The organism is Streptomyces sp. NPDC045026 (assembly GCF_056432625.1).
Genome location: NZ_JBWKIS010000025.1, coordinates 74,560 through 131,787, shown reverse-complemented (window position 1 = coordinate 131,787; position 57,228 = coordinate 74,560). Strand labels below are relative to the sequence as shown.

Below are 57,228 nucleotides of genomic sequence, written 5' to 3'. Positions count from 1 at the left end.
GCCGAACGCGGTGCCGACGACGGCGACCGGCTTGCCGGAGATCGCGCCGGCGCCGTACGGGCGGGACAGCCAGTCGATGGCGTTCTTCAGGACGGCCGGCATGGTGCCGTTGTACTCGGGCGAGAAGAGGAGGAAGGCGTCGGTCTGACCGGCGGCCTCACGCAGCCGCTGGGCCGCGGCGGGGACGCTTCCCTCGACGTCGATGTCCTCGTTGTAGAACGGCACGTCGCCGAGGCCGTCGAAGAGCTGGATGTCGGCGCCGGCGGGCGCGTGCTTGGCGGCGGCCTCGGCGAGCTGACGGTTGTGGGAACCGGCGCGGAGGCTCCCGACGAGGGCGAGAATGCGAACAGACATGGCAGAACTCCAGATAAGTGCGTATGGATCTCGTGCGGGCCCAACCGGACCGAAGTCCGTTTAAATTTGTACCACCGATCCGGACCGCGGTCCACTTTCTGGCTCGCGGCGCTACTCTGAAGCCATGACCGGCCCGATCCCCCCTCCCGTCACGACGTCCGGCGCCCCGGGCGGACCGACCGACCTCACCCTCACGCCGACCGACCTCGCCCTGACACCGGCAGGCGACCGGCCTGCGTTGCGGGCGGACGCGGCCCGCAACCGCACGCGTCTGCTGGAAGCCGCATCGTGCCTGCTGTCCGAGTGCGGGGCGGCGAACCTGACCATGGAGGCCGTGGCGTCGGCGGCCGGAGTGGGCAAGGGCACGGTCTTCCGGCGGTTCGGCGACCGCACCGGGCTGCTCATCGCCCTTCTCGACCACCAGGAGCAGCAGCTTCAGGCGGCGTTCCTGTCGGGCCCGCCGCCCCTGGGCCCGGACGCGCCCGCTCTGGAACGCCTGCACGCTTTCGGGCCGGCCCTCATCCGCCACGAGCGGGACCATCACGGGCTGATCCTCGCCGCCCGCACCGATCCCGTGCGCAATTACGCGGTCCCGGCGAACCGCCTGCGCCACACGCACGTCATGCTGCTGCTGCGCCAGGCGGGCGTGCAGGGCGACACCGATCTGCTCGCGCACACGCTGCTGGCCGCCGCGGACACGGCGCTCATCCACCACCTGACCAGGGAACGGGGCATGCCGCTCGACCGCGTGGAGGCGGGATGGCATGACCTGGTCGACCGGCTCGCGCACACGCCCTGACCAGCTCGCGCACACGCCCTGACCGGCTCGCGCAAATGCCCTGCCGGGATTGCGCACACGCCCTGACCGGCTCGCTTAAAAGTCCTGACGGGATTGCGCGCACACCCTGCCGGCCGACGCGAACGCCCTACGGGCGACCGGTCACGGAGCCGTATCCGGCCCGTCCGGGCCCCAGAGATCGGGCCCCGCGCCGTGCCAGTCGATCAGTTCCGGGTCGTCGACGGTCGTATCCGCCTCGGGCAGGCCCGCGGCCCGCAGGAATTCGAGAACATCGAGCAGGTTGTAGGCGGTCCCCACGTCCTTGCCGTGAATCGTCACCCGTCGACCGCCGTCAGGCAGGGGCGGGTGCACAGTCACGGGCGCACCTTCGGCCATACATCCAGAATGGTCCAGCCAACCCGAAAACGCACCCCCAATCGAACTCACGCTCGAAAAATCCACCCCGGCGAACTGTGCACGAACGCGACGAGGCCCAGCACGAGAGCGACAACGCCGATGAGTGCGACGGGAATTCGCGTCTTGGGCGAAGTCAGCGCCGTCGTCGACCACTCCTGGACCCTTCAGGCGTGGCCGGGATCACAGGAAGGCGCGACCGACCTGCGGAATGCCATGAGATCCGGAGCGGTTGGCACACGCAGATTCCATGCTTGTGCACATACCGACTGGTACTTAAGAGGAGCACTCCGTGACTGATGCCGCGTCGCCCGTTTCCCGCGCTGCCGAGATTCTGTCGCGCCCCGTCGCGCTGAACGGACTGAAGGTCCCCAACCGCATCGCGATGGCGCCCATGACGCGCATGTTCTCGCCGAACGGCATCCCGGGCGAGGACGTTCGGTCGTACTACTCCCGACGCGCCGCCGCGGGCGTGGGCCTGATCGTCACCGAGGGAACCTACGTCGGCCACACGTCGGCCGGAGAGAGCGACCGGGTACCGCGCTTCCACGGCGAGGAGCAGTTGGCCGGGTGGGCGAAGGTCGCCGAGGACGTGCACGCGGCGGGCGGCACGATCGTGCCGCAGCTGTGGCACATCGGCATGGTGCGCCAGCAGGGCAAGCCGCCCTTCGCCGAGGCTCCGGCCGTCGGCCCGTCCGGCCTCCGCATGGACGGCACCGAGGGCACGGGCAAGGCGATGACCCAGGCCGACCTGGACGACGTCATCGGCGCGTTCGCGCAGGCCGCCAAGGATGCCGAGCGCATCGGCTTCGACGGCGTCGAGGTGCACGGCGCCCACGGTTACCTGCTGGACCAGTTCCTCTGGGCCGGGACCAACCGCCGTACCGACGCCTACGGTGGCGACGCCGTGGCCCGCACGAAGTTCGCCGCAGAGATCGTCGCCGCGATCCGTGGATCCGTCTCCCCCGAATTCCCGGTGATCTTCCGCTACTCGCAGTGGAAGCAGGAGGCCTACGACGCGCGGCTCGCCGAGACCCCGCAGGAGCTGGCGGCGATCCTCGCCCCGCTCGCCGAGGCCGGCGTCGACGCCTTCCACGCCTCCACCCGCCGCTACTGGAGCCCGGAGTTCGACGGCTCCGACCTGAACCTGGCGGGCTGGACCAAGAAGCTCACCGGCAAGCCCACCATCACGGTCGGCTCCGTCGGCCTCGACGGCGACTTCATCCGCGCCTTCGCGGGCGAGGGCTCCGCGGTCAAGGGAATCGACGACCTCCTCGACCGCCTGGAGCGCGACGAGTTCGACATGGTCGCCATCGGCCGGGCCCTGCTCCAGGACCCTGACTGGGCGGCGAAGGTCCTGGAGGGCCGCTTCGATGAACTGAAGCCGTACGACGCGGCAGCAGCGCTCAAGACGCTGAGCTAGCGGGCACAGAACCGATAGGGCCGGGAGCGGCGGGACAGAACCGAGAGGTCCCGGAACTGCCTGCGCGACAGAACCGATAGGTCCCGGAACTGCCTGCGCGATGGAACCGATAGGTCCCGGAACTGCCTGCGCGATGGAACCGATAGGTCCCGGAACTGCCTGCGCGATGGAACCGATAGGTCCCGGAGCTGCGGGAGCGCAGGCCCGAAATTCCCGTCAAGCCCGAATGCGTCGCCCAGCCCCCGTCTCACGAGAAGCCGGGATCCACGGTTCGCCGTGGATCCCGGCTCTGACTGTGGCGGGTGAGGCCGCTCACCGGTACGGAGGGCCAGGACGCGAGGCCGCTCGACTCGGACTCACCGGGACCGCGTCGACGGGGCCGCGCTCGTCTCACGTACGCGCAGTTCCATCGGGATCAGGCGGGGTTCTGTGTCGCCGGAGGCTGTCATCAGGGTCTCCAGGGTCTCGGCGGCCTGGCGGCCCAGTTCGTCCCGGGCCATCGAGACCGTGGTGAGCCGGCGCGAACCGGGCAGGTCGTCGAGTGGAGAGATGTCGTCGCAGCCGATGACCGCCATGTCCTCGGGCACGCGCACGCCCGCCTCCTCCAGCGCGCTCGCCGCGCCCCGTGCCACGAGGTCGTTGTACGCGACGACCGCGGTGACGTCCAGGTCGCGTACGGCGGTCGCCGCGTCGTACCCGTGCCGGGCCGTGTGGCCGCAGGGGATCACCGTGACCTCGACGCCGAACGCCGCGGCGGCGTCGAAGGCGCGAATGCGTTCCGCGTTCGCCCAGGATGCCTCGGGCCCGCTCAGATAGGCGACGCGGCGGTGACCGAGCTGACTGAGGTGTCCGCAGACCAGGGTCATTCCGCCGTAGAAGTCGGCGGAGACCGAGGGGATGTTCAGCCCGGGAACGATGCGGTTGACCAGGACGACGTGGTGGCCGCGCAGGGCCAGGTCGACCAGCGCGGTGCGCTCCATGCGAGGGGAGCACAGGAGCACGCCGTCGCAGCACCCCATGAGGTCCTCCGCGAGTTCGTGCTCGCTCGCCGCGTCCTCGTCCGACTCCATCACCATCACCCGCCGCCCGTGCGAACGGGCCACCGCGGAAACGGACTTGAGGACATCGGGGAAGTACGGGTTGGCCAGGTCGGGCACGAGGACGCCGATGGCACCGGCCTCGCCGCGGGCCAGGCCCTGCGCCGCGGCGTTGGGCCGGTAGCCGAGTTCGGCCACCGCGTCGTGCACCCGGCGGACGAGTTCGGGGTCGACGCGGGCCGTGCCGTTGAGCACGCGGGAGACGGTGGAGGTGGACACTCCGGCCGCCGTGCCGACGTCCGTGATCGTCACGCGCCGCAACCGGGCGCCCTTCCGCCCGGCGGACGGGCCTGCCGAGCTCTCCGTTCCGGACTTTTCGGACCGCTCCCGCGTCGTGCGGCGCGCCCCCGCGGACGCGCCGGGGCCGCCCTTCGCGTCCGGAACCTTTGAAGTAACCAAAGCCAGCTCCCCGTTGCCCATCCTCTGTCGCCAGCCTAGTTCGTCGTGCCGCCGCGCGATGCTCCGCTCCCCACTTCGAGCAGGAGTCCTCGCAGGTGGGCGACGTCCCGGCGGACCGCGGCGAACGGATCGTCGGTCGGGTAGTGGACGTGCAGGGAGAGCGGTCCGGTGTAGCCGAGCCCGCCGAGCCCGGACAGGATCGTGCGCCAGGGCACGACGCCCCCGTCGGCGAGGGGCTGCCACACGCAGGTCCAGTCGCCGGACCGCGCTCCCTGCTCCCACACCGCGTTCTTCACCCCCACGCAGCCGACCCGGGCCGGACCGCCGATCACGTCCAAGGTGAGGCGCCAGTGCTCGCTGCCTTCCTTGGCCTGGTTGCCGGGGTCGGGGTGGACGTGGATGCCGTCGAAGCCTGCCAGGAGCCGTGCCGCGTGCGCCGCCGACGGGTGCAATGTCCCGTGGTGCAGGGCGAGTACGAGCCGGACGCCGTGGCGTACCGCGAGTTCGGCGAGGCCCGCGAGGTCCCGGCGGGCCCGGTCGACGGCCGTGGCGTGGTCGATTCGCGCGTCGTAGCGGTAGAAGCCGAGGCGCAGCACAGTGGCCCCCGCCTCGGCGCAGTGCCCGATGACGCGCTCCGCCTCGCCGTCCGCCGTGGTCAGGTCCGTGCTGACCATGCCGAGGCCGAGACCGTTTCCCCGCAGGGCGCGGGCCGTCTCGGCGATGCGCTCCGCTGTGCCCGGCGTGACGGTCTGCCCGTCCCTGACCAGTAGATCCGCGCCGTCGGCACCGGCGTGCGCCAGCAGGTCGGCCAGCCGGCTCGGCGGCAGATCCCCGAACGGCTTCGTGAGAACCAGAACCCTCACCACATGCTCCTTCTCGCACCACACGCTTTCCTGTGAAAGCGCTCCCTGAACTTATCCCCTCCTCGGCCACCGATTTGTCAGCTCATTGAAAGTGCCAGGTCACAAGCTATCCATGTCATCCGCCACTCAAGATCGACAATTTTCAGTGTGTGAAAACGCTTGCTCGCCCTCATGAGGCGCCCTAACGTCATCCGCGCTTCAGTCCCGAGGACCGCCAGGACCGTCAGGACCGCCAAGGCCGCCAAGGCCGCCGTCTCGACAGAGCAGGAGCCGACCGATGGGCAAGGGGACAGGAATCAGAGCGCGGGTATTCAGGGCGGGCGGCAGGCCGGCCCTTGTCTGCGCGTTGGTGGTGCCGCTGCTCGCGGCGTGCGGCGGGGGTTCGGGAAGCTCGGGCACCACGCTGAAGATCTGGGACTACTCGGCGGAGCAGACGGACTTCCACAAGAAGGTCGCCGAGGAGTTCCACCGGCAGCACCCCGGCATCACCGTGCAGTGGCAGTCGATCGCGCAGGACGAGTACAAGCGGACGCTCCCCCTGGCTTTCCAGAGCCACCAGGGGCCGGACATCTTCTACTGGAGCGACAACGGCCCGCTGGCGATGTCCCAGCTGATGGGCCAGAAGTGGATCCAGCCGCTGAACGACGGCGCCGCGCTGCCCGCGAGCTTCACCAAGCGCTGGCCCAAGGGGTCGTTCACCGAGGGCGTCAACCAACTCGGCGGCAAGACCTACGGGTTCCCCTTGTCGGAGAGCACCTCCTGGGGCCCCGGCTACATGTTCCTCAACAAGAAGGTCTTCAAGAACGCGGGCCTTGACACCGCGAACCCGCCCAAGACCTGGTCCGACCTGAAGAGCGCCTGCGCCCGCATCAAGGAGAGGACGAAGGCGTACTGCATCGCGTCGCCCACCAAGGACGTCGACTTCCAGCGCATCTTCTACGCGCTCGCCGCGGGCGAGTACACGACCAACGACCTGTTCTTCGACTACAAGAAGGGCACGTTCTCGCTGTCCGAACCTCAGGCGCAGAAGGTGTTCTCATTCATCCAGGAGCTCAAGAAGGACGGCTATCTGGCTCCCGGCAACAACGACAAGAACTTCTCCCGTCAGCAGTTCGCCGCGGGCCAGGCCGGGATCATGATGGACGGCACCTGGCTGCCGTCCGTACTCAAGACCCTCGGCCTGGAATCCTCCGGATACACGGTGGCCGCGCATCCGGTCCCCGACTCGGGCAGCGAGGGTTCCCTGTGGAGCCAGCCCGACGGCAACAAATACTGGGTGAGCGCGGACAGCAAGCAGTCCAAGGCCGCCTGGACGTTCCTGAACTGGATGACGCAGCCCGACGGTTACTTCGCCAGGCAGTACCTGGCGGGCGGCTTCGGAACGCTGGCGTTCGCGGACAACAAGCGCTACATCAAGGACCCGGCGATCCAGCAGATCATGCGCATCGCCGATGAGAGCGACTTCCGCGTCACGCTTCCACTGCCCGTCTCCAAGTGCCCCGACCTGGTCAGGTCCACGGCGTATGTGAAGGCGATCGGCCAGCGGCCCACATGGGAGTACGAGGCGATGTCCGGGGCGCTGAACTCCGGCAGTTCACTGGGCCCCGAGGCCGAACGGATCGTCGACCAGCGGCAGAAGACCCTCACCTCCGAGCTGAAGAAGGAGGCGGCCAAGGGCCTGAAGGTCTCCATGGACTGCTTCACGTTCCCCGACTGGTCGTACACCTCCGACTACCGAGCGGCCAAGTAACCGCTCGCGCCCCGTCAGACGGACTTCGGCAGACGGACTTCGGCAACGGACTTCGGCCAGGACCCCAAAGGACCCCGTATGGCTCTCGCCCCCACCAGTTCGCGTCCACCCGACGCAGCCCCCACCTCCGTCCGCCTGCGCAGCCGGGCGGGCCGGCGCCGGCCCGCGCCGCCGCCGGAGGGGAACCGTGAACGCGCCGAAGGACGCGACCGGCTGTGGGTGGCGGCCTTCCTCGTGCCGTTCCTCGTCCTGTATCTGGGGTTCACGCTGTGGCCGCTGATCGCGACGGTCTACTACTCGTTCTTCGACTGGTCCGGCACCGGGCCGCTGAACAACTTCGTCGGCGGCGGCAACTACAGCCGCGTACTCGGCGACCCGTTGTTCTGGCAGGCCGTCGTCAACACCCTGCTGTTCGCCGTCGGCACGACATTGATCAAACTGCCGCTCTCGCTGCTCGCCGCCCTGGTGATGACCCGCAAGTGGCTACGGGCGAAGAAGGCGCTGCGGACCGTCTTCTTCGCGCCGCTGATCATCCCGGTGGCCATGGCGGGCCTCGTCTTCACCTATCTGCTCAACCCGTCCAACGGCGCGCTCAACTCCGCGCTGCACGGCCTCGGTCTGACCGACGGTACGACCGATGTCTTCGCCAACCGCTGGACGTCGATGCTGGCGCTGATCCTCATCTCGGTCTGGCAGGTGTTCGGCCAGTACATGATCTATTGGATGGCCGCGCTGCAGAACGTGCCCGACGAGCTGTACGAGGCAGCGGCCCTCGACGGTGCCAGTGAGTGGCAGAAGCTGACCCGGATCACGCTGCCGCTGATCCGTCCGGTCGCCGTCGTCATCGTGATGCTCGCCCTGGTCAACGCGATGCACGTGTTCGGGCTCGTCGTCACGCTGACCGGCGGCGGCCCCGGCACGAGCACGTACGTCGTCTCGTACTTCATCTACAAGCAGGCGTTCGGCTCGATGCCCTTCGCCTACGGATACGCCTCGGCCGCGGCCCTGCTGTTCTCCGTCATGGCGTTCCTCCTCGTCACCGGTCAGGGCCTGTTCGTGCGCCGCGCGCAGAAGCTGCGGAAGGAGTACGGAGTCTGATGTCCCGTCCCGAACTCCGCATACCGAGAACGGCAGCACGCGCAAAACGGCTGTCGCGGCCCGTGCGGGCCAACCTCGTCGCACTGCCGCTGCTCATCGTGATCGGCCTCATCTGGGTGTATCCGTTCCTGTGGATCGTCACGGGCGCGTTCAAGACACAGAACGGTCTGTTCACCGGCGGCGCCAGTCTCATGCCCGACCAGTGGAACTTCGACAACTTCCGGCGCGCGTGGGTGGACGCCGGATTCTCGAAGTTCTTCCTCAACACCGTCGTCTACGCGGTCGTGTCCACGCTCGTCGAACTCTTCAAGTCGGCGCTGTGCGGCTACATTCTGGCCCGCTACGAATTCCCCGGCCGGAAGGCTCTGCACCAGCTGATCGTCGCCACTCTCTTCGTGCCGGTTGCCTCCATCATCATCCCGCAGTTCGTCCTCGTGGACAGTCTCGGTCTGCTGAACACCCGGGCCGGCGTGATCCTGGCGATGTCCGGTGCGGCGGGCGCACTGTATGTGCTGCTGTTCATCGGGTTCTTCGCGGGTGTGCCGAGCGATCTGTTCGACGCGGCGAAGCTCGACGGCGCCGGTTTCCTGCGCACGTTCCGGCTTGTCCTGCCGCTCGCGAAACCCGTCATCGCGGTGGTCGTCATCTTCCAGTTCATCAGCAACTGGAATGAATTCAACATCCCGTTGGTGTTCACCCTCGGCCAGCCTGATCTGCAGAATCTCGCGGTCGGCATGCTGTCCTTCAAGGGCGAGCATTCCGTGGACTGGACCGGATTCGCCGCCGGAATGACGCTGTCCGTCATTCCGATGCTCGTTGTCTTCATCTTCTTCCAGAGCTACTTCGTGCGCGGCCTGGCCGGCGCCACCAAGGAGTGACCCCGTGACCACCGAGCCGCCAGGCTCCACCCGACCAGCCCGCACCCGATCAGGCTCCACCCGACCAAGCTCCACCCGACTGGACGGCACGTTCGCCTACACCTGGGACCTGGTGGGCGACCCGGCGGCAGCCGAGCGCATCGCCTCGCTCGGCGTGGGCTCCGTCGTCCTCCAGGCCGCGTACCACTCGGTGCGCGCCATGACGCCGCACCACCCCGCCCACCGCATCGTGCACGCCACGCGCGCCGCCGCGTACTTCCCGCTCGATCCGCACGACTGGTGCGGCACCCGCCTGAGACCGGCCGCGCCGGGCTGGGGCGTCGACGTGCCCGACCGGTTCGGCACGGCGGCCTCGGCCCTGCGCGGGCACGGGTTGCGCGTCGAGGCGTGGCTGGTTCTCACGCACAACACGTCACTGGGCGACCGGGCGCCCGACCTGACGGTGCGCAACGCGTTCGACGAGCGGTACGGCTACGCGCTCTGCCCGGCGCAGCCTGAAGTGTCCGCGTACGCAAGCCGGTTGGTGCGGTCCTTCTGCGCGCGCTACGACGCCGCGCAGGTTCCCGCCCTGATGCTCGAGGCGTGCGGCTGGCTCGGCTTCGAGCACGGCAGCCACCACGAGAAGACCGCGGGCGCCGACCTCAGCGCCGGCTGTCGGAACCTCCTGTCGATCTGCCTGTGCGGGATGTGCCGTCGCGGCATCGAGGCCGCGGGCGCGGACCCGGCCGCCGTCGCCGCAGCCGTGCGCCGCACCGTGGACGCGGAGCTGCGGGACGGGCGCCGTGCGCCGGACAGCTTCGCCGAATCGCTCGGCGAGCAGCCGGCACGGGCCGTGCTGGGCCACCGCCGAGCAGTCATCGAGGATCTGACGCGCCGTATCGCGGCCGAGGCGCCGGACCGCGAACTGCTCCTGATGGCCGACGGCGACCCGCAGGCCACCGGCCCGGACAGCGGACTCGACCTGGGCCGCTTCGACGGGCCCGCCTCCGCCATGGTCGTCAAGTGCTGGGACGACGAGGACCGTTCGGCGGCACGCATCAAGGACGCCGTGGCGGCGAGCCCGCGCCCGGTCATCGCCAACGTCTCCGTCCTCGACGAGCCTTCCGGGGCTCTCGCCCGCCGCGTGGCACGGCTGCGGGCCGCCGGAGCGCAGCGATTCCGCTACTACCACGCGGGCCTGGCCTCACCCGCCCGACTGCGCGCCCTGCGCGCGGCAGCAGCCACCACAGACATGGACGCAGCCACAGACACGGACATCGCCACACCGACACGAGAAGGAACAGGAGCAGCGTGACGAACGAGCGACTCACCGGGATGTACGTGATGGACCCGGCACGCTTCGACGACGTCTACGGACCCGACGAACGCGCCCTTATAGAACGGCACTTGACCATCGAGCAGCCGCCGTGTTCCGCGGCAGAGCTGTCCGGGTCCGGGGACGCGCTGGCGGGCGTCGACGTCCTCGTCACCGGCTGGGGTGCGCCTCGCCTCTCGCCCGGCCTGCTCGCCCGCGCCCCGCGCCTGTCGCTCGTGCTGTACGCGGCCGGTTCCGTGCGGGCCGTCGTCACCGAGGAGTCGTGGGCGCGCGGCGTGCGCATCACGTCCGCCGGTGCCGTGATCGCCGACAAGGTCGCGGACTTCACGCTCGCCCAGATCCTGTACGCGCTCAAGCACGGCTGGCGCTACGCGCTGACCGCGCGCCGCTCGCGGGCCGCCGCCGTCCGCCGCGGCGAACCCGGCACCGCGGGCGCCACCGTCGGACTCGTCTCCCTCGGTGCCACCGGACGGGCCACCGCGAAGCTCCTCGTCCGGCACGGCGTGCGCGTCCTCGCCCACGACCCCTACGTGTCCGACGCGGACGCGCGCACCCTCGGAGTCGAACCGGCCACGCTGGAAGCCGTGTTCGCCCACAGCGACGTGGTGAGCCTGCACGCGCCGCTTCTCGACGAGACCCGCGCCATGATCGACGCGCCGCTGCTGCGCTCCATGCGCCCCGACGCCACTCTCGTCAACACCGCGCGCGGCGGACTGATCGACGAGCCCGCACTGCTGCACGTACTGGAGGAACGGCCGGACCTGTTCGCCGTACTCGACGTCACCGACCCGGAGCCGGCCGTTGCCGGTTCACCCCTGTTCACGCTCGACAACGTGGTGGTCACCCCGCATCTCGCCGGCAGTCTCGGCCCGGAGCGCCGTCTCCTCGGCCGGGCCATGGCCGAGGAGCTGGGCCGCTACGTCGCCGGACAGCCGCTGCGCCACGAGGTGGCCGCCCAAGCGATGGAGCATGCCGCATGAGCTTCACCCTCGTACTGGTGCCGCCCGCGCCGGAGGAGACGCTGACCTGGCCCGAACGGCTCGCGCAGGCGGTCCCCGGAATCGACGTGCTCGTCCCCCAGGGCCCGAAGGACGTCGCCGCGGCGCTGGGCCGGGCGGATGCCGCGTACGGCGCGCTCACCCCTGAACTCCTCGCCGCCGCCGACCAGTTGCGCTGGCTGCAGGCTCCCCAGGCCGGACCGCCGCCCGGCTTCTACCATCCGGCGCTGGTGCGCCACGCGGTCCAGGTGACCAACATGCGCGACACCTACACCGATCACGTCGCCGCCCATACGCTGGCCCTCGTCCTGGCCCTCGCCCGGCAGATCCCCCGCTACGTGCGCGAACAGGCCGCCTCCCACTGGGCACCGGACTGGTCCGACGGCGCCGTCGTCGCGCTCGGCGAGGCACGCGCCCTCGTCGTCGGGACGGGGGCGGTCGGCGCGGAGATCGGGCGGCTGCTCGCCGCGTTCGGCTCACGGGTGGACGGGGTCGACGCCCGCGTCACGACGCGGCCGCCCGGCTTCGGCCGGATCGTCGCGCCGGACCACCTCGACAAGGTGCTCGGCGAGGCGGACATCGTGATCGTCACCGTTCCGCACACCCCTCGGACGGAAGGGCTGTTCGACGCCGGCCGCCTTGCCGCGATGAAGCGCGGCGCCTGTCTGGTGAACGTGGGCCGCGGCCCGACCGTCCGCCTCGACGACCTGGCCGCCGCCCTGGACGCGGGGCACCTACGGGGCGCCGCCCTCGACGTCATGGAGCGCGAGCCGCTCCCTGCCGGTCATCCGCTGTGGCGCCACCCGCGCGCGCTCATCACCCCGCACGTGGCGGGGGCGGGTCCGCATGCCGCAGAGCGCCGTTTCCAGGTGCTCGTGGAGAACGCGCAACGGTTCGCCGCCGGGCGCCCGTTGATCAACGTAGTGGACAAGACGCAATGGTTCTGAACACCGAGCAATCATCCGCCGACTCCGACTCCGACTCCAGTTCCGGGATCACCGTCGAGCGCATCGAGACCTTTACGGTCGCCCTGCCAACCCTGCGGGACTTCGAGGTCGCGGGCGGCGGCGTGACCGTCAAGGGGCGGCCCGGCGTACGGGTCCTGGTCAAAGTCACCGCCTCGGACGGCAGCACCGGCTGGGGCGAGGCCACGCCGATCCCCTCATGGACGTACGAGACCACCGAGTCCATCGTGTCCACGCTCAGCCACTACCTGGCGCCGGCCGCGACCGGGCTGCCGCTGTGGGATCTCGACGGCCTGGTGCGGGTGTGCGACCGCACCATCCGGCACGGCTGGTCCACCGGGATGCCGCTGGCCCGCGCCGCCCTCGACGTCGCATGGCACGACGCACTGGCCCGGTCCCGTGGCGTGAGCCTCGGCGAGCTGTGGGGACGACGCCGCCACGACACCGTCGACCTGTGCTGGATCGCCACCGGCTCCGATCCGGCGGGGCTCGCCGATTCGGTCGCCGAGGGACAGGCGCACGGATACCGGCACTTCAAGATCAAGACGGGTCTCATGCCGGGAGAGCCGGAAAGCAGGGAGGCCGCCCGCGTCGCGGCCGTACGCGAGGCGGCTCCCGAAGCGCGCCTCGTCGTCGACGCCAACCAGGCCGGCACACAGGAATCGGCCCTGCGCCTCGCCCGGCTGCTCGCGCCCCTGGACATCGCTGCGCTCGAACAGCCCCTGCCCGCCAACGACATCGAGGGCCTGCGCCGGCTGCGCGACCTGAGCCCGGTGCCGATCGCCGTGGACGAGAGCCTGCGCCACCCCACCGACCTGGCCGCGTTCGTCCGGCGGAGCGCGATCGGCATCGCCGTCGCCAAGGTGCAGCGGTGCGCCGGGCTCACCCTGTCGCTGCGCCAGTGCCAGCTGGCCGAGGACTGCGGCGTGGCGCTGATGGGTTCGGGCCTGACCGAGTCCGACATCGGCCTCGCCGCGTCCCTGCACCTCTTCGCGGCCTACGACCTCGTCGCTCCGGCCGACCTCAACGGCCGGCAGTTCCTGACCAGCCCCTACGCCACCGGACCCACGATCCGGGTGCGCGCGGGAACGGCCGAGGTTCCCACGGGCCCCGGCCTCGGTATCGGCGTCGACGAAGGGACGGTACGAGAACTCGCCTGCTGAACGATCCCGGGCCGGGCCTGCCCCGGCTGCCGCATGGAAGGCCCACAGAGGGATTGAAGTCCACCGAAGGATCGAAGTCCGCAGAAGGATCGAAGACACCGAAGGATTGAAGGAGCCGCTCATGAACAAGTACGTCCGCTCGTCCATGACATCGCGCCGCAACCTCGCGGCCCTGCTGGCCTCACCGATACTCGCCGCCGCACTCCTCACGGCGGTCCCCGGCGCCTCCGCCACCCCGGCAGGCGCCGCGGCCTGCCCCGCACCGGCCAAGGCGATCGGCCTGAGCGCGGGCTGGAAACTCCAACTCCCCCTGCCCACCAGCTCCGGTTCCCCCCAGGAGGTCGAGCAGCCCGCTCTGGCGACCTACAGCAAGTCCCCGTGGTTCACCACCAAGTCGACCTGCGACGCGATTCTGCTGCGCGCCGCGGTCAACGGCGCCACCACCAGCAACACCGGCTACCCGCGGTCCGAGTTGCGCGAGATGACCGCGGACGGATCGTCGACGGCGAGCTGGTCGTCCACCTCCGGCACCCACACCATGACCTTCGACGAGGCGATCACCCATCTCCCCGAGGACAAGCCGCATGTGATGGCAGGTCAGATCCATGACGAGACGAGCGACGTCACGTCGTTCCGCCTCGAAGGCAGCAGCCTGTACGTCACCTCGTACAACACCACCCACTACAAGCTCGTGACCTCCGCCTACCAGTTGGGCACACGCTTCAAGGGCAAGTTCGTCGTCCACGACGGGCAGGTCGACGTCTACTACAACGGGACGCTCCAGGCCACGGTCGACGCCGACTTCGGCAGTGGCTACTTCAAGGCGGGCGATTACACCCAGGCGAACTGCAACAACTCCTCGCCGTGCGACAGCTCGAACTACGGCGAGGTCGCTCTGTACGGGGTCGATGTGACGCACAGTTGAGTCCGGGGTCTTTCCCCGGTCACCGGCGGGGAAGCACGCTGCGGTGAAGACGTGGGCGGCGGACCGCGCTTGGCGCCGTCGCCCACGTACCCGGCCGGTCTGCCGTCGCCGGGCCGCCTCAACGCCACGAGTTCCTCGACGCTGCCCTGGGTGCATGCAGCTGGTCGGCGCTGGGCGTCGTCCTTGTTCGTGCCCCCGGGCCGATGCGATGCTCTGTGTCAAGGGTGTGACGCAGACCCGTTGCCGCGTGCGATGTGGGGTTGTGATGATGGGCCGTATGCCTGAGCACGGGGACGCGGCAGGTGAGCCGCAGCGAGTTCCGAGGTCACGTCTCGCTGACTACGCGGAGATGAGCGGCCCACCGGCCACCGAGGCAGCGGCGACGCCCGCACAGGAGCGGCCGGATTCCGAAGAGGATCCGACGCCCCTCTCCCAGGAGACGGCCGGCCAGGACACCCAGCAGGCCGGCCAGGAGCCGCTGGCCGAGGATCATCCCGAAGTGGCCGCGCGTAGGCGTGAGTTCGCCCGGCTGCTGGGTGAGTTCCGGCGTACGGCGGTACTGGTGCCGCTCGGGGATGAGCCCGTCCCGGAGGAGGAACGCGGACTGCTGACCGCGGACTTCAACGGCATCCGGTTCATCCTGGCGTTCTCCGACGAACAGGCACTGGCCCGGTACGCGCAAGCGCGTGGCGGGTACACCCGTGAGTGGACCTACCACACGATCATCGGTGCGAGGCTGCTCGATGTCGCCGTGCCGGCGGCCGGGGTGCCGTGCGGCGTGGCCCTGGACTGCGCGGACGGTCCGGACGGCATGGTGTTTCCGCCGGTGAAGGGCATTGTTCCGGACGACGCGGCGGTCGACCGCGACGAGGACGAACGCGATGAGGGGGACGGCGCATGACACTCGACGGGGGCGGCGGTGGCGGTGGCGGTGGCGGGAAGGATCTGAAGACCGGCGGTCTGGATCTGATCGCCAAAGGGCTGACCGAGGCCCTGGCCGAGCTGAAAGAGCTCGGCATGGTCGGCGAGGCCGGAGCCGGGCGCGGTTTCGGTGACATCGCGCTGTCCGGCCTGGAACTCGGTCACGAGGGCCTGACCGGGGACTTCAAGTCCTTCTGTGAGCGCTGGGAGTGGGGGGTGCGCTCGCTGGTGAACGAGGGCAACTCCTTCGCGGTGAAGACCGGTCTGTCGGCGGGCACCTACTACGAGACCGAGCAGTACGTCGAGGGTTCGTTCAAGGTCGTCACGAACGCCGCGATCGGGAACCCGTACGCCTCCGAGGACGAGGTCACCAAGAAGGGCTGGGGCGACATCGCCACGTCGGGCGTGCTCTCGACCCCCGACTACAGCAAGGAGTCCTTCGACCAGGCACTGGCCAACAGCGGCCAGGGCTGGAAGGACGCGGGCCGTGACGTCATGACGTCGCACACCGTGGGCCCCGGGGGCCTCAACCCCGAAAACCTGCACGGCGCGGCCGGCATGTCCGATGCCGAGTACAACAAGTGGCTGGACGACGCCTTCGGCCCGTCCCCCGAGGAGCGGGCCAAGGCCGCCGAGCAGCAGCAGGGTGCTCAGGGCGGGGGTGAGGGCTGATGGGACTCGGTGACCTCGTCGACGGTGTCAAGGGCGGTATCAACAAAGGGCTTTCGGCCGGTGAGGATCTCATCGACGAGGGCAAGAAGAAGGTCGGCGAGGGCGTCGACTACGCCACCAACAAGGTCGGCGACGGGCTCGACTACGTCGGCCTGCACGGGGCGGCCGACGCGGTCGAGGACTGGGGCGACGAAGTCGCCTCCGACCTCGGCGCCACCCCCGGCGAGCAGCAGCTCGGCCAGACCGAGGAGGCCAACGAGCTCGTCCACGGCAACCCGGCCAAGATCCGCGAGTCCGCGAAGCACCTCAAGGACTTCCACACCGCGTTCGACCACGTCTCCCAGGGGATGAAGAAGGTCGACTCGTCCGGCTGGGCGGGCGAGGGCGGCGACGCGTTCCGCAAGAAGTTCGGTGTCCACCCCACCAAATGGGCCCAGGCCTCCGACGCCTGCGACAGAGCAGCCGAAGCGCTCGACACCTTCGCCGACACCGTCAAGTGGGCACAGGACAAAGCCAAGGAAGCCGTCGAGCTCTACAAGAAGGGGCAGCAGGCCTCGAAGGACGCGGTCGACGCCTACAACAAGAAGGCCGACGCCTACAACGCCAAGATCAAGGCGAACGAGGACCCCGGCCCCAAACCCGAACCCTTCCAGGACCCCGGCAAGGCCGACATCAAAAAGGCCCACGAAACCCTCACCGAGGCCCGCAAACAGCGCAACACCGCCGCGGGCGACGCCCAGGGCAAGGTGAAAACCGCCCTCGCACACGCCCCCGCCGAACCCCCACCCCTGGACCGCCTCGGCAACGACCTCGTCGACGGCTACCAGGCCGTCAACACCGAACTCACCCACGTCGTCGGCGGCGCCCTCAAAGGCACCGCCGGACTCGTCAACTTCGCCCGCGGTCTCAACCCCACCGACCCGTACAACCTCACCCACCCCGCCGCCTACATGCAGAACGTCTCCATGACGCTCTCCGGCCTCGTCTCCACCGCCGCCCACCCCGAACGCATCGTCACCGCCGCCGTCGACGGCTTCAAGAAAGACCCCTCCGAATTCGTCGGCCGCCTCATTCCCGAACTCATCGGCACCAAAGGCGCCGGACTCGCCCGCAGCGGCCTACGACTCGGACTCAAAACCGCAGTCAAGGACGGTGCAGAAAACGCCCTGCGCCGCGAAGCACGCAACGCCCTCGAGAAGGAACCGCACGGCACATCGAGGCATCCCGGCGAGCGCACCTGTGAGAAGGACCCCGTGGACATGGCCACGGGCTGCGTGCTGCTGTCCCAAACCGATGTCAGCCTGCCTGCGGTGCTGCCGCTCGTCCTCAAGCGCGAGTACTCCTCGGCCTACCGCTCCGGCCGGTGGTTCGGCCCATCCTGGTCCTCCACCATCGACCAGCGTCTGGAAATCGACGAGGAAGGGATCATCTTCGTCGGCGAGGACGGCCTCCTCCTGAGCTACCCTCATCCCGCCCCTGGCGTACCGACGTTGCCTCGTCACGGCAGCTCCCGCTGGCCTCTGGACCGCGAGGGAGACAGCTACACCGTCACCGACCCCGCCGGCGGGCGCACCTGGCATTTCGAGGACACCACGCACGGCACCGCGCTGCTCGAACAGCTCGACGACCGCAATGGGAACTGGATCCGCATCGAGTACGACGAGGAGGGCAGCCCGCGCGCCGTGGAGCACAGCGCCGGCTACCGGCTCGTCGTCGCTTGCGCCGGCGGGCGCGTGACGGCGCTCTCCCTGGCCGGGGCGGGGTCCGAGGAAAGCGATCAAGAGCTCCTGAGCTACGGCTACTGCGCCGAAGGGCATCTGACCGAGATCGTGAACTCGTGTGGTCGTCCCACGCGGTTCGCCTACGACGAGCGCGGCAGGATCATCTCCTGGACCGATACCAACGGCCGTTCCTTCACCTATACCTACGACGAGCGAAATCGTTGCGGCTCTCAATCCGGGGAGGCCGGGCACCAGCAGTCGGTCTTCACTTACGGTCCCGTCGATACCGCGACGGGCCTGCGGACGACCACCATCACCGACTCGTTCGGCCACGACACACAGTTCGTGATCAATGAACGGTGCCAGGTGGTCGCACGGATCGACCCTTCGGGCCACGCCTCCCGCTTCACGCGTGACGCCCGCAACCGGCTCCTCGAACATACCGATCCACTCGGTCACACGATGAGACTCGAGTACGACGAGGCCGGCAACCTCGTCACGGTGACTCGCCCTGACGGACGTGCGGCCCGCGCTGAGTACAACGACCTGGGGCTTCCGGTCAGGGTCACCGATCCGGACGGCACCGTCACCCGGCAGACCTATGACGACCGCGGCAACTGCACCTCCGTCGGCAGCGGGCCCGGGCAAGAGAAGCGTTACACCTACGACGAAGCCGGACGGCTCACCTCCGTCACGGACCCGATGGGGCACTCCACCACAATCAATTCCAACCGCGCCGGTCTGGCCGTGGAAGTGACCGACCCGCTGGGGGCGGTGACACGCTACGAGCGTGACGTCTTCGGCAGGCCCACCACGATCACCGACCCGGTCGGAGCCTCGGCGCACCTGGCCTGGACACGCGAGGGCCACCTCGCCCGCTACACCGCGCCCGACGGCGCAGTCGAATCCTGGACGTACGACGGGGAGGGGAACTGCACCAGCCACACCGACGCGCTGGGCGGCACTTCGCGATCCGAGTACACCCACTTCGACTTGCTCGTCGCCCGGACGGGACCGGACGGCGCCCGCCACGAATTCCGTCACGACACGGAGCTGCGCCTCACCGCAGTCGTCAATCCACAGGGCCTGACGTGGAGTTACGCGTACGACGCAGCGGGCAATCTGGCATCCGAGACCGACTTCGACGGCCGTCGCCTCGACTACGCCTACGACGCCGCAGGCCACCTGATCTCCCGCACCGACGCATCCGGGCAGACCGTGCACTACGAACGGGACTTCCTCGGACAGGTGACCCGCAAGGACGTTCAGGGGCACATCACAGAATTCGCCTACGACGTCACCGATCAGCTGGCCCAGGCCACCAGCCCGGACTGCACGCTGACACTGCTGCGTGACCGCTTCGGCCGTCTGCGCTCCGAGACCGTCAACGGCCGCACCCTTTCCTATACGTACGACGAGTGGGGCAGGCTGATCGGCCGAACCACTCCGACCGGCGCCACCACGACCTGGCAGTACGACGCGCTGGGCCGTCCGGCCCGGATGAGCGCAGCGGGCCGCACGATCGACTTCGCCTACGATGCGGCGGGCCGCGAAGTCTCCCGCCATATCGGCGGCTCCCTCTCCTGGAGCAACCAGTTCGACGAGGTCGGACGGCTCACTGCCCGGACCGTCGCGGCGAGCGCACGCCGCCGCACGATCCAGCAACGCTCGTACTCCTACCGGGCCGACGGCCACCTCACGGGCGTGGAGGACGACGCCACAGGACCACGCCGTATCAGCCTGGACCCGTCCGGCCGCGTCACCGCCATCCAGTCCACCGACTGGAGCGAGACCTACGCCTACGACGAAGCGGGCAACCAGGTCTTCGCCTCGTGGCCGCCGAACCACCCCGGTCACGAGGCCACCGGTCACCGTTCCTACCGCGGAACCCGGCTCACCGGCGCCGGCATGGTCCGCTACGAGCACGATGCTCAAGGGCGCGTCACTTTGCGTCAGAAGGCCCGGCTGTCCCGCAAGCCCGACACCTGGCGCTACGAGTGGGATGCCGAGGACCGCCTGACCAGCGCTGTCACCCCGGACGGCACCCGCTGGCGCTACACCTACGACCCACTCGGACGCCGCACCGGCAAGCTGCACCTGGCCGACGACGGCGAAACCGTCATCGAACGCACCGATTTCACCTGGGACGGCACCACGCTGTGCGAACAGACCACCGTCTCCGTACAAGCCCCCCACCCCGTGACCCTCACCTGGGATCACCGCGGCCTGCACCCGATCACACAGACCGAGAGAGTCACCACCGCGGACGCCCCCCAGGCCGAGATCGACGCCCGGTTCTTCGCCATCATCACCGACCTCGTCGGTACCCCCACCACGCTGGTGGACGAAGACGGCGACGTCGCCTGGCAGACCCGGCGCACCCTGTGGGGCACGACGGCCTGGGCCGTCGGCAACTCGGCCTACACTCCCCTGCGTTTCCCGGGACAGTATTTCGATCCCGAAACAGGCCTGCACCACAACCAGTTCCGTCAGTACGACCCGGAGACGGCGCGCTATCTGACCTCCGACCCGCTGGGCCTGGCGCCGGCCCCCAACCCGTCCACATACGTCCACAATCCCCACCTGTGGGCCGACCCGCTCGGCCTGACGCCGTGTGAAGACGCGGCGAACAACGCCAAGGCCGACAAAACAACCCCGCTCGGCAAGGAAATCCCGACTCGTGACGAGGCCTCCGTCGGCAGCACGACGAACCACAAGTACAAGCAGACGTTCTTCAACGAACACCCGGAGCTCAAAGGCAAGGTGGTCGTCCATCACGCCATCGAGCAGCAGGTCCTGAAACGTTACCCGGGCCTGTTCTCCCCGGACGAAATCCATTCGCTCGAGAATCTGCGCGGAATTCCCAAAGGAGACATCAACAGCAGAATACATCTCAGCGAGATCCGCGTTTCCTGGAATGAGTTCTACAGAACCCACCCCAACCCCACTCGGCAAGAGGTCCTGGACCACGTCACGCAAGTGGATGATAACCTCGGGAACTGGTTCAACCCTCGCATCAGATGATCGACAGAAAATGGAGAACAGGCCGAGATGTGGCGTGAACTGGCCTCAGAATTCCCGGATGTCGAGCTGCAGGATGCAGCCGCTCCCGACGCCCTGGCAGCTGTCGAGGAACAGCTCGGCCAGCCGCTGCCCGAAGCTCTGCGTCAATTGCTGCTGGAGACCGACGGTATCGAGGCGGACTACGGAACCGAGGTGGCCTGGACGGCCGAGAAGATCCTCGAAGAAAACCGTTCCTTTCGCAGCAATGAAGAATTTCGCGGCCTCTACATGCCGTTCGACGCTTTGATGTTCTTCGGAGACAACGGCGGCGGCGACCAGTTCGCTTTCGTGCGCACCCCGGACCGTGACGACGTCTTCGTCTGGGACCACGAGACCGACAGTCGTATCTGGGTCGCGCCGTCGTTGGAGCAGTACCTGCGCAGCGCACTCGGGAGCGACGGAGACGACTGGTACCGGTAAGCAACGCCGCAGACGTCGTCAGGGCTCACACAGGCGTACGGCGAGGGCGGCGACGTCGTCGTCGAGGCGTGCGCTGCTGTAGCGCAGGAGATCGCGGTGAAGAGCCGTGAGCAGTTCGCGCGGCGGCGTCTGGGGCTGTCGACGCATCCAAGCTGCCAGCGGGAAGAACTCGCCGTCGCGGGCGCGGGCCTCAGCGATCCCGTCGGTGTAGAGAAGCAGCAGGTCGCCCGGGGTGAAGTCGAAGGTTTCGACGTTGTACTGATCGCCGATCAGCTCCGCGAGGCTGAGCAGTGGCGAGGGTGTTGCCGACTCGAGGACACGGAGTGTCCCGCGGTTCAGGAGCAGTGGGGGCGGGTGTCCGCAGTTGAGGATGCCGATACGTCTGCCGTCGTGCGGGATCTCGACGAGAAGGGCGGTGGCGAAGCGTTCCATCGCCCCCTCGGGGGCAAAGGCGGCGTTGTATCGGTTGCTGCTGGCGTCCAGCCTGCGCGCGACGTCGACCATGTCGGCCTCGCCGTAGGCCGCCTCCCGGAAGGCGTTGACGATCGCCGCGGCCGCCCCCACTGCCGGCAGGCCCTTGCCCCGCACGTCACCGATGAGCAGCCTGACCCCGTATGGCGTATCGACCACCTCGTAGAAATCCCCGCCGATGCGGGCCTCCGCCGCGGCCGCGAGGTACAGCGACTCGATCTCGATACTGCCGAGGCGGCGCGGCATGGGGCTCAGCACCACCTGCTGCGCCGCGTCGGCGACGAGCCGCACCTGGAAGAGGGTGCGCTCCCGCTTGAGCCGGACATGGCTTCCGTACGCTGCGGCCACGGTGACCGCGATGATCCCCGCGGACGTCCACCACGTCCCCAGGCCGGGGAAGACGAGGCTGAGGCCGATCATCAGAAAGAGGCAGACCGTCCCGAGCAGGACGGTGGGGAGGACTGGCCACATGGCGGCGGCCAGGGCCGGCGCCGCAGGCAGAAGACGGCTGAAGGCCATTTCCGGCGGAGTGGCGTATGCCAGGCCGGCGATGACGACGGTCAGGATGACCGGCGACAGCCGTACAAGTCTTCCTGGACCGGGGCGCCTATGGAGTCGCGGCCGTCCAGACTCGATCACGCTTCCCAGAGTATCCACGTAATGAGGGCATGGCGCTCTGACGAACCCGGTCGGCTCCGTGAAGGCTTCTGGATGGCGCATTCGAAGGACCGGCGTCTCGACTCGTGGACATCCAGATCCGGCCAGCCAGGAACCACGTATGCCATTTTGCTGTCCCTTGACTTGTCTTTGACCTGGCTTTGATTCGGTCGCAGAAACAGATCATCCATTCGCCGGGTAGGAGGTGGGGCCCAGGTCTTGCGGGAATGGGCACCCGGTCGAGCGGCCGGCGGCCGGCTCAGGGGGCGTCCCCGCGGTTGCGCTGCCGGTCCAGGCTGAGCCGCAGGTGCTCGGCCATCGCTTCCGCCGCACGCTCGGGACTGCGGCGCAGCACCGCACGGACGATGCGCTCGTGCTCGGCGAGTGTCGGCTCGCCCGCCCCGGGGATGGAGCGGAGCCGGAAGATGTGCAGATGGGAGTGGAGGCGCTCGATCGCGTCCGCGAGGAGCAGGCGCCCGGCGCCGGCCGCAACGGCGTCGTGGAAGCGCTGGTCCAGTGCCACGAAATCTCGGTAGGCGGCGTACCGGCCGTCCACCGCGGGGCGGGTCTGCATCTCCTCCAGCAGCTGCTCGAGGGTGTCCAGCTGCGTCTCATCGGCATACGTCGCCGCGAGGGCCGCGGCCCGCGGTTCCAGGAGCAGCCGCATCTCGAAGAGCTGCTCCAGCCCTTCCGGCGTGAGCAGTTCGGTCGCGCGGTAGCCCGCCAGCGACCGTTTGACCAGCAGCCCGTCGGACTCCAGGCGGGCCAGGGCCTCGCGCACCGGGGTGGGCGAGACCTGGAGGGACCGCGAGAGGGACTCGATGCCGACGCGGGCGCCGGGGACGATCTCGTGGTCCATCACCATGGCCTTGATGGCCTCGTACACGGTGTCCGTCAGGACCTGGCGCTGCGGCTTCGCGGCCGGGTCGTCAAGGCGGTCGGAGGCGGTGGGGTCGTGGGACGGCATCCGGCCTCCAGGTGCGCAGCGAAGGATCGATCGGCGGGGACGAGTCTATCGAGGCCGTTCCTCACTCCATGAGGAACACCTGTTCAAGGCCGGTCCACCACTCCCCCGGTGCCGCCTCCTCGACCGGCTCCTGGCACGGGTCGGTGAGCCTCCACCACGCCTGCGTCGCCGCGTCGTCCGCGATGGCCCGCAGGTCCGCCTCCAGGTCGTCGCCGTGGTACTCGAAGTAGCTGAACAGCCGGTCGCCCAGCAGGTGGATCGAGTAGTTGGCGATGTGGGAGCGGCGCAGCCGGTCGAGGACCGGCTGCGGGACGTCGCGGTGCAGCTCCCGGTACTCGGCGAGCTTCTCGGGCCGCACCTTGATGACCTGGGCGATGCGCTTCATGCCGTGTTCCTCTCCTGGACGGCCTCCTCGGGGCGGCCGTGGATGAGACGGATGATCCGGCCGCTCATCTCCTCGTAGTCGTGATCGTTCTGCACTTCGCCGCGCCTGCGGTAGCCGCCCATGACGACGACGCGGTCCGCCAGGGTCACCATTTCGCCGAGGTCGCTGCTGATCAGCAGGATCGCGAGGCCCTTGCCCGCGAGCTCCCAGAGCAGTTCGTGAAAGGCCCTCTTCGTACGGATGTCGACGCCCACGGTGGGCTCGTCGACGACCAGCAGACGGGTGTCGGCGGCGAGCCACTTCGCGAGGCTCACCTTCTGCTGGTTGCCTCCGGAGAGTTCCCCGGCGGGCTGGTCGAGTCCCGAGATACGGATGCCGAGTTGCTCGACCAGCTCCGCCGCCGTGGCGCGTTCGCGGTCGGCCGGTACGTAGCCCAGGGCGCGGGCAAGCTTCCGCCAGACGGTGACCGTGATGTTCCGTACGATCGGCTGCTCCAGGAAGACGCCCTCCTCCTTGCGGTTCTCCGTCACGTAGCCGATTCCGTGCTCGTGCAGCGCCTGCCGGGGTGAGTTGATGCGCGCCGGGGCACCGTGCACCCGGATCTCGCCGGACTCGATGCGGTCAAGTCCCAGGATCGCCTTGGCCAGTTCGCTGCGGCCCGCGCCGACGAGTCCGTACAGGCCCACGATCTCGCCCACCCGGACATCGAGCGAGATGTCCCGGTGACCTGCCCCGGTGGAGATCCCGGAGAGCGAGAGGGCGGGCGGTGCGGTGGTGTCGACGGTCCGTGGTGTGAAGCCGGACGTCGTGTGGGCGCGGCCCACCATCAGGTTCACCACGTCGTCGTGGGTGTGGTCGGCGAGGGGTGCGGAGTCCAGTACGGACTGCCCGTCGCGCAGCACCGTGACCGTGTCGCACACGGCGAACACCTCCTCCAGCTTGTGGCTGACGAAGACGACGCAGGTGCCCCGGTCCGCGAGCCTGCGGATCACCCCGAAGAGCCGCTCGGTCTCCTGGGGCGAGAGGGAGGCGGTCGGCTCGTCGAGCAGCAGGACCCTGCTCTCGGTGAACAGCGCTTTCGCGATTTCCACCAACTGCTTCTGGGCGACGGAGAGTTGGGAGACCGGGGTCTGCGGGTCCAGCTCCACCCCGATCTCGGCCAGGCACCTCAGGGCGGGGGCGGACATCGCCTCGCGGTCGATCATCCCGCGTCGGGACGGCGGGGCCTGGAGGCAGATGTTCTCCGCGACGGAGAAGGCGGGCACCAGGTTCCGCTCCTGGTGCACGACCCCGATCCCGGCCTGCGCGGCCTCCAGCGGCGACCGGAACCGTACGTCCTCACCGTGCAGCAGAAGCTGCCCGCCGTCCGGCGGGTGGACCCCGGTGAGGACCTTGATCAGGGTGGACTTTCCCGCACCGTTCTCGCCGAGCAGGGCGTGTACCGTGCCGGCCTCCAGGCGCAGCCCCACGCCGTCCAGCGCCCGGACACCGGGGAAGACCTTGACGATGCCGCGGGCTTCGAGAAGTACCTCGCTCATGACGCAACTCCATTGAGAGGAAGTGGAGTTGTGGCCTTCGACTGACGGATACGGCCGCCTATCACGGTGCCCAGGACGACGATGCCGATGAGGAAGTTCACCCAGCTCGGGTCGAGCGAGAACTGCGCCCGCGCGGTGTCGATGAGCCGCATGAGGAAGGCAGCGAGGACGGTGCCGAGTACGGCCACCGAGCCGCCGGTGAGTGCCACTCCCCCGATGATGGGGGCCGCGAAACTGGGCAGCAGCCAGTCGCCGCCGACGCTGGCGTTGACTCCGGGAAGGGATGCGGTGGCCGTGACGGCGGCGACGCCGATCAGCAGTCCGGACAGGGTGTGGGCGAGGACGATCTGCCGGTCCGTGGAGATGCCGGACAGGCGTGCGGCGAGGGGATTGCCGCCCGCCGCGAGCAGCCGGCGCCCGGCGATGCCGCGGTGCATGAACAGTGCGAGCAGCGCGGCCGTGGCGACAGCCGCCAGGAACACCAGGGGGATGTTCAGCGGTGCGGCCGACCCCAGGTCCTTGAGGAAGGAGGAGTAGCCGTCCACGGTCCGGGTGCCCACCACGCGGTACTGGGCGCCCAGCAGCATGGTCATGGTGGCCAGGGTGACGATGAAGCCGTTGATCCGGGTGGCCACGATGAACACCCCGGTCAGCAGCCCGATCAGGGTGGCGATCAGTAGGCCGGCCACCACCACGACCGCCATCGGCCAGTGCGCGTCGGCCATCAGGACGGCCATCACGGCGGCGGTGAATCCGCCCAGGGCGCCGACGGCCAGATTGAGCTGGCCCACACACAGGGCCACCATCTGGGCCAGCCCGATGAGCACCGGAGTGGCGAGGTATTGCAGAAGGGTTCGGACGGAGTTCCCGCCGAGGAAGTCGCCCGAGGAGGCGATCGCGAGGCCGGCGCAGCCCACGACGACGACGGCCAGCAGCGTCGTCTCGGTGGAGCGTGAGTGCCGCCGGATCGCGGGGGTGAGTGTGGTCAGGACGTCACGGGTCAGGCTCATGTGGACCGCACCACCTTGCGGTAGGAGACGACGTTACGGATCCGGTCGGCCGAGAGGGCCAGCAGCAGGACGCCGCCCAGATAGATGTTCAGGCTCTCCAGACCGACCCCGAGCAGATCGAGCCCCTTGCGGATCACGTCCACCAGCGAGGTGCCGAGCAGCGCGCCGAGTACGGAGACGACTCCGCCGGTCAGCAGCGTGCCGCCGAGCACCGCCCCGAGGAACGAGGGGAGCATGAACTCCCCGCCGATGGAGGCCCGGAACGACCCGGTGCTGACGGCCGCCATGAACCCGGCGAGGGAGGCGAGCAGCCCGGACAGGGCGTGGGCGGTGACGATGCGCCGGCGGGTCGGAATCCCGGAGAGTTCCGCGGCGGCGGGGTTCGCGCCGGTGAGGAGCAGTTCGCGGCCGGTGCGGGTGTAGCGGTACAGGAAGCCGAGGCCGAGCAGGGCCAGGACCGTGAACTGGGCGAGCTGCGGCACCGCGCTGGAGCCGCAGACGGGGCCCGCGCAGATGTCGGCGAGCGAGTAGCTGCGCAGCTCCGCCATGCCCGCCGGGGTCGAGGTGAAGGCCGCGTTGTCGGTCAGCGCCCCGTACAGCAGCGATACGAGTCCCAGGAGCGCGAAGTCCATGGCCAGCGTGACGACGAAGGAGCTCACTCCGGTCCGGGCGATCACCCATCCGGCGAGCGCCCCGATCGCGGTGCCTGCGACCAGGCAGAGCAACAGGCCCAGGGCGAGCGGGAGATGGAGCCGGTCGTAGCCGAGTCCGGCGAACATGGCGCCGAAGGAGGCCATGCGTCCGACGGCGAGGTTCATGTGCCCGACCGACAGCACGACCATCTGCGCCAGTGCCACCACGGTCAGCGTGGAGATGTCGCTGAGCAGGGGGAAGAGGGAGAACTGAGCGTTGAAGAATGCGGGACGCAGCGCCCCGAACAGCGCGGCCAGCGCGACGACCAGGACGAGGAGGCCGAGTTGCTGGTTGACCCAGAACGGCAGCCGGCCGGCGGACCGGGGCTTGTCGGTGACGGGTCCCGCCGCGGGCGCGGGTGGTGCGGTCGTGGTGTTCATGCCACCGTCCGGTCGTCCAGGGCGTCCCGGTCCCAGTCGATGCCGATGCCCGGCACGTCCGGGGCGAGAGCGCGTCCGCCGTCCACGGCGAGCTCCGAGCGGGTGACGGCCCTCAACTGCGGTATGTACTCGACGAACCGGCCGTTGGGCACGGCGGCGACGAGGCTGATGTGCAGTTCCATCAGGAAGTGCGGGCAGACCATGACGTTGAAGGTCTCGGCGAGATGGGCGACCTTCAGCCAGGGCGTGATGCCGCCGACGCGGGCCACGTCGACCTGGACGACGGAGGCGGCACCTGACTCCAGGTACTGCCTGAACTGCAGGGGCGAGTACAGGGATTCACCCACAGCCACGGGAATCGAGGTGGCCTGCGCCAGCCGTGCGTGGCCGCTCACGTCGTCGGCCGGCAGGGGTTCCTCCAGCCAGAACGGAGCGTAGGGCTCCAGTGCCGCGGCGAGCCGCAGCGCGGAGGACGCGGTCTGGGACTGGTTGGCGTCCGTCATGATGTGCAGGGCGGGCCCGACGGCCTCCCGTACGGCGCTCAGCCGCTCGACGTCCTCGGAGACGTGCTCCTTGCCCACCTTGATCTTCACCCCGGACCACCCCTTGTCCCGGGCGTCCAGGGCGCCCTTGACGAGGTCCTCGGTGCTGAGGTGCAGCCAGCCGCCCTCGGTGTCGTACAGCGGGACGTCCTGGCGGAACCCGCCGGCCAGCCGCCACAGCGGTTCTCCGGCCCGCTTGCACCGCAGATCCCACAGGGCGGTGTCGACCGCGGCGAGGGCGAGCGAGGTGATCGCCCCGACGGCGGTGGCGCGCGTCAGGGAGAAGAGCTCCTGCCACAGCCCCTCGACGCGGCGGGCGTCCTGCCCGATCAGCCGGGGCAGCAGGTGGTCGCGCAGCATGGCGAGGACGGACGAGCCGCCGGTGCCGATGGTGTACGCGTATCCGGTGCCGGTGAGGCCCTCGGACGTGGTGAGGTCGACGAAGATCGTCTCTTGCTTGACGAACGACTGGACGGCGTCGGTCCGTACCGTCTCGACCTCGATGTCGGCGAGATGGGCCGTGGCGGCGGTGATGACGATGCTCATGGGACTCCGGGTGTACGGGAGGTGCAGGGGTACGGGGCCGCCGGTCAGCGGCAGTTGAGCAGCTCGTCGGCGAACTTCTTCTTCAGCTCGGCGGTCTTGGACTTGCGGGCGGTGTCGTAGTCGGCGACGTTCTTCTTCGTCACCACGAACGACCCCGAGTCGACCGTGACGCCGGGGGTCCGCATCGTGCACTGCTTGGTCTGCAGCAGGGCGAGCACCCAGGACCCGATGTCGGCCTGGCCGACCGGGTTCTGCACGACGGTCGCGCTCACGGAGCCGTTCCTTATCGAGCTGAGGATCTTGGCGTCGTCGTCGATCGCGATGACCTTGGCCTTCGACCCGGAACTGCGCACCGCACCCGCGGCGGCGACCGCCGGGTTGTAGGCGGTGGCGACGATGCCCTGGATCGACTTGCCCTTGGCGGCCATCAGGTCGGAGACCGCCTTCTGCGCCGTCTGGAGGTCCTTGTCGATGTCGGTGACGGTCTGCAGCAGCTTCACCTTCCCGCCGCTCTCGTGGACCGCCCTCTTCACGCCCTTGATCCGCAACTGGGTGTTGGCGTCGACGTTGTTGCCCGTCAGATGGACCAGGGTGCCCTTGCCGCCCATCTGGTCGATGGCTGCCTTGGCGGCTTTGTACGCGGCGAGTTCGACGTCGGTCGACAGACAGAAGTCCGCCTTGTCGACCGTGCCCGCGGGACAGGAGCCGAGCGAGGCGACGGAGAGCCCCTGGGACTTGAGGCGGGCGAAGGTGCTGTTGATGTCGGTCGGCGAGACACCGAAGACGCCGAAGGCGTTGTAGCCGCGGGCGGCGAGGGAGGACAGCAGGTCGTTCTGCTTCTGCTGGTCCCACTCGGCGGTCTCGTCGAAGGTGACGCCTCCCAGCTTGTACGTGCTCTTGGCGGTCTGCCCGGCCTGCTTCCAGGGCTGGAAGTAGGGGTGCGCCCCGCCGGGGACCAATGCGACCTTCACGCCCGAGCCGTTCGCCAGCTCGGCCGTCCCGTCGCCCGTGCTCGCCGACGCTCCGGCGCCCGCGTTCACCGGATCCCCGGAGTTCTTGATGGTGCAGCCCACCGCACCGGCTGCCAGGAGCGTCCCGGCGACGGCGGCCCGCGCCACGGTTCTCAGCAGGAGCTGGTTCTTCACGACCATCTACCCCAATCCAATAGGATCTTTGCAGGGCGATGGTGCGCCGACAGTGCGGCCGCGTCAATACGTTCGACAGGACGGCGCACGGAAGTTACTGCCCAAACATGGGCCCAATAGCGGCAATTGACACGAAGCACGCAGGCGCCCGCCCAGACTGCCACACCTCTTGACATCCCCCTTACGCGCCGAAATCGTATAGGAAAATTCTCAGACGAGGAGGTAGGCGTGAGACGCTCCGCAAGGACGTATCTCATCGGCGTACTGGCCGTACTGACCCTGCTGACAACGGGAGTTCAGAGCGGTTCCGCCGCGACATCGAACGCGACGCCGCCGACCGGCAGCGAGCTGCGGGACCTGGCCATCGGCACCAGGGCGACACAGAGCAGCACCGCCTACGACGGCGCGGCAGCCCGCGCCGTCGACGGTGAGCACAACGGCAACTACTCCGCCGACTCGGTCTCGCACACGGCGCTGGAGGCACAGCCGTGGTGGCAGACGGACCTCGGCAGCAGCCGGGACGTCACCAAGGTCGTCGTGTGGAACCGCACCGACTGCTGCACCGACCGGCTGTCGAACTTCTGGGTCCTGACTTCCGACAAGCCCTTCGGCTCGGCGAGCCTGGAAGAGGCGAAGGCGCAGAGCGGCGTGAGCGCCACCCGGTTCGGGACCCTCGACGGCGCTTCGGCCGAGGTCGCCCTGAAGCGCTCGGCCCGTTACGTACGGGTACAGCTCGAAGGGAGCGACTACCTGGCCCTCGCGGAGGTCCAGGTCTTCGGAACGTCCGTCCTCAAGCCCAGCAGGGCCGCTCAGAAGTGGGTGGACAACAACCCGTTCGGCATGTTCATGCACTTCAACATGTCGACGTACCAGGACGAGCAGTGGGCCGACCCCAACGGCGACCCCGCGGACTTCAACCCGACGAACCTCGACGCCGACCAGTGGGCGAAGTCCATGAAGGCGGCCGGTATGCAGTTCGGCGTGCTCACCGCCAAGCACCACGACGGCTTCGCCCTGTGGCCGACGAAGTATTCCGACTACTCCGTCGCCGCCAGCCCGTACAAGAACGGCAAGGGCGACATCGTCCGCGAGTACGTCGACGCCATGCACGCCAACGGCCTCAAGGTCGGCCTCTACTTCTCCATCTGGGACCGGCACAACGGCGACAGCACCGAGCTCATCGAGAACCAGTTGCGTGAACTGCTCACCCAGTACGGGCAGATCGACTACCTCTGGTTCGACGGCTGGGGCTGGAACATCCCGTACTCCAAGATCCCCTACCAGCCGGTCCGCGACATGATCCGCAAGACCTCGCCGCACACGGTCGTCGCGAACAACGACCACGAGGGCTCGCTCCGAACCACCGACGTCATAGTGTACGAGGTACCGGTCCAGGGCATGCCGCCGGCCTCCAACCCCCGCCCCACCGACGCCAGCGACACACTCGACACCAACCGCACGTGGTTCCACACCACCGGGACGGGCGCACCACGGCCGGCCGACGAGATCGTCACCAACCTCAAGAAGGCCAACGAGGGCAACGCCCTGTTCCTGCTGAACGTCGCACCTGACCTCAGCGGGCGCATCCCCGACGTGTACGTCGACCGCCTGAAGGAGATCGGCCAACTGCACTGACCCGCGGACGCAGTACCGCCGTCGCCGCGCTGGAGTCGGGCCGGACCTCGTGGCGCACGGAACTGCGTAACGTGGTCATGGCCAGAACTGAGCCAGCGCGCACATCGTTCAGTCGGCGAAGATAGTGGGGTTCCCACCCGTCCTCGCACGTGAGGAGCGTCCGCACGGATGCCCATGTCCGGTTCCAGCTCAAGGCCACCGACGATCGCAGATGTCGCACGTGCCGCGGGGGTGTCGCGCACAACGGTCTCGCACGCTCTCAACGGGATCGGCAAGGTTGATCCTCGGACGCGCGAGCGCATCAAACGGATTGCCCTTGAGCTGGGTTACCGCCCCAATTTGCGGGCTCAACGGCTGAGACGCGGGCAGGCCCGAGCCATTGCGCTGGCCTCTTCCATGCCGTTCGCAGTGGCTGGAGGCCCGTCGAGGCTCGGTTTCTACATGGAAGTGGCCGCTGCTGCCGCCGAAAGTGCCCTTCTTCACGAGTACGCCCTCGTACTCGTTCCGCCCGTGCAGTCCGGTTCGGCGCTCTACTCCGTCGACATCGACGGGGCGATCGTCGTCGAGCCGGATGTGGACGACGCGGCGGTGGCTCAGCTGAGGGAACGCGGGTTGCCGTATGTGGCGCTCGGTCGCCCGATGCCGCCCGACGACAACGCGCCGTACGTGGATCTGCACGGCGGGCTCGTCGCCGACCTGCTGCTGGATCATCTTCACGAGCAGGGAGCCGAGCACCCGGCGTTGATCGTCGGCTCGGGCTCCCGTCACTCGTCGGTGGACGCGCTGTCGACGTACGCGCGCGTCGCCGAGTCGCGCGGCTGGACCCCCGTCGTGGCGACCGCATCAGAGGCAGGGGGCGAACAAGCCGGCTACGAGTGCTGCGCCGCCCTGCTCGCCCAGCACCCTGAGATCGACGCCGTGTGCGCATTGGTGGACGCGTTCGCGGTCGGCGCCGTCAAGGCGGTCGTCGACAGCGGACGCACCGTACCGGGCGACATCATGGTCGTCACCCGCTACGACGGGCTGCGCGCCCGCACGTGTGAACCACCACTGACAGCCGTCGACCTGCACCTGGACCGTGCCGCATCCGACGCGGTGGAGCTGCTGTTGGCCCGGCTGCGCGGCGACGAGGCCGCCCCGGCGACGGCTTCGGCACCCGAGCCCGTCGTCATCGCGCGTGCCTCGTCACAGCGGCGCCCAGCAGAAGCCTGAGCCCTACCCCACCCTGCGATCGGCCAAGGCTTGGCGGACAGGGGGGGTAAGGCCGGGGCCGCCTGAGGGTCAGAGCCCGAGCATGAGAACCAGCCCGGAGACCAGTGCGAAGACGAGCACGAACAGACGCATCCTGCGCGCGTCCAACCGGTGATGCACCAACCGGCTCAGCCACGCTCCGGCCGCGATCGCCGGCAGCAGCGCGGCCGCCCACTTGAGATCCGACGGGTTCCCCGCGCCCGTCGCGAACAGCAGGCCCAGCGAAGCCACCTCGCCGATGAGGAAACAGGCGGCGACAGTGGAGCGCAACTCGGCCGGCGGCCGGTGCTGGTAGACCAACGCGAGAGGCGGACCGCCGACACCGGTGGCGGTCTCGGTCAGCCCTGTCACAGCCCCCGCGCCGACATACGCGGCACGGCCGGGCGTGAAGGCGGGCGCGGCAAGACTCACGACCGCCGCCAGGACGGTGGCGGCGCCGACGAACAGACCGAGACTGCGGTCCGGAATCAGCCAGAGCAACGCCAGCCCGCCGGGCGTGGCGGCGAGCCGGGCGCCGGCGATCCAGCCCGCGCCGCGCAGATCGAGCGAGGCCCGTTCGCGCCAGGCCACATACAGATTGAGTGGAATCATGGACGCGAGAACGAACACCGGGAGCAGGCGGGGATCCAGGATCCCGACCACTGGTGCGACGATCAGCGCGAAGCCCAGTCCGCTACTGCCTTGGATGAACGCGGCGACCGTCACCGCCACGGCGAGAAGCGCCAATGTCTCGGTATTCACTGTCCGATACTCCGTTTCCGTGCCGCGACAGAGGTGGAGTGCACGCGGGTGATCGGAGCCGCGTCCACAGCCGCGCGGGCCAAGTGCACTGCCTGTTGTACGAGCGCGGGACCGTCCCAGTCCGTGGGCCAGCCACGCCACATGCGCATGCGGCCTGCGACGAATACGGCGGTGATCTGATCGCGGTTGCCACGCCGTACCAGCTCCCAGGGCAGGTCCCAGGAGAGCGCGAGTTCGGGGTTGGTGACGTCGACGAGCAGGAAATCGGCCGCCTTGCCCTCGGCCACGGTGCCGGTGCGGCCGGCGAGTCCGACGGCGTCGGCACCGCCGGCCGCGGCGTGCTCCAGCCATGTCCAGCCGGCGCCGCAGGACGAGTCGCCGGTGGCCAGCCCGTACACGAGCCGCTGCGCGAATTCGGCCGCGTCCGCGAGCCGGAACCCGTCCCCGCGGGTGCCGTCGGTGCCGAGGCCGAAGCGTATGCCTCGCTCGGCCATGGCGGTGGCCGGGGCGACGGCGTTGCCTTTCCAGGCGCTGGCGACGGGGTTGTAACTGACGGCGGTTCCGGTGTCGGCGAGCAGGGTCAGTTCGTGGGGTGTGAGCAACGTGGCGTGTGCGGCGAGCAGTTGAGGGCCGAGTGCTCCGATGCTGTTCAGGTACTCGAGTGGGCGCAGGCCGTGCCGGACCAGGGAGCGTTCGACGCCTGCCAGATGCTCGTTGAGATGAATCTGCACGACGGCCCCGGCCTCGGCTGCGAGCCGGGCGGTGCGTTCCAGGGTCGCGGCGGTAGCGGCCTCCGGAATGGAGATGGCGAGAGACGGATGGACAAGGTGGTCGCCTTCGTACCGGGCGAGGTGCTTCTCCGCGGCGTCGAGGACGGAAGCGTTCTTGTTGTCGGCATTGTTGTTGTCGGCGTTGTAGGTGTCGGCGTCGTTGTAGGTGTCGGCGTCGTTGCAGACCAGCCCGAGCACACAGCGGATCCCGGCGTCACGGGCGGCACAGGCGACAACATCGACGTCCAGGTGGGCACGGGTACCGGCGTCGGTGACCGTCGTGAAGCCGCCCCGCAAGGCTTCGAGTGCCGCCAACTTGGCTGCCACGTAGGCCGATTCCTCGTCGAGCGCCCCCTCCAACGGCACCCACACGCGTCGGAAGATCTCCGACGGCTCGCCGAATGCGAGCGCGGAGCCGAAGCTCTGCGTGAGGTGGTGATGAGCGTCGACGAAGCCCGGCATCAGCAGACATCCGGCCAGCGGTACGGCGTCGAGGTGCGGGTGCGTGCGCTTGAGCTCCTCCGCCTGCCCCACGGCGCGAAAGCAGCCGTCGGCCACGACGACCGCGAAGCCGTGCGCGGGCCCTTCGGGCAGCAGTACGACGTCCGGAACGAGCAGGAGCGGGCCCTGGCCGTCGAGGAGTTCGGGGGTGAGCTGATTCATCAGTCGCTCTCCGTGCGGGTGGCGGTCAGACGTGTGGCAACGGCGGGCCTCACGTGGTGGAAGAGGATGTTCAGAACTGCCGCGACGACGGCACCGACGGCAACGCCGCTTTCGAGCAGGATGCGTATGTTCGGCGGGAAGCCCGCGTACACACCGGGTATCAGGATGGGCAGCAACCCGAGGGCGAGGGCCACCGCGCAAATGAACGTGCTGGTGTGCTTGTCGAGATCCGAGCGGCCGAGCATCTGCACCCCGAGCACAGTGATCACCGCGAAGACGACCATGGCAGTGCCTCCGACGACCGCCGACGGGACGACCGAGATGGCGCGAGTCACTGGTGCCAGGAACCCGATGACGATGAGGACGACTCCGGCCGCCGCGGTGACGAAGCGGCTGCGGACGCCGGTGACGCGGACGATCCCGATGTTCTCGCCGCTCGTCACCATCAGCGGCAGGCCGAAGAACCCTCCGAAGAGGGAGGTGAGCGCGTCGCCGCGAATGGTCTTGGGGACAGCGGTGCGCGCGTCGATCTCCTTGCCGACCGCCTCGGCATTGATGACGGTCTGGCCGGTGGCCTCGGCCATGGAAGCGACGCTGTACAACATCAAGGGCAGCGCGGCGAGGAGATTGAACTCGGGGGAGCCGAACGGCATCAGCTGCGGCACGTTGACCAAGCTGTTTCCGGCGACGTGACCGAGGTCCATCGCGCCGACAGCCGCCGCGAGGACAGTACCTGCGAGCAGTCCGAGCATGACCGCGAGCTGCCTCAGGATGCCGCTGAAGAACAGGTAGAAGACAACGGTGAACCCGATGGTCGCCATACCGAGTCCGAGATTCGTGGTGTCGGCGAACCCCTGTTCGCCAGGCCGGCCGGTCACGAGTACGGCCCCGACCTTCACGAGATTGACGCCCACGATAACGATCATGGTGCCGATGACCAGGGGCGGGAAGAATCCGAGGAGCCTCGAGAAGGCCGGCAGGACGACGAAGGTGAAGACCGCCGTCAGGATGACCGCCCCGCTGGCCGTCCGCAGGCCATGCTGCTCGGCGATCGCGAGGAAGAGTACGAGCGGTGCGCCGCCCGGCAGCATCATGAACGGCAGCCGGGGACCGAACCTCCACGGTCCGAGCGACTGGATCAGGGACCCGACCCCGGAGAGTACGAAGGCCGCGGAAAGCAGGTCGACGGTCAGACGGTGTTCGAGGCGAAGAGTGGCGCTCATCAGGAAGATCGCCGAGATCGGCGTGGCAGCCATGACGAGGACGTGCTGGATTCCGAAGAGGAATATGCGGCTCAGCGGCCGGCACTCGTCCACGGGGTGGGGGGCGGCTGGGCGCGTGGACTCGCGCCCGGGGCGCTCCGCATCGGGAAGGGTACGACGGGGACTGGACACGTTCGAGCTCCGTTCGACGTTCGGCATGCTCGGGTTTCAGCCGTGATCGGGCCCTGGACGGAGGGCCAAATCGATTTGGCCAAATCGATTTGGCCGCAAGTATGTGGGGGCGTGAGACACGCGTCAAGACCCACAGCGGCAGGCGGGAAAGGGGCGGACGCCCCGGGGCAGGGGGGTGGCGGGCCGGACTCCTCGGAGACCTAGGGAAGAGCCTGCTCGGCCCAGATCACCTTGCCCTGGGGGGTGTACCGGGTGCCCCAGCGCTCGGCGATCTGCGACACCAGGAACAGGCCGCGGCCGCCCTCGTCCATCGTCGCGGCATACCGCAGGTGCGGGGAGGTGCTGCTGCCGTCGGCGACCTCGCAGATCAGCGTACGGTCGCGGATCAGCCGTACATGGATCGGCTCGGAGCCGTAACGGATGGCGTTGGTGATCAGCTCGCTCAGGATCAGCTCCACGCTGAAGGCCAGCTCGGACAAGCCCCACTCGTCGAGCTTGAGAGCCACCGCGTCGCGCATCCCCGCGACGGCGGCCGGGTCGAGCGGCACGTCCCAGTCGGCGATCCGGTCGCGCGGCAGCCCCCGCGTGCGGGCGATCAGCAGCGCGACGTCGTCCTTGGGACGTCCGGGCAGCAGCTCGTCGAGCACGGCCTGGCAGCTCTCCTCGGGCGACCTGCCGGGGTGGCCCGACAGCGCTTGGCGCAGCAGCTCCATGCCCACGTCCAGATCGCGCCTGCGGTCCTCGATGAGGCCATCGGTGTACAGGACGAGCTGGGCGCCGTCCGGAAGGTCCACCTCGGCGGTCTGGAACGGCAGCCCGCCCAGACCGAGGGGCGGCCCGGTCGGCAGATCCAGGAAGGTGACGGTGCCGTCGGGGAGAACCAGCGCCGGCGCCAGGTGCCCGGCACGCGCCATGACACAGCGGCGCGTCACCGGATCGTAGATCGCGTACAGACAGGTGGCCCCCACGATGTCCGTGGCGCTCACCGTGTCCGCCTCATCCTGGTCTATGCGGCCGACGAGGTCGTCCACGTGGCTCAGCAATTCGTCGGGCGGCAGATCGAGCGAGGAGAAGTTGTGCACCGCGGTCCGCAGCCGGCCCATGGTGGCGGCGGCGTGCAGGCCGTGGCCGACCACGTCACCGACGGTCAGCGCGACCCGGCTGCCCGACAGCGGAATCACGTCGAACCAGTCGCCGCTCACGCCCGACTGGGCGGGGAGGTAGCGGAAGCCGACTTCGAGGGCGCTCTGCTCGGGCAGGGCTCGCGGCAGCAGGCTGCGCTGGAGGGTCACCGCGAGGGCGTGCTCGCGGGTGTAGCGGCGAGCGTTGTCGATGCTGACCGCCGCTCGGGCCACCAGCTCCTCGGCGAGCGACAGATCCTCCTCGTCGAAGGGGCCGTGCTGCTGGGAGCGCCAGAAGTTGGCCATGCCCAGCACGACGCCGCGGGCCTTGATCGGGGCGGCGATGAGGGTGTGAATTCCGTAGTCCATGATCCACTTGGTGCGCTCCGGGTCCTGCGCGTGCCAGCCCGTGGCGGTCGACAGGTCGGCCACCAGCTCGGCGTGACCGCTCCCGTAGCCGCGTGCCTGGGGGGTGGACGGCAGGAAGTCGATCAGCCTTCCCGCCTCGTAGAGCGGGTGGTCGTCCCGGATGCCGTAAACGGCTGTACGCCGCATGTCCGTCGCGGTGAGGGCCGGTTCCTCACCGTGCAGTACGGCGTCGGCCAGGTCCACGGTGACGAAGTCGGCGAAACGGGGGACGGCGACCTGTGCCAGCTCGTCGGCGGTGCTCAGGACGTCCAGGGTGGTGCCGATGCCCAGACCGGCGTCGTACAGCAGCTTGAGCCGCTCCCGCGCGATCTCCGCCCTGCCGGTCACCGCCCGCAACTCGGTGGAGTCGCGCAGCGTCACCACCGTCCCCATGGAGCCGCCGCCGCTGTCCGTGTGCCGCTGGTTGACCGCCAGCAGCCGGTCTCCGGAGTAGTGCACCTCGTCGGTGACCTCGCGCCCGGAGACGAGCAGCTCCGCCGTCTCGGGGTCGAGGCTCGACAGCTCCGACACGAGCTGCCCCTCGACATCAGGGGGCAGCTCCAGCAGCCGTTTGGCCTCGTCGTTCGCCAGCAGCAGCTCCCCGCCGGCGCCGACTATCAGCACCCCTTCGCGCACGGAGTGCAGCACCGTGTCGTGGTGGTCGTACATGCGGGTCATCTCGTCCGGGGCAAGGCTGTGGGTCTGCCGGCGCAGCCGCCGGCCCACCAGTGCCGTGCCCGCGGTGGCCACCACGAGTGCCCCGGCACCGGCGCCCAGGATGATCGGCAGTTGCCGGGCCACCTGACTGGCCACGTTCTTGACCCTCAGCCCCGCGGAGACGAGCCCCACGACCTTGCCGTCGGCGTTGTCGATGGGGACGGTGGCCTGGACCTCGCGGCCGAGTGGGCCCTTCACACTCTCCGTGTACACCTTCCCCTCGAGCGAGGGCCCGATGGTGCCCACGAACTGCTTTCCGATGAGGTTCGGCAGGGGGTGGGTGTAGCGGATGCCCTTGGTATCCAGGACCACGATGAAGTCGACGCCCGCAGCCTTGCGCGCCGCCTCCGTGAGCGGCTGGAGGATCTTGCTCGGGTCGGGGCTCTCCAATGCGGCCACGACGCCGGGAGAGTGCGCGAACGTCTCCGCCACGGCGACGGATCGGCGCTTGGCCTCGGCATTGGTGTCCCGGTCCGACTGGAGGACCAGGGCGAAGACGCCAGCGACCACGAGCAGCACGACCAGCGCCACCTGGAGTACGAACACCTGCCCGGCTACGCTTCGCGGGCTTCTGCTGACCAGGGACCTGAACAGGCTTCTCAAGTCGGCGAAACGATTCGCCATGTGACCTTTCTAGCACTGACGATCCTGACCGGCCACAGGCCACACCCCGCACCCCGTGTGGCTCGAAAACACGATTCGGTGCTGTGAGCTGTGGCGATGCCGTTCGGTCAGGCGGCGCGGTGAACTCATTGAACAATCATGATCAGTCCTCCGATGGCGGGCGATCGGGCACTGTCCGGTGGCGATTGGGCACTGTCCGGGAGCGATGGCTGCCAGGATCGGTGGGAACGGTGCCCGTAGCAGTGGCGGAGGTACCTGGAGGTACCCGGTCAGAGCAGGATCCGGCCGAGGAGCTCGCGGCGCAGGGTGCCCACGGCTCTCTCGCAGATCGCGTTCGCCTTGGGTCCCCTGGGTGGGCGTACAGGCGCTGGAGCAGCACGGTGCCGAGATGCAGGAAGTCGGCGGCAATGATGCAGTGGACTTGGGCGGTCAGGAGATGACGCCAGGTAGGGCCGGAGTATGGCGGGACGGGGTCGGACGGGAACCCCGCCGGCGCCCAGGCGCCCAGGCGCCCGGCGCGCAGCCGCTGGCCGGCGAGCTCGGCGAGCTCGGCGAGCGAAAGTCTCAATGACTCTCAAGCTGAAATGCCTGGCCAACAGCCCGGACACCACGGCACGGTCGGTTCCACCATCTCCTCAACCCTGGCGAGCGGACCGCCGGTTGGGCGGCATTCGACGTGCCTGAGGAAGCGAAGGTCACGGCCGTGACTCTCCAGATGGACTCGACCGGCGTCGACGACGAGCGCACGGGCAAGTGGAATCCCTCCTGACAGACGCGGCGAACGACGAGTACAGGCGGTGGGCTAGATTCATGGTCGCCATCGCGCGTCCCCCCACTGCTCAACTGCCTGAGGAATAACCCGTGTCCAACCTTCCGCCCCTGGGCGACCCGACCGCCTCGTACACCGCAGCGCAGATACGTCGCAACCGGCTGGTCCTCCTCGGCCTGGTCCTCGTCCTCGCGGGCCTGGTAGCGCTCTGGGCCTTCGGCCCGTCCGACACGAAGGACGAGTCAACGTCGCTCACGGCCGGCGACTGCTTCCAGAACATCGGGACGGACAAGCAAGCGAAGACCAAGAAGCTCGACTGCACCGACCCGCACGCCGACTACAAGGTCCTCAAGATGGACAAGGACGGCGTCGTCGACACCTTCTCGTGCTCCGACGTCCCCGGCACGACCGGCTCCCTCACCCAGTCAGGCGCGGGAGACTCGTTCGTCGTCTGCTTCAAGGAAAACGACGAGAAGGCCAAGAAGTAGCCGAGGACAACACTGCGGATGCTGTCCGCCGCGCACGTTGAACCCGGTGAGCGGACCGGACGGCCATGGACATCGGGTGCTCCCGGGCGAGTAGAGGGAGCTGTCGGCGAGCCTGGTGCGGGCGATGACCGTGATTAGTGCATCGGACGACGAGAAGTTCGGCTTCTAGGTCCCTGCCGGGATCCGCTCGTAACGGGTGAATCCCGGTGTTTGCCATGTCTGGCCGTCGGGCCGGACCGCGAGTGCCTCGTACCCGTCGAGGGAGGTGAGCCAGCCCCGTGCGCCCTCGCCTCGGGCGAAAGCGGCGGTGGCGTAGGCGTCGGTCATGGTCAGGCGGGGGCCGACGACGGTGAGGGAGGCGAACGTGGTGGCCGGTGCGCCGTGGTGCGGGTCGTAGATGTGGGCGCCGCGTTCGGCGACGCCTGACGTGGCGATCGCGAGGTCGGTGTCGGTGTCGGCGGTGATGACAGTGAGCAGTTCCTTCGGGCGGAGGGGATGGGCGATGCCGATCCGCCAGGGACTGTCCGGGGTGGACCGGCCGCGGAGTCGGAGGTCACCGCCACCGTTGACGCACGTCTGGTGCGCGCCGGCGTCGTAGAGGAGTTGGGATGCTGTTTCGGTGGCCCAGCCCTTGACGAGCCCCGAGGGGTCGAGGGTTCCGGCCGGGGTGATGCTGAACCATCCGTCGCTGTGGTGGGCGGCTCGCGCGCACAGGGACAGGGCCTCGTGCACCTCGGGCGGGCAGTCTGCAAGGCGGATGTCGTCGCGGTCGAGGCGGCTGATGTGGCTGTCGGACCGGTAGGTGGAGAAGATGGCGTCCATCCGGTGGAGGTGGCGCACGGCCTCGGCGAGCGCGCGGTGGATGGCGGGGGTGGGCGTGTCCCGGATGTCGAACGAGAAGACGGTGCCCATGACGTGCTCGACGTGGTGGAGCCTGGTGGCGGTCTCAGGCATGGGCTTGGTCCAGGGCGCTCTGCAGGGACTGGATGTATCCCTGGCTGGTGTAACTGGCGCCGGAGACGGCGTCGATGTGCGCGCTCTGCGCGCCGAGCGCTTCCTGAGTCAGTCGGGGAAGTGCGTAGGAGGCGATCTGCTGGTCCCGGCCGTTCTGGTCCGGGGCCCGTAGCACCTTGACCGCGGTGATCTTTCCCTTGGCGAGGGTGGCTGCCACCTGCACGGTTCCGTACTGGGTGTCGATGGGGTCCCCGGTGAAGGTGCCCGTTCGGGTGGCACTGCCTGCCGGGGTGGACGGGGATGCAGCGTCTGAGGGTGTGTGCGCTGCGCCGCTGGCGACGGTGGGGAGCTGGTGGGGTTTGAGGGCGAGCAGCGTGACGGTCAGGGCGCTGATCCCTGTGGTGGCGAGGACGGCACGGCGCATGTCTTCTCCTCAGAACTCGAACGACTCGTGGTGGATGCGGCGGGCCGGCACTCCGGCCTGGCGCAGGGCCGGGACAGCGGCGCGGGTCATGCCGGGTGGTCCGCACAGGTAGACGTCGTGTGCCGCCAGATCGGGCACCAGCGCGACCAGGCCGCGGGCCGTGAGGGGCGAGGAGAATCCTGCGGGTTCGTCGACGACGTAGCGCACGGTGGCCCGGCGTTGGGCGGCTATCGCGTCGAGTTCCGCGCGCAGGGCGAGGTCGTCGGAGCGACGGGCCCGGTAGACGAGGGTCACCTCGCCCGGGAGCGTTTCGAAGAGCGCGCGCAGGGGTGTGATGCCGACGCCGCCCGCCAGGAGCAGGACCTTCGGAGCGGTGCGGCGCCGCGCCGTGAATGCGCCGTACGGGCCCTCGGCCCAGACGCGGGTTCCGGGTGTCAGGCGGGCCAGTGCGGAGCTGTGGCCGCCGGCGTTCTTCACCGTGATGCGCAGATGTCGCGGGTGCGGCGGGGCGGAGAGGGAGTAGGGGTTGGCGGTCCACCACAGGCGGCGGGCCAGGAAGCGCCAGCGCAGGAACTGTCCCGGCTCGGCTCCCAGTTCGTCGAGGTGTTCTCCGGTGAGGTGGACGGAGACCACGCCCGGCGCCTCCTGGTGGACCGCGGCGACCCGCAGGCGGTGGCGCAGCCCGCGCCGGACGGGGACGGCGAACCGGTACCAGCCGACGAGCGCGGCCACGCTGAGGAAGAGCGTGTACCAGGCGGCCTGGGCGGTGCGGTTCCCGACGAAGTCCGCGCCGTTGGAGAGCTGGTGGCCGAACGTGAGGAAGACCGCCAGGTACGTGGCGAAGTGCAGGTAGTGCCAGGTCTCGTAGCTCATCCTCCGGCGGGCCGCGCGGGCCGAGAGGATCCCGGTGGCCACGAACAGCAGGAAGCCGACTGTGCCCTTGAGGAGGTCGGGGTAGTTCAGGACGAGCGTGGAGGTCTGGCTGACCACGTTCGTGTGGGAGGTCAGGGAGTAGCCCCAGATGATCAGCAGGGTGTGGGCGAGTGCCAGGGAGATCGTGCAGCGGCCGCCCAGTGCGTGCCAGCGCGCGAGGCGGTCCGTGCCGATCGCGTGGTCCAGGAGCGGGACGCGGGCCATCAGTGCGAGCAGCACCGCGCAGGCGTATCCGGCCAGTAGACCGGTGATGCGTCCCGCGCCCGTCAGCCAGCCGGCCGGGCCCACCACCGACGTCGTGTCGCTCCACCACAGGGCGAGCACCCCGGCGGCACCGGCCCAGATCACCAGCGGCGCCAGGGTGGGCACGACGCTGCGACGCGGGCGCCGGTGGCGCATCCCGCCGCTCGTCTGCGTCGTCGTGGCGAATGTGGTGGTCATGGCACTCCTCCGGATGGGTCCCGTTCCGGCGATGGGCGGCCCAGCCTCACAGCCCAAGTTCTGTGAACCCTCTGAAACGACGCGGGCAGCCGCCCTCAGAGCCGATTCAGAGGAAACTCACAGACCCCGGCCGCCCGTGCCGGGTCTTCGTCGGGGGATGCTGAAGGAACCATGAACGAGCTGCCCACGACATCCCTGCACCGCGCCGACGGAGGACCCGTGCGGGTCCTGGTCGTCGACGACGAACCCGACGTCACCGATGTGCTGTCCGGGGTCATGACCGCGGAGGGCTGGCAGGTGCGCACCGCGGCCGACGGGGCGAGTGCGCTCGAGGCCGCCCGCGACTTCAGGCCCGATGCGGTGGTCCTGGACTGGATGCTGCCCGACCTCGACGGTCTGCAGGTGCTGCGAGGGCTCAGACGCGACGAGCCCAGGGTGTGTGTGCTCTTCCTGACGGCCCGGGACGCGGTCGAGGACCGTATCGCGGGCATCACCGCGGGCGGCGACGACTACGTCACCAAGCCCTACAGCCTGGAGGAGGTCCTGGCCCGGCTGCGAGGGCTCCTGCGGCGGGCCGGGCTGACCGCTGAACCGGGCGCGGACCTGCTGACCGTGGGGGACCTGACCATGGACGAGGACGCCAGGGAGGTCCGGCGCGGTGGGGCCACGATCGAGCTGTCCCGCACCGAGTTCGAGCTCCTGCGCTTCCTCATGCGCAACCCGCGCCGGGTCCTGTCCAAGGACCAGATCCTCGACCGGGTGTGGGCTTACGACTTCGGCGGGCGCGCCCACATCGTCGAGCTGTACATCAGCTACCTGCGGAAGAAGATCGACGCCGGGCGCGCCCCGATGATCCACACGGTGCGCGGCGTCGGCTACGTACTCAAGCCGGACTGCGCATGAGGCGCCTGCCGCCGCGCACGCTGCGCGGCCAGCTCACCGTCGGCCTCGTCGCCCTGCTCGCGGTCGCCTGCCTCGCCGTCGGGATCACCACCGCCCTCGCCCTGCGGGGGTTCCTGATAGGACGTCTCGACGAGCAGCTCACCGCGTCCGGCGGCCGGTTCGCCGCGAGCCTGGAACATGAGGCCGAGCCTGACTCCGACAACCGCCCCGACACCCGGGGCCAGGCCGACGACACCTTCGGTGCCCGCCTCCTGGCCGGCACCGTCACCCAGGCCGCCGTCGTCGACGACGCCACCGACCGCCCCGTCGACCTCACCTCCGAGGACCGTCGCACCCTGGCGGCGGTCCCCACCGACGGGCGGGGGCACAGCATCCGTCTCTCCACCCTGCGCAGCTACCGCGTCATGGCGTTCCAGGGCGACGACCAGGACACGCTGATCACCGGCCTGTCCCTGCATCCCGTGGAGGAGACCGTTCACCGCCTCGAAGCGGTCGAGACGGTGCTGTTCGGCGCCGCCCTCGTGATCACCGGCATCGCCGGTGCGGTATGGGTACGGATCTCCCTGCGGCCCCTGCAACGGGTCACAGCCCGGTCGGCGGAGGTGGCCGGACTACCGCTCGCCAGTGGAGAGATCGACATGCCGGGGCCGTTGCCCGACACCGATCCCCGTACCGAGGTCGGTCAGGTCGGCAGCGCCCTCAACCACATGCTCGGTCACATCGAGAACGCCCTCACCAGCCGCCAGGCCAGCGAGGAACGCCTACGGCACTTCGCCGCCGACGCCAGCCACGAACTCCGCACTCCCGTCGCCAACATCCGCGGCCACGCCGAACTAGCCCTGCGCCACTCCGGCCCCGTCCCCCAAGAGGTCCGGCACTCCCTGGAACGCATCGGCAGCGAATCGCAGCGCATGACACGCCTCGTCGACGACCTGCTCCTGCTCGCGCGCCTGGACGCCGGACGTCCCCTCGAACACGAGCCGGTCGACCTGACCCTGCTGATCCTCAACGCGACCGACGACGCGCGCGCCGCGGGCCCGGACCACCGCTGGCTGCTCGATCTGCCCGAGGAACCGGTCACCGTCACCGGCGATGCCCACCGCCTTCAGCAGGCCATCGGCAACGTCCTCGCCAACGCCCGCACCCATACCCCGCCCGGCACCGAAGTCGCCATCGCCCTCGCCAAGGGGCCGGCAGATGTCTGCCTGAGCGTGAGCGACAACGGGCCGGGTATCCCCGAAGAACTCCAGCCCGAAGTCTTCGGTCGCTTTGTCCGCGCCGATCACGCCCGCTCCCGCAGCACGGGGAGCACCGGTCTCGGCCTCGCCATCGTCCAGGCCGTCATCACCGCCCACGGCGGGACCACCGTCCTCAGGAGCCGCCCCGGACGCACCACCATCCGTCTCACGCTCCCCATCTGACACCGTCCGGCCTGCCGGCGCACCGATGGATCAGGCCCGCGAGCGGCCCGGCATCATGGATCGACCGATTTGGGTCCTGAGGGTGATACGGGCCGCGGCCCGCCCCTGGTGACGGCCTGTGGGGCCGATGGGGCGGGGCAGCCGGCAACGAGGAACCGTCACCAACAGCGCGGGGATGCTGTGGGGCAGCAATCCACCGTCCGCTCGTCAATTGCCGGTGGTCTCCACCACGTTGGTGGCGTCCACTACAGGGCGTAGCGCTCTCGCGAGATCGACGGCGTCGCCCACGGCCCAGAAGTGGGTGAAGAACAGGCGGGGGCTCTCCGTCAAGTGGTGGTTGTGCAGCTCGACGAGCTGGATCCCACCGCGCCGCAAGGCTCCCAGCACGTTCTGGACCTCCTCGGCGATCATGACGCAGTCGCCGCTGAGCGCTGCCCTGCCGTTTCCCAGCGGCTGGAAAATGAACGCGCTGGTCGCACCCAGACCGGAGGGCAGCAACAGGTGACCGTCGCAGATCGTCTCGCGTCGGGCGAAGACGGCCTTGTAGACCACACCGTCGCTGGAACCCTTGGCGCCCAGCGCAGCCTCGATTCCGGCGACGTCCAGATCGATGGGGCTCGGCGGGCCGGACGGTGTCTCCGGCGGGATGCCGGTGCGGTCGAATCCCGCGCGCACGCCGCGCGCCAGGGCCAGTTCGTCATGACCGTGTCCGTGGACGTGGACCCACCAGATGTCCGGGCTGTGGGCGGGCAGGTGCTTGTGGAGCGCGGTCACCATGATCCCGTTCGCCTGCCAGGCGTCGATCACCCCTTGCAGTTCCGTCTCGGTGACCGCCACATCGCCCATGCACATCGTGCTGCCGTCGGCGTAGCGGACGAAGGCCACGTGCGCACCCAGTGCGAGCTCCGGCGTGATGACGATGTCGCCCTCGACGACGACACGAAGATCGTCGCGGGGGAAGGGGGTGTGGTACGTCGTCTCTCGCAGCAGGTTGCCCTTGCGGCCCAGCACTTTCTCTACGGCCGCCCAGTCCGACATGGTGGTGGCCAGCGGTTCGATCCGGCGGTGAGGCCTGGCCCCGGTCGCCCGGTCGGGCATCGCGTGAGCGGCGGCCGCCCCTGCCCCGACCAGCACCGGCGCCAGTGCGGCAGCGGTCAGCAGGCGTCGCCGGGAAGTGGCCGCCTGTTCGTCTCCAGTCATCATCTGATCTCCTCCATGGCGAGATGAAACCATGAGAAATGTGTGTCATTGAGGCTGACTTGGCCTACTTGGGGCAAATACATCTATTCGATCCGCGGTCGGATCACTGACCGGGGTCGGACGGCTCACCACTCGGGTGAATCCTGCTGGAGGTGAGGCGGGCGTGAGGGCCCGGGAATTCAGGGCAGCGGTAACCGTCCTCGTCGACGATGGCGAGGTCTCCGCTCGCAGCCAACCGCCCGGGACGGATTCCGCGGTGAACCCGTCCCCGAATACGCGCAACTCACGTATGGGTGACGAGAGTTGTCGGCACGCGCAGGGTCAGGTGCCGGCGCGGTGGACGCTGACGGCGTAGCCGCCGCCGTCGTAGGGGGCGGCATCCCAGGTGGCGAAGCGGTCGACCAGGGCGAGGCCGGCCGCAGCGCAGTACGCGTCGTACTGCGGCAGCGTGATGCCGGGCGGCACGGGCAGATGGGCATCGTCCAGGCCGAAGCCCGCGACCAGCAGGCCGCCCGGCCGCAGGGCCGCGGCCAGGCGCTCGACCACCGTCGCCTCGGTCCCGGCGGCGAGCAGCGGGAAGACGTTGCCGGCGGCGACCAAGAGGTCGAAGTCCACGGCGATTCCGAGCAGGGCCGGATCGAACTCGGCGAGATCGGTCCGCACCCACGACAGCTCCGGTGCGTGCGCCCGCGCCACATCCAGCATCGAGGCGTCGAGATCGATCCCGACGCAGTCGCGCCCAAGCTCCGCCAGCCGGATCGCGACCCGTCCGGTGCCGCATCCGGCGTCCAGCACGCGCGCCCCGTCGGGCACCAGGGCCGCGCAGAACCGAGCCTCGCCGTGCACATCCGTCCCGCTGCGGGCCAACGCCTCGAAGCGCGCGGCGTACTCGCCTCCGGATGTGCCACCGGTCAGTTCCTGCCAACGACTCATGAGATCGACTATAGGCCGCCCGGTGACCGCCCCTCCTTCGCACGGGAAGGAGCGTGAGCCGACCACGCCCTGGTCGCGTGTGACGACCGGGACGTCCCCCTGTTCCGTTCGGTGACGGGACCGTCTGGCCTGCGGAGACGACCGGATTACGCGAGGGCCCCACCCCACACCCCCGGTCCCTGCGCGCGGGCCGGGGAGGCGGGATGTGAAGAACGACGGCTCGGGGAGTGGGCCGGGTGGTGGCCGGGTCCTACAGACCCAGGTCGCGAGCGACGATCTCCTTCATGATCTCCGTGGTGCCGCCGTAGATCGTGGTGATACGGGAGTCCAGGTAGTCGTGTGCGATGCGGTATTCGAGCATGTAGCCGTAAGCGCCGTGCAGTTGCAGGCAGCGCCCGACGATGTCGACGTAGTGCTCCGTGGCCCAGAACTTCGCCGCCGCGGCGTCCACGGCGCTCAGTTCGCCGCGGGAGTGCCTGGCGAGCAGTTCGTCGATATAGGTGCGGCCCACTCGGGCGGTGGTGACCATGTCGGCCAGCTGGAAACGGGTGTTCTGGAAGGAGCCGACGGTCCGGCCGAACGCCTTGCGCTCCCTGACGTACTCCACGGTCCGCTCCAGCACTCCCCCGATGGAAGCCACGGCGTTGGCGGCGATCGAGATCCGCTCCTGGGGAAGGTTGCGCATCAGGGCCTTGAAGCCGGAACCCTCCTCGCCCAGCAGGTTGGCGGCCGGCACCCGGACGTCCTGGAAGAACAACTCGCTGGTGTCCTGCGCGTGCAGGCCGATCTTCTCCAGGTTGCGGCCACGCGAAAAGCCGGGCCGATCGGCCTCGACGACCAGCAGGCTGATTCCGCTGTGGCGGTCCGGGCCGGTCCGTACGGCGGTGACGACCAGGTCGGCGTTCTGGCCGTTGGAGATGAAGACCTTGCTGCCGTTGACCAGGTAGTCGTCGCCGTCCCGGACCGCGGAGGTGGCGATGCCGGCCAGGTCGCTCCCGGTTCCGGGCTCGGTCATCGCGACAGCGACGACGAGCGTCCCGGCTGCGATGCCCGGCAGCCAGCGGGCTTTCTGCTCGTCATCGGTCAGGTCGGTGAAGTAGGGCACGACGATGTCGTTGGACAGCCCTATCCCGGCGAGGCCGTCCGATGCGGGATGGCGAGAGAACTCCTCACCGATCAGCGCGTTGAAACGGAAGTCGGTGACCCCACCGCCGCCGTACTCCTCCGGGATGTTGAAGCCGAGGATCCCGGCCCGCGCGGCCTCCTGGAAGAGCTCGCGGTCGACCTTGCCCTCGGCCCGCCACCGCTCGGCGTGCGGCGTGGCGTGCTTGCCGACGAACGCATGCACCGTGTCTCGAAGGAGTTCGTGGTCATCCTCGTAGAGCGACCGTTCAGCGAAGATCGCACTCGTCATCAGGACTCCGATCCGGACTGATCTCGTACATGCGACAAAGAGAGATGAGCAAGATGGATAAAGGGGGAGCGAAGAGGGGCGCGAAGGGGCGTGGCCAGGCCCACCGAGGCGCGGGACTGTCGGGTGCGGGGCTGTCAGGCGCAGAACGGTCGGGCGCGGGGGTCTGTTCCTGCTCCGTGGTCATGCGGGCTCCTCGGTCACGTCGATGCCCTTGTCGGCGGCAGCGCGCCTCGCTATGTTAATCAGAAATCACATCCTGGAACAAGCAACAGACCGCGCCGGCAACGCCAACTCCGCACTGAACAAGGCGAGATGAGCCGCACGCCCTACCAGGAAAGCGAGCAAGTCAATGCACAATCTCAGCCGCAGAAGAGTTCTGTCCCTCGGCGCAGCGCTGGGCCTAGTGGGCGCGACGAGCACCACTGACGCGTGGGCGTGGTCGCCGACAGGCTCGGTCGCCGGAACCGGCACGGGCACCGACCCGGAATACGTGTGGGACGACGAGGTGGACCAGTTGGTGGCCGCACTCCTCGACAACGGCCAGGTTCCGGCGGTCAACACCGCGATGGCGTCCTGGGTGAACAACAACGACCCGCTGCCCAGCGGCCTGCCGGCCGACCTCACCACATACCTGCGGAGGGTCAACAAGCTTCCCTCCTGGGCGGATTCCGGCAAGCTGGCTCGCGCCGCCGACTTCAACCGGCGCAAGGACACCTACCTCTTCATGCTCTACGGGCTCGGCAGCGGGATCATGAGCACGGTGATCCCGCGGGAGGCCAGGAGCGTCTACTGGTCCGCAGGCGGCGCGAACATGAAGGACCGCGCGGCCAAGACGTTCACGTTCGGCTACGACCTGGCCCAGCTGAAGGGCTTCGAACCGACGGGCCAGTTCGTGGTCACCGCCAACAAGACACGTGTGGTGCACGCCGCGGTGCGCCACCTGCTGCCGCAGTCGCCCCATTGGACGGCGGTCACGGACGAGCGCATCCCGATCAGCAACGCCGACATCCTGGTCACCTTCCACAGCCTGGGCACCTTCGTGCGCAGGAAGCTGCTCGACTGGAAGGTCCCGTTCCCGGCCGAGGACCAGGACGCCTTCCTGCACAGCTGGCAGGTGGCCCTGCACCTGCTCGGCGTGCGGGACGAGTACATCCCCAAGTCGTGGGCCGACGCGGAAGCACAGTCGGGGCAGGTGCTCACACCGATCCTCGCCCCGACGACCGAGGGCATCGAACTGGCGGAGGATTTGCTCGGGTTGACCGCGCAGGTCGACCTGGGCGTCACGCGCGGATTCCTCAACGAGTTCGTGCGCTACGTCCTCAGCAACGAGATCGGCGACTGGCTGGGGCTGAAGCGCGACTACGCCTCGGCGGCACTGATCCGCACCGCATGGCCGGCCTTCATCCTGTTCCGCGAGGGGTTGTCGCCCGTCATGCCCGGCGCCTTCTATGTATTCGACCAGTTCGTGCGCGCCTTGGCCATGGCGTTCCTGAACAACGGCTCCTCGGGGACGACCACCCCCATCGTGATCCCGACAGGGAACAGGCCGACCTCCTGAGTCCCCCGGCCGATCTCCCAGGCACCCGGGCTCCGCCCGTCAACCGACCCAGGCTCCGCTCAGAGACCGAGGGCGCCCACGACCAGGCTGGTCACGGCGGCCCGGTGGTCAGGGGTGTCCTGCCATCGCAGTCTGCGCCCGGCCTCGACCACCACGCCGAATCCGGCGTGCACCAGTACCCGGGCCTGACGCGGGTCCAGATCCGGACGGGCAAGCCGCAACTGCTGCTCCCAGACAGCGATGTGCTCACGCTGCGCATGGACCAAGGGGCGCTGCAGATCGGCCGGCAGGCCGCCGAACTCGGCCTCGGCAACGCTCGTGAGCGCGGTGTGCTCGAAGCTGTAGGCCACGTACGTCGCCGCCAGCGCCACGACGGCGTCATGCGGATCGGCAACGTTGTGCAGACTCCGGTCCACCGCCTGAGCCAGCAGCCCCGCCGCCTGAAGGCAGGCCGCCGCCAGGATGTCGACCTTGCCCGGGTAGTGACGGTAGAGCGCGGACGGGGCCAGCCCCACCGCCTGTGCGATCTGTCCGTTCGTGACGTTGGCGAACCCGTCCCGGGCGAACAGCGGGACGGCGGCAGCGAGGATCTCCGCGCGCCGTGAGCGCGGCACCGGCAGGGCCGGCAGCTCGACGGGGTGCCTGCTCCCCGTGGCCGGTACGGGGTCGGTCGCGATCACGCGCAGGGCGCACACCAACAGCAGTTCCTCGACCCGGCGTTGAGCGATGGAGGTGCGATGCATCGTGATGGATCCGATCACACCGAGCGCCGCCGCGACCCGCAGCTGCTCGTCAGGCAGCGGTTCCTCGCGCCGCACCGCCTCGGTGACCCGCTCGACGACGTACCCGAACTTGGCCCTGAGGAGCCGGCGATCCTCGCGGTCGAGGTACCTGGCCTCCCATCGGTACACACCGCCCGACGCGCGATGCGCGAGGGTGACCCGGATGAGGGCGGTGAGCACGTCCGCCGGAGGCGCCTCGGGCGCCATCTCGTCGAGCGCGCCGACGAGTCGGTCCACCATGGCATGCGCGCACTCGGCGAACAGTGCGTACTTGTTCGGGAAGTGCCGGTACAGGGCCGTGGCGGTGATGCCCACACCGGCGGCGATCTCCTCCATGGACGCCGCGTGGTAGCCGCGCTCGCCGAAGAGCCGGCCGGCCGCCTCGACGATGAGCTGCCTGCGGTTGCGGGGGCGAGTGGCCGCGCTCGGTTCGGCGGTCATGAACGCACACACGAATGTGGAGACGGGGCCATGCGGCCCAGTCAATCACACGGTGAGCAGGCCCCGGGGCCCCCGCGTGACGGCCGCGCGACAGGCGGTCCCGAGACGCCACCCATGTGATTCTCCATTAACAAAAAGCGTCAAGACGCTTCTCGAACCACGGCATGGGACGGCACAATGCCGCAGCGGCCACCGATCGAGCAGCGACCACCGATGGATACGACACCCGAGGAGTCGCCCATGCCGACAGACACGGCTCCCGCCTGGTCCTTCCGGCACCACTGGATGTCACAGGCGGCCACCCACGCGATGATGCGTCCCGACAAGCCAGCGCTGCGGTACCTCGGGGAGACCACGACCTGGGCACAGTTGTCGCGGCGATCGCTGCAAGTGGCTGCCGCGCTCGCCGACCGCGGCGTCTCCGCGGGTGACCGCGTCGCCCTGCTCACCCTGAACCATCCGTGGTTCGTGGAGAGCGTGTTCGCGGCGAACAGCCTGGGGGCCATGGCTGTGCCACTCAGCTTCCGGCTCGCGCCGCTGGAACTCGACCACATCCTCACCGACTGCACTCCCTCGGCGATCGTCGTCGACGCCCAACTCCTGCCGCTGCTCCGGGCCGTACCGAACGCCGCGTCGATCGGAACGGTCGTCGTCATCGGCGAATCGAGCGAGGCCGGGGCCGAAGGCGCCGACGGCCGCACCGCGTACGAGGAGTTCCTGTCGGCGTACGAGCCGATGGAACTGCCCGATGTCAGCGAGGAGTCGACCGCGCTGATCATGTACACCTCGGGTACCACCGGCCTGCCGAAGGGGGTGATGCTGTCCCACCGCAACATGCAGGTACAGGCGGTCACGTGCATCCGCGCGATGGAGATGTTCGACGACTCCGATGTGGGCTTCCTGACGGCGCCCTTCTTCCACATCGCGGGTCTGGGTTCGATCGCGGCGAACTTCGTGGTCGGCAGCACGGTCGTGATCCATCCACTGGGGGCCTTCGACCCGCAGGCGGTGCTCGACGCCTATGAACGCGAAGGCGCCACCGTGGTGTTCAACGTTCCGCAGCAGTGGGACCTGATCTGCGCCCAGCCCGACATCGACAAGCGTGACCTGAAGCTGCGGATCATCAGCTGGGGGGCCGCCCCCGCGAGCGACGCGACCCTGCGCGCCATGGGTGAGAAGTTCCCCGACGCACTCAACGTGGCCGTATTCGGCCAGACCGAGACCTCACCGGTCACCTGCGTGCTCCGCGGGGAGGATTCACTGCGCAAGCTCGGCTCGGTCGGCCGGCCGATCCCGAGCATCCAGTACCGCATCGTCGACGCGGACATGAACGATGTCGCCGTGGGCGAGATCGGTGAGATCGTCTACCGCGGGCCCACGCTGATGCAGGGGTACTGGAAGAAGCCGCAGGAGACCGCAGAGGCCTTCGACGGAGGATGGTTCCACTCCGGTGACCTGGTCAAGCGGGACGACGAGGGCTTCGTCTGGGTGGTCGACCGCAAGAAGGACATGATCATCAGCGGTGGCGAGAACATCTACTGCGCCGAACTGGAGAACGCCGTCGCCGCGCACCCTTCCGTACGGGAGGTCGCAGTGATCGGCAGGTCCGACGAGCGCTGGGGCCAGGTGCCGGTCGCCTACGTCGCCGTCATCCCGGGAACCGACCTGTCGCTGCGTGAGCTGACGGGGTTCCTCGAGGGAAGGCTCGCCTCTTTCAAGAGGCCGAAGGACCTCGTGCTCGTCGCCGAGCTCCCCCGTAACGCGGGCGGAAAGGTGGTCAAGCCCGCGCTCCGTACCCAGGACGCAGCACGCATGCAAGGACCGGACGAGGGCTGACTCCGGCGATGCTGTACAGGTCGTCGATCACACGCGACCGGTAGCTCTCGCAACACTGTCGTCGGTCGCTGGGAGTAGGTCCTTCGCCTCAGGCGCGCTCCGCGCCTGCTGGCTAGGGTCGGTCCTCATGGAGACAACAGGAATCGTTCGTCGCCGGACGGCGGAGCGGATGCGCGACACTCTGGAGCGGCTCGATGCCGAGCGGGATGCATGGGTGTCGACGGCTCACCCTGATCACGGGCCGCACCAGGTGCCACTGTGGTTCCTGTGGGATGGGCGAGCAGTATGGATGTGCACCAGCGCCACTTCCGTGACTGTGCGAAACGTCCGCAAAGAGCCGCGCGTACGCCTGTCGCTGCCGGACACCTTCGACGTGGTGCTCGTCCAGGGTGAGGCGGAGTGCTTCCCGGACCAGGAGGTGCCCGGAGGTGCAGCGGAGGCGTTCGCCGACAAGTTCGGGTGGGATCCACGCGCGGAAGAGGGTTCCTTTGTGTACGTACGCGTGGTCCCGAGGACTGTGCGCGCTTGGCGCGGCGAGCCGGAACTACGCGGGAGAGTCATCATGCGCGACGGGATGTGGCTGGGATAGACGGGATGCGGCTGGAACAACGGTCGCCCCTCGCCGACGCGCCTTTCTCGGATCGCGATCCCCGAGGGAGCACCGCGCACGGGTGCGTGCGGTCGTCTTACGGCGTGTAGACGGCGTCGCTGCCGTACAGCTCCCTGGTGAACGCGGAGACATCGGCACTGCGATCGGCGCCGTCGAGGTTGTACGTCAGATAGACGCCGTAGCCCTCGCTGACGGTGCGGCGGGCGAGGTCTGCGACCGTGCTCTGCGGGGTTCCGCCGATCTCGACGGCCGCCGGCGACAGCTTCGACTTGGGCAGTGCGATGCCGGGGACCTGCCAGCTGCCGTAGTACGGATTCCAGGCGTAGTCGAACTTGGACGTGACGTCGACGCCGCCGTAGGAGAGGCGCGAGGCGGCCGGGCCGATGTTGTAGAGACTGATGATCTTGTCCGGCATGTTCGCGCGCAGCGCCGTCACCAGGTTCACGAACGAGCTGTCGTTGGGCTGGCCGGTGCCGTTGTTGCCGTACTCGGCGTACTCGTCGTCAAAGTCGATGCCGTCGAGGCCGTACGTGGTCACGGCGTCCGACAGTTGCTTCGCGAACGCCGAAGCCGCTTGCTGGGACGGGAAGTTGGCGAAGCCCGCGCCCTGGTGGTTGCCGAGCACGGAAAGGACGACCTTGATGCCCTTCTGCTGCAACGGCCGTATCTGTGTGGCGGCGTTGTCGAGGACGCGCTGCACGTTCTCGTTGAAGGACAGATACGCCGACTTCGTACCCGTGTCGTAGTTGATGTTCGCCGCGAAGATCACGGCGACGTCGAAGACGTTGCCGCCGCCGTTGGCGAGGGTGTACTTGCCGACGTTCAGCATGCTGTTGTTGTTCACCTCGACGTACGCCACCGAGGTCGGTCCCTGTTTCGCGGGAGCCGGAGCGGGGGCCGCTGCCGCGCCGGTCGCAGCGGTCGCGCCGACGGCGAGGGCGGCGACGGCCGACAGTGCGAGGGCGGCCGTCCGCACTCTGCTCCGTACCAGACTGAACATCGTTGATCGGTCTCCCATCGCATGGTCGGCGCCCGACCTGTTCGAAAGCGCCGAGTGAGCCCTCCGAGTTTTCCGCTCCTGTGACCGAATCCCGGGACTCGCACGGGAACTCTTCACAACTCCCACGCACCTGGGGCCTCTTGTCCAGCGCCACAACCCGGCGCCAGGGCAAGGCAGTTGGTGCGCTCCGATCACTCGCCGGTGCGCCGGGCCCGCGGGTCACGCCTCCTGCCGCGCCGGCTCCCCCACCGTCAGGTCGGAGTCCGCGCGCCGCGGTATGAGCAGCAGCGCCACGAAGGAGAGCGCGCAGCAGCCCACCATGTAGATGCTGATGCCGACGCTCGACCCGGTGTCCTCCAGGATCGCCGCGGCGATCAGCGGTGCCGGTCCGCCCGCGATGACCGAGGCGAGCTGGTAGCCGAGACCGGCGCCGCTGTAGCGGACGTGTGTGCCGAAGCCCTCCGCGATGAGCGCGGCCTGCGGACCGTACTGCACATCGTGGAAGACGAGGGACAGCACGATCGCCAGCAGCACCAGCCCCGGCGACCCGGTGTTCAGCAGCGCGAAGTACGGGAACGCGAACGCGGCGATGCAGGCGATCCCGATCCCGTACACGAGACGGCGTCCGATCCGGTCGGAGAGGTGGCCGAAGAGCGGGATGGAGACGAGTCCGACGGCGGCGGCGACGAGCGTGTCGTCGAGGAGGTCACTGCGGGCGAGGCCGAGGTGTTCGGTCCCGTAGGAGAGCACGAAGGTGATGAAGAGGTAGAACGGAGCCTGCTCGGAGAGGCGTACGAACGCCGCCGTGAGGACCTCACGCCACTGGTGGCGCAGCACCTCCCAACCCGGCAGCCGGACCACGGCCCGTGCGTTCTTGACTGCGCTGAAGTCGGGGCTCTCCACGACCCGCAACCGTACGTACAGGCCGACCGCGACGAGGACGGCGCTGGCCAGGAAGGGGATCCGCCAGCCCCAGCTCTCGAAGTCGCCGCCGGTCGCCGAGGTCATCCAGCGGACCATGCCGGTCGACGCGAGCAGTCCGAGCGGCACGCCCATCTGCGGCCAACTGGCCATCAGGCCACGCCGTTTCCTCGGCCCCCACTCCATGGCGAGCAGCACCGAGCCGCCCCACTCACCGCCGACGCCGATGCCCTGCACGATGCGCAGGACGACGAGCAGGATCGGCGCGGCGAGGCCGATCGAGTCGTACGTGGGCAAACAGCCGATGAGAACGGTGCTCACGCCCATCAGCAGGAGTGTGATGACGAGAGTGGACTTGCGGCCGACCCGGTCGCCGAAGTGTCCGAAGATCGCGGCGCCGACGGGGCGGGCGGCGAAGCCGACGAACTGCGTGGCGAAGGAGGCGAGGACGCCGGTGTAGTCGGACTGGCCGGGGAAGAACAGGTGCGGGAAGACGAGCGCCGCGGCCGTGCCGTACAGGAAGAAGTCGTACCACTCGATGGCGGTGCCCACCGTGCTGGCGACGACAGCGCGATTGCGGTGGCTGTGTGTGGCGGCCGATGGTCCGGTGCTCGTGCCCACGGCGAATCCCCTGTCTTCTGCGGTCGAGCCGACTGGTGCGGGGCGGTGGAGGCATCCGTGAGAGTGCTCTTAAGTCAGGGACATGTCAATAATGCGATGCCCATCACTCCCGCACCTCTGCCCCGACAGGCGTACGCGTAGGCCTGTTTCGCGAACAGGTTGTCCGCGAACCTTCCCGGACTTGTCCGTGATCGGTAACGGAGGGATCCGCGGGCCCGTGCCTCTCGTCCTGCCCAGTGATCGCAAAGTGATCGGGGCCGGCGGGGCAGCGCGTGAAGGGGACGGACATGGGGCGGCGGAGCAACAGGCGGGGCTGGAACAGCAAGGTGATCGGGGCCGCGCTCGGGGTGACGTTGCTCGCCACCAGTGCCTCGGTGTGGACCGCGCAGGCCGGTCCCGCGGACGGCTCGTCACCCGAGGCCGGCGCCCCGGCCAGACCGGGCAGTGAGGTGAGACCGACCGCGGTGACCATCGCCCACACCTCGGACGCGGGGACCCGCGGGATCAACATCACCATCGACGACGGACCCGACCCCCGGTGGACCCCTCAAGTACTCGACGTGCTGCGGGAGTACGAGGTGAAGGCCACGTTCTGCATGGTGGGCCCGCAGGCCCAGGCGCACCCAGACCTCGTGAAGAAGGTCGTCGCGGCCGGACACCGGTTGTGCGATCACTCGGTGTCGCACGACACCGCCATGGACAAG

At 69.0% G+C, this 57,228-nt stretch carries 48 protein-coding genes (2 of these 48 cut by a window edge); 23 read left to right on the top strand and 25 right to left on the bottom strand.

Features of this window, described 5'->3' with window-relative positions:
• Window positions 1-354 carry the 5' portion of an NAD(P)H-dependent oxidoreductase gene (locus AC07EJ_RS36050; RefSeq protein WP_393587414.1) on the bottom strand. It extends 207 nt beyond the left edge of the window, so 354 of the gene's 561 nt are visible here — the first part of the coding sequence; its start codon is at window positions 352-354; its stop codon lies beyond the left edge, outside the window.
• A 124-nt stretch (window positions 355-478) separates the two neighbouring features.
• Between AC07EJ_RS36050 and AC07EJ_RS36045 the strand changes: the two genes are divergently transcribed.
• The gene (locus tag AC07EJ_RS36045; RefSeq protein WP_389485511.1) at window positions 479-1,153 is read left to right on the top strand and encodes a TetR/AcrR family transcriptional regulator; all 675 of its coding nucleotides are present in this window, start codon (window positions 479-481) and stop codon (window positions 1,151-1,153) included.
• Between the two features lie 141 nt (window positions 1,154-1,294).
• Here the strand turns inward: AC07EJ_RS36045 and AC07EJ_RS36040 are convergent, their stop codons facing one another.
• Window positions 1,295-1,510, bottom strand: a complete 216-nt coding sequence (locus tag AC07EJ_RS36040; RefSeq protein ID WP_389485509.1) for a hypothetical protein — start codon at window positions 1,508-1,510, stop codon at window positions 1,295-1,297.
• A gap of 328 nt (window positions 1,511-1,838) precedes the next feature.
• On the opposite strand from AC07EJ_RS36040, the gene AC07EJ_RS36035 reads away from it, so the two are divergent.
• The gene (locus tag AC07EJ_RS36035) at window positions 1,839-2,969 is read left to right on the top strand and encodes an NADH:flavin oxidoreductase (RefSeq protein ID WP_478885859.1); all 1,131 of its coding nucleotides are present in this window, start codon (window positions 1,839-1,841) and stop codon (window positions 2,967-2,969) included.
• Between the two features lie 356 nt (window positions 2,970-3,325).
• On the opposite strand, the gene AC07EJ_RS36030 is transcribed toward AC07EJ_RS36035, so the two are convergent.
• Both AC07EJ_RS36030 and AC07EJ_RS36025 read right to left on the bottom strand, forming a co-directional pair.
• Complete coding sequence (locus tag AC07EJ_RS36030; RefSeq protein ID WP_389485505.1) at window positions 3,326-4,465, bottom strand: LacI family DNA-binding transcriptional regulator; 1,140 nt, start codon at window positions 4,463-4,465, stop codon at window positions 3,326-3,328.
• Window positions 4,466-4,500: 35 nt separating this feature from the next.
• Window positions 4,501-5,328, bottom strand: coding sequence for a sugar phosphate isomerase/epimerase family protein (locus tag AC07EJ_RS36025; RefSeq protein ID WP_389485503.1), 828 nt, complete (start codon window positions 5,326-5,328; stop codon window positions 4,501-4,503).
• A 277-nt stretch (window positions 5,329-5,605) separates the two neighbouring features.
• Between AC07EJ_RS36025 and AC07EJ_RS36020 the strand changes: the two genes are divergently transcribed.
• From AC07EJ_RS36020 to AC07EJ_RS35965, 12 genes are all read left to right on the top strand, one after another.
• Window positions 5,606-7,078, top strand: a complete 1,473-nt coding sequence (locus AC07EJ_RS36020; protein WP_478885858.1) for an ABC transporter substrate-binding protein — start codon at window positions 5,606-5,608, stop codon at window positions 7,076-7,078.
• Between the two features lie 78 nt (window positions 7,079-7,156).
• Window positions 7,157-8,176 carry a carbohydrate ABC transporter permease gene (locus AC07EJ_RS36015; RefSeq protein WP_389485498.1) on the top strand — a complete coding sequence of 340 codons (1,020 nt, stop codon included), beginning with the start codon at window positions 7,157-7,159 and terminating at the stop codon, window positions 8,174-8,176.
• Window positions 8,176-9,054 carry a carbohydrate ABC transporter permease gene (locus AC07EJ_RS36010; RefSeq protein WP_389485496.1) on the top strand — a complete coding sequence of 293 codons (879 nt, stop codon included), beginning with the start codon at window positions 8,176-8,178 and terminating at the stop codon, window positions 9,052-9,054. The genes AC07EJ_RS36015 and AC07EJ_RS36010 overlap by 1 nt, the downstream gene beginning before the upstream one ends.
• A gap of 4 nt (window positions 9,055-9,058) precedes the next feature.
• Window positions 9,059-10,348 carry a hypothetical protein gene (locus tag AC07EJ_RS36005; protein ID WP_393587403.1) on the top strand — a complete coding sequence of 430 codons (1,290 nt, stop codon included), beginning with the start codon at window positions 9,059-9,061 and terminating at the stop codon, window positions 10,346-10,348.
• Window positions 10,345-11,349: a hydroxyacid dehydrogenase gene (locus AC07EJ_RS36000; protein WP_478885857.1), complete on the top strand. Its 1,005-nt coding sequence runs from the start codon at window positions 10,345-10,347 to the stop codon at window positions 11,347-11,349. The genes AC07EJ_RS36005 and AC07EJ_RS36000 overlap by 4 nt, the downstream gene beginning before the upstream one ends.
• The gene (locus AC07EJ_RS35995) at window positions 11,346-12,314 is read left to right on the top strand and encodes a D-2-hydroxyacid dehydrogenase (protein WP_478885856.1); all 969 of its coding nucleotides are present in this window, start codon (window positions 11,346-11,348) and stop codon (window positions 12,312-12,314) included. Before AC07EJ_RS36000 ends, AC07EJ_RS35995 begins: the two co-directional genes overlap by 4 nt.
• Window positions 12,305-13,495 carry a mandelate racemase/muconate lactonizing enzyme family protein gene (locus AC07EJ_RS35990; protein WP_478885855.1) on the top strand — a complete coding sequence of 397 codons (1,191 nt, stop codon included), beginning with the start codon at window positions 12,305-12,307 and terminating at the stop codon, window positions 13,493-13,495. The genes AC07EJ_RS35995 and AC07EJ_RS35990 overlap by 10 nt, the downstream gene beginning before the upstream one ends.
• Window positions 13,496-13,616: 121 nt before the next feature.
• The gene (locus tag AC07EJ_RS35985; RefSeq protein ID WP_478885854.1) at window positions 13,617-14,420 is read left to right on the top strand and encodes a polysaccharide lyase family 7 protein; all 804 of its coding nucleotides are present in this window, start codon (window positions 13,617-13,619) and stop codon (window positions 14,418-14,420) included.
• A 349-nt stretch (window positions 14,421-14,769) separates the two neighbouring features.
• On the top strand, window positions 14,770-15,321 hold the full coding sequence (locus AC07EJ_RS35980; protein ID WP_478885853.1) for a hypothetical protein: 552 nt from the start codon (window positions 14,770-14,772) through the stop codon (window positions 15,319-15,321).
• Window positions 15,318-16,013, top strand: coding sequence for a hypothetical protein (locus AC07EJ_RS35975; protein ID WP_478885852.1), 696 nt, complete (start codon window positions 15,318-15,320; stop codon window positions 16,011-16,013). The genes AC07EJ_RS35980 and AC07EJ_RS35975 overlap by 4 nt, the downstream gene beginning before the upstream one ends.
• The gene (locus AC07EJ_RS35970; protein ID WP_478885851.1) at window positions 16,013-20,758 is read left to right on the top strand and encodes a putative T7SS-secreted protein; all 4,746 of its coding nucleotides are present in this window, start codon (window positions 16,013-16,015) and stop codon (window positions 20,756-20,758) included. The genes AC07EJ_RS35975 and AC07EJ_RS35970 overlap by 1 nt, the downstream gene beginning before the upstream one ends.
• Before the next feature lie 27 nt (window positions 20,759-20,785).
• Window positions 20,786-21,217: an SMI1/KNR4 family protein gene (locus tag AC07EJ_RS35965; protein ID WP_389485473.1), complete on the top strand. Its 432-nt coding sequence runs from the start codon at window positions 20,786-20,788 to the stop codon at window positions 21,215-21,217.
• An 18-nt stretch (window positions 21,218-21,235) separates the two neighbouring features.
• On the opposite strand, the gene AC07EJ_RS35960 is transcribed toward AC07EJ_RS35965, so the two are convergent.
• The 8 genes from AC07EJ_RS35960 to AC07EJ_RS35925 form a co-directional block, all read right to left on the bottom strand.
• The gene (locus AC07EJ_RS35960; protein WP_389485471.1) at window positions 21,236-22,207 is read right to left on the bottom strand and encodes a PP2C family protein-serine/threonine phosphatase; all 972 of its coding nucleotides are present in this window, start codon (window positions 22,205-22,207) and stop codon (window positions 21,236-21,238) included.
• Window positions 22,208-22,604: 397 nt separating this feature from the next.
• A complete protein-coding gene (locus AC07EJ_RS35955; RefSeq protein ID WP_478885850.1) occupies window positions 22,605-23,312 on the bottom strand; it encodes a GntR family transcriptional regulator in 708 nt (235 codons plus the stop codon).
• Window positions 23,313-23,373: 61 nt separating this feature from the next.
• Window positions 23,374-23,697, bottom strand: a complete 324-nt coding sequence (locus tag AC07EJ_RS35950) for an L-rhamnose mutarotase (RefSeq protein ID WP_393587388.1) — start codon at window positions 23,695-23,697, stop codon at window positions 23,374-23,376.
• Window positions 23,694-25,235 (bottom strand): sugar ABC transporter ATP-binding protein, encoded by a 1,542-nt coding sequence (locus tag AC07EJ_RS35945; RefSeq protein WP_389485464.1) that lies wholly within the window; start codon window positions 25,233-25,235, stop codon window positions 23,694-23,696. The genes AC07EJ_RS35950 and AC07EJ_RS35945 overlap by 4 nt, the downstream gene beginning before the upstream one ends.
• Complete coding sequence (locus AC07EJ_RS35940; RefSeq protein ID WP_389485462.1) at window positions 25,232-26,245, bottom strand: ABC transporter permease; 1,014 nt, start codon at window positions 26,243-26,245, stop codon at window positions 25,232-25,234. Before AC07EJ_RS35940 ends, AC07EJ_RS35945 begins: the two co-directional genes overlap by 4 nt.
• Window positions 26,242-27,318 carry an ABC transporter permease gene (locus tag AC07EJ_RS35935; RefSeq protein ID WP_389485461.1) on the bottom strand — a complete coding sequence of 359 codons (1,077 nt, stop codon included), beginning with the start codon at window positions 27,316-27,318 and terminating at the stop codon, window positions 26,242-26,244. Before AC07EJ_RS35935 ends, AC07EJ_RS35940 begins: the two co-directional genes overlap by 4 nt.
• Window positions 27,315-28,406 carry a mandelate racemase/muconate lactonizing enzyme family protein gene (locus AC07EJ_RS35930; protein ID WP_389485459.1) on the bottom strand — a complete coding sequence of 364 codons (1,092 nt, stop codon included), beginning with the start codon at window positions 28,404-28,406 and terminating at the stop codon, window positions 27,315-27,317. The genes AC07EJ_RS35935 and AC07EJ_RS35930 overlap by 4 nt, the downstream gene beginning before the upstream one ends.
• 44 nt (window positions 28,407-28,450) lie before the next feature.
• A complete protein-coding gene (locus AC07EJ_RS35925; protein ID WP_478885849.1) occupies window positions 28,451-29,557 on the bottom strand; it encodes a sugar ABC transporter substrate-binding protein in 1,107 nt (368 codons plus the stop codon).
• 222 nt (window positions 29,558-29,779) lie between these two features.
• On the opposite strand from AC07EJ_RS35925, the gene AC07EJ_RS35920 reads away from it, so the two are divergent.
• Window positions 29,780-31,186 carry an alpha-L-fucosidase gene (locus AC07EJ_RS35920; protein WP_389485455.1) on the top strand — a complete coding sequence of 469 codons (1,407 nt, stop codon included), beginning with the start codon at window positions 29,780-29,782 and terminating at the stop codon, window positions 31,184-31,186.
• Window positions 31,187-31,354: 168 nt separating this feature from the next.
• The gene (locus AC07EJ_RS35915; RefSeq protein ID WP_389485453.1) at window positions 31,355-32,398 is read left to right on the top strand and encodes a LacI family DNA-binding transcriptional regulator; all 1,044 of its coding nucleotides are present in this window, start codon (window positions 31,355-31,357) and stop codon (window positions 32,396-32,398) included.
• A gap of 69 nt (window positions 32,399-32,467) precedes the next feature.
• Here AC07EJ_RS35915 and AC07EJ_RS35910 read toward each other — a convergent pair whose 3' ends face one another.
• From AC07EJ_RS35910 to AC07EJ_RS35895, 4 genes are all read right to left on the bottom strand, one after another.
• Window positions 32,468-33,178 (bottom strand): TSUP family transporter, encoded by a 711-nt coding sequence (locus tag AC07EJ_RS35910; RefSeq protein WP_478885848.1) that lies wholly within the window; start codon window positions 33,176-33,178, stop codon window positions 32,468-32,470.
• Window positions 33,175-34,611 carry an amidohydrolase family protein gene (locus AC07EJ_RS35905; RefSeq protein ID WP_478885847.1) on the bottom strand — a complete coding sequence of 479 codons (1,437 nt, stop codon included), beginning with the start codon at window positions 34,609-34,611 and terminating at the stop codon, window positions 33,175-33,177. The genes AC07EJ_RS35910 and AC07EJ_RS35905 overlap by 4 nt, the downstream gene beginning before the upstream one ends.
• Window positions 34,611-35,927 (bottom strand): uracil-xanthine permease family protein, encoded by a 1,317-nt coding sequence (locus tag AC07EJ_RS35900; RefSeq protein ID WP_478885862.1) that lies wholly within the window; start codon window positions 35,925-35,927, stop codon window positions 34,611-34,613. The genes AC07EJ_RS35905 and AC07EJ_RS35900 overlap by 1 nt, the downstream gene beginning before the upstream one ends.
• Window positions 35,928-36,205: 278 nt before the next feature.
• Window positions 36,206-38,875 (bottom strand): SpoIIE family protein phosphatase, encoded by a 2,670-nt coding sequence (locus AC07EJ_RS35895; protein WP_389485444.1) that lies wholly within the window; start codon window positions 38,873-38,875, stop codon window positions 36,206-36,208.
• Between the two features lie 861 nt (window positions 38,876-39,736).
• On the opposite strand from AC07EJ_RS35895, the gene AC07EJ_RS35890 reads away from it, so the two are divergent.
• A complete protein-coding gene (locus tag AC07EJ_RS35890) occupies window positions 39,737-40,132 on the top strand; it encodes an LppU/SCO3897 family protein (protein ID WP_389485442.1) in 396 nt (131 codons plus the stop codon).
• A gap of 165 nt (window positions 40,133-40,297) precedes the next feature.
• Here the strand turns inward: AC07EJ_RS35890 and AC07EJ_RS35885 are convergent, their stop codons facing one another.
• The 3 genes from AC07EJ_RS35885 to AC07EJ_RS35875 are packed head-to-tail and all read right to left on the bottom strand — an operon-like array spanning window position 40,298 to window position 42,884.
• Window positions 40,298-41,086 carry an FAD:protein FMN transferase gene (locus AC07EJ_RS35885; protein ID WP_389485440.1) on the bottom strand — a complete coding sequence of 263 codons (789 nt, stop codon included), beginning with the start codon at window positions 41,084-41,086 and terminating at the stop codon, window positions 40,298-40,300.
• Complete coding sequence (locus tag AC07EJ_RS35880) at window positions 41,079-41,510, bottom strand: FMN-binding protein (protein ID WP_478885846.1); 432 nt, start codon at window positions 41,508-41,510, stop codon at window positions 41,079-41,081. Before AC07EJ_RS35880 ends, AC07EJ_RS35885 begins: the two co-directional genes overlap by 8 nt.
• 9 nt (window positions 41,511-41,519) lie before the next feature.
• Window positions 41,520-42,884 carry a ferredoxin reductase family protein gene (locus AC07EJ_RS35875; RefSeq protein WP_478885845.1) on the bottom strand — a complete coding sequence of 455 codons (1,365 nt, stop codon included), beginning with the start codon at window positions 42,882-42,884 and terminating at the stop codon, window positions 41,520-41,522.
• 171 nt (window positions 42,885-43,055) lie between these two features.
• Between AC07EJ_RS35875 and AC07EJ_RS35870 the strand changes: the two genes are divergently transcribed.
• Window positions 43,056-43,787 carry a response regulator transcription factor gene (locus AC07EJ_RS35870; protein ID WP_389485432.1) on the top strand — a complete coding sequence of 244 codons (732 nt, stop codon included), beginning with the start codon at window positions 43,056-43,058 and terminating at the stop codon, window positions 43,785-43,787.
• A complete protein-coding gene (locus AC07EJ_RS35865) occupies window positions 43,784-45,208 on the top strand; it encodes a sensor histidine kinase (protein ID WP_389485430.1) in 1,425 nt (474 codons plus the stop codon). The genes AC07EJ_RS35870 and AC07EJ_RS35865 overlap by 4 nt, the downstream gene beginning before the upstream one ends.
• Window positions 45,209-45,415: 207 nt before the next feature.
• Here AC07EJ_RS35865 and AC07EJ_RS35860 read toward each other — a convergent pair whose 3' ends face one another.
• From AC07EJ_RS35860 to AC07EJ_RS35850, 3 genes are all read right to left on the bottom strand, one after another.
• Window positions 45,416-46,411, bottom strand: a complete 996-nt coding sequence (locus AC07EJ_RS35860) for a DUF1259 domain-containing protein (RefSeq protein ID WP_389485427.1) — start codon at window positions 46,409-46,411, stop codon at window positions 45,416-45,418.
• A gap of 318 nt (window positions 46,412-46,729) precedes the next feature.
• Window positions 46,730-47,341 carry a class I SAM-dependent methyltransferase gene (locus tag AC07EJ_RS35855; protein ID WP_478885844.1) on the bottom strand — a complete coding sequence of 204 codons (612 nt, stop codon included), beginning with the start codon at window positions 47,339-47,341 and terminating at the stop codon, window positions 46,730-46,732.
• A gap of 250 nt (window positions 47,342-47,591) precedes the next feature.
• On the bottom strand, window positions 47,592-48,755 hold the full coding sequence (locus AC07EJ_RS35850; protein ID WP_389485422.1) for an acyl-CoA dehydrogenase family protein: 1,164 nt from the start codon (window positions 48,753-48,755) through the stop codon (window positions 47,592-47,594).
• 349 nt (window positions 48,756-49,104) lie between these two features.
• Between AC07EJ_RS35850 and AC07EJ_RS35845 the strand changes: the two genes are divergently transcribed.
• Window positions 49,105-50,313, top strand: coding sequence for an oxygenase MpaB family protein (locus tag AC07EJ_RS35845; protein ID WP_478885843.1), 1,209 nt, complete (start codon window positions 49,105-49,107; stop codon window positions 50,311-50,313).
• 59 nt (window positions 50,314-50,372) lie between these two features.
• On the opposite strand, the gene AC07EJ_RS35840 is transcribed toward AC07EJ_RS35845, so the two are convergent.
• Window positions 50,373-51,536: a TetR/AcrR family transcriptional regulator gene (locus AC07EJ_RS35840; protein ID WP_389485417.1), complete on the bottom strand. Its 1,164-nt coding sequence runs from the start codon at window positions 51,534-51,536 to the stop codon at window positions 50,373-50,375.
• A gap of 240 nt (window positions 51,537-51,776) precedes the next feature.
• On the opposite strand from AC07EJ_RS35840, the gene AC07EJ_RS35835 reads away from it, so the two are divergent.
• A complete protein-coding gene (locus AC07EJ_RS35835) occupies window positions 51,777-53,372 on the top strand; it encodes a long-chain-fatty-acid--CoA ligase (protein ID WP_393587369.1) in 1,596 nt (531 codons plus the stop codon).
• A 127-nt stretch (window positions 53,373-53,499) separates the two neighbouring features.
• On the top strand, window positions 53,500-53,961 hold the full coding sequence (locus AC07EJ_RS35830; protein ID WP_389485413.1) for a pyridoxamine 5'-phosphate oxidase family protein: 462 nt from the start codon (window positions 53,500-53,502) through the stop codon (window positions 53,959-53,961).
• Between the two features lie 97 nt (window positions 53,962-54,058).
• Here AC07EJ_RS35830 and AC07EJ_RS35825 read toward each other — a convergent pair whose 3' ends face one another.
• Together AC07EJ_RS35825 and AC07EJ_RS35820 are read right to left on the bottom strand one after the other, a co-directional pair.
• The gene (locus tag AC07EJ_RS35825; RefSeq protein WP_389485411.1) at window positions 54,059-54,982 is read right to left on the bottom strand and encodes an endo-beta-N-acetylglucosaminidase H; all 924 of its coding nucleotides are present in this window, start codon (window positions 54,980-54,982) and stop codon (window positions 54,059-54,061) included.
• Window positions 54,983-55,201: 219 nt separating this feature from the next.
• Window positions 55,202-56,524, bottom strand: a complete 1,323-nt coding sequence (locus tag AC07EJ_RS35820) for an MFS transporter (protein ID WP_389485408.1) — start codon at window positions 56,522-56,524, stop codon at window positions 55,202-55,204.
• Window positions 56,525-56,811: 287 nt separating this feature from the next.
• On the opposite strand from AC07EJ_RS35820, the gene AC07EJ_RS35815 reads away from it, so the two are divergent.
• Window positions 56,812-57,228, top strand: the 5' portion of a protein-coding gene (locus AC07EJ_RS35815) for a polysaccharide deacetylase family protein (protein WP_478885842.1). Its footprint extends 357 nt past the window's final position; the window shows 417 of its 774 coding nt (coding positions 1-417); its start codon is at window positions 56,812-56,814; its stop codon lies beyond the right edge, outside the window.

Coding starts and splice junctions, on each gene's coding strand:
- AC07EJ_RS35935 (WP_389485461.1), bottom strand. CDS start 27,318: ATGAACACCACGACCGCACCACCCGCGCCCGCGGCGGGACCCGTCACC.
- AC07EJ_RS35970 (WP_478885851.1), top strand. CDS start 16,013: ATGGGACTCGGTGACCTCGTCGACGGTGTCAAGGGCGGTATCAACAAA.
- AC07EJ_RS35930 (WP_389485459.1), bottom strand. CDS start 28,406: ATGAGCATCGTCATCACCGCCGCCACGGCCCATCTCGCCGACATCGAG.
- AC07EJ_RS35905 (WP_478885847.1), bottom strand. CDS start 34,611: ATGAATCAGCTCACCCCCGAACTCCTCGACGGCCAGGGCCCGCTCCTG.
- AC07EJ_RS35825 (WP_389485411.1), bottom strand. CDS start 54,982: ATGTTCAGTCTGGTACGGAGCAGAGTGCGGACGGCCGCCCTCGCACTG.
- AC07EJ_RS35835 (WP_393587369.1), top strand. CDS start 51,777: ATGCCGACAGACACGGCTCCCGCCTGGTCCTTCCGGCACCACTGGATG.
- AC07EJ_RS35965 (WP_389485473.1), top strand. CDS start 20,786: ATGTGGCGTGAACTGGCCTCAGAATTCCCGGATGTCGAGCTGCAGGAT.
- AC07EJ_RS35980 (WP_478885853.1), top strand. CDS start 14,770: ATGAGCGGCCCACCGGCCACCGAGGCAGCGGCGACGCCCGCACAGGAG.
- AC07EJ_RS35990 (WP_478885855.1), top strand. CDS start 12,305: ATGGTTCTGAACACCGAGCAATCATCCGCCGACTCCGACTCCGACTCC.
- AC07EJ_RS35840 (WP_389485417.1), bottom strand. CDS start 51,536: ATGACCGCCGAACCGAGCGCGGCCACTCGCCCCCGCAACCGCAGGCAG.
- AC07EJ_RS35845 (WP_478885843.1), top strand. CDS start 49,105: ATGCACAATCTCAGCCGCAGAAGAGTTCTGTCCCTCGGCGCAGCGCTG.
- AC07EJ_RS36010 (WP_389485496.1), top strand. CDS start 8,176: ATGTCCCGTCCCGAACTCCGCATACCGAGAACGGCAGCACGCGCAAAA.
- AC07EJ_RS35995 (WP_478885856.1), top strand. CDS start 11,346: ATGAGCTTCACCCTCGTACTGGTGCCGCCCGCGCCGGAGGAGACGCTG.
- AC07EJ_RS35875 (WP_478885845.1), bottom strand. CDS start 42,884: ATGACCACCACATTCGCCACGACGACGCAGACGAGCGGCGGGATGCGC.
- AC07EJ_RS35925 (WP_478885849.1), bottom strand. CDS start 29,557: ATGGTCGTGAAGAACCAGCTCCTGCTGAGAACCGTGGCGCGGGCCGCC.
- AC07EJ_RS36020 (WP_478885858.1), top strand. CDS start 5,606: ATGGGCAAGGGGACAGGAATCAGAGCGCGGGTATTCAGGGCGGGCGGC.
- AC07EJ_RS35855 (WP_478885844.1), bottom strand. CDS start 47,341: ATGAGTCGTTGGCAGGAACTGACCGGTGGCACATCCGGAGGCGAGTAC.
- AC07EJ_RS35945 (WP_389485464.1), bottom strand. CDS start 25,235: ATGAGCGAGGTACTTCTCGAAGCCCGCGGCATCGTCAAGGTCTTCCCC.
- AC07EJ_RS35885 (WP_389485440.1), bottom strand. CDS start 41,086: ATGCCTGAGACCGCCACCAGGCTCCACCACGTCGAGCACGTCATGGGC.
- AC07EJ_RS35865 (WP_389485430.1), top strand. CDS start 43,784: ATGAGGCGCCTGCCGCCGCGCACGCTGCGCGGCCAGCTCACCGTCGGC.
- AC07EJ_RS35940 (WP_389485462.1), bottom strand. CDS start 26,245: ATGAGCCTGACCCGTGACGTCCTGACCACACTCACCCCCGCGATCCGG.
- AC07EJ_RS35895 (WP_389485444.1), bottom strand. CDS start 38,875: ATGGCGAATCGTTTCGCCGACTTGAGAAGCCTGTTCAGGTCCCTGGTC.
- AC07EJ_RS36015 (WP_389485498.1), top strand. CDS start 7,157: ATGGCTCTCGCCCCCACCAGTTCGCGTCCACCCGACGCAGCCCCCACC.
- AC07EJ_RS35915 (WP_389485453.1), top strand. CDS start 31,355: ATGCCCATGTCCGGTTCCAGCTCAAGGCCACCGACGATCGCAGATGTC.
- AC07EJ_RS35955 (WP_478885850.1), bottom strand. CDS start 23,312: ATGCCGTCCCACGACCCCACCGCCTCCGACCGCCTTGACGACCCGGCC.
- AC07EJ_RS35975 (WP_478885852.1), top strand. CDS start 15,318: ATGACACTCGACGGGGGCGGCGGTGGCGGTGGCGGTGGCGGGAAGGAT.
- AC07EJ_RS36045 (WP_389485511.1), top strand. CDS start 479: ATGACCGGCCCGATCCCCCCTCCCGTCACGACGTCCGGCGCCCCGGGC.
- AC07EJ_RS35960 (WP_389485471.1), bottom strand. CDS start 22,207: ATGGCCTTCAGCCGTCTTCTGCCTGCGGCGCCGGCCCTGGCCGCCGCC.
- AC07EJ_RS35860 (WP_389485427.1), bottom strand. CDS start 46,411: ATGATGACTGGAGACGAACAGGCGGCCACTTCCCGGCGACGCCTGCTG.
- AC07EJ_RS35950 (WP_393587388.1), bottom strand. CDS start 23,697: ATGAAGCGCATCGCCCAGGTCATCAAGGTGCGGCCCGAGAAGCTCGCC.
- AC07EJ_RS35985 (WP_478885854.1), top strand. CDS start 13,617: ATGAACAAGTACGTCCGCTCGTCCATGACATCGCGCCGCAACCTCGCG.
- AC07EJ_RS35880 (WP_478885846.1), bottom strand. CDS start 41,510: ATGCGCCGTGCCGTCCTCGCCACCACAGGGATCAGCGCCCTGACCGTC.
- AC07EJ_RS35850 (WP_389485422.1), bottom strand. CDS start 48,755: ATGACGAGTGCGATCTTCGCTGAACGGTCGCTCTACGAGGATGACCAC.
- AC07EJ_RS35830 (WP_389485413.1), top strand. CDS start 53,500: ATGGAGACAACAGGAATCGTTCGTCGCCGGACGGCGGAGCGGATGCGC.
- AC07EJ_RS35870 (WP_389485432.1), top strand. CDS start 43,056: ATGAACGAGCTGCCCACGACATCCCTGCACCGCGCCGACGGAGGACCC.